Origin of the sequence: Rhizobium sp. BK399 (assembly GCF_014194695.1) — a bacterium.
Lineage (GTDB): Bacteria > Pseudomonadota > Alphaproteobacteria > Rhizobiales > Rhizobiaceae > Rhizobium.
This window is the reverse complement of the sequence record NZ_JACIAH010000014.1, coordinates 55,841-113,511: the sequence shown is the minus strand read 5'-3', so window position 1 is coordinate 113,511 and position 57,671 is coordinate 55,841. Positions and strand designations below refer to the sequence as shown.

Below are 57,671 nucleotides of genomic sequence, written 5' to 3'. Positions count from 1 at the left end.
GGCGCGCCAGTGAGCTGGGTTTTGACCTGCAGGCCGGGGCAGCCGACATCGAGCCGATTTCGACCGCGGACTATCCGCTGCCGGCAGCCCGCCCCTCCAATTCAGAGCTCGACAGCGATGGCCTGGCCAACTGCCTGGGACTGGAGCTTCCGGACTGGACGATCCACGTGGACAGGATGCTTCATCAACTGAAAAGACGGGAGCTTGAGTCGTGAACCGAAAGGGCATCATCCTCGCCGGCGGCTCCGGCACGAGACTTCATCCGGCGACGCTCGCCATCAGCAAGCAGCTGCTGCAGGTGTTCGACAAACCAATGATCTACTACCCTTTGAGCACGCTGATGCTCGCCGGCATTCGCGATATCCTGGTGATCTCGACACCTCAGGACATTCCCCGCTTCGAGCAGCTGCTCGGAAGTGGCAGCCAATGGGGTGTGAACTTCTCCTATGCCGTCCAGCCGTCCCCTGACGGTCTTGCCCAGGCCTTCATCATCGGGGAGGAATTCCTCGCTGGCTCGCCATCGGCACTGGTGCTTGGCGACAACATCTTTTACGGGCATGACCTGCCCCTGCTGCTGCGAAGCGGTATGTCGCGCGAAACCGGATCGACCGTCTTCGCCTACCATGTTCTCGATCCGGAACGCTATGGCGTCGTCGAATTCGACGGCACGAACAGGGCGCTCTCGATCGAGGAAAAGCCGGCGCAGCCGAAATCGAACTATGCCGTGACCGGCCTTTATTTCTATGATGCCCGGGCGGTCGAGTTCGCCAAGGCACTCAAGCCTTCGCCGCGCGGCGAACTTGAGATCACCGACCTCAATCTCCGCTATCTCGAGGACAGCAATCTGACCGTCGAGATCATGGGCCGCGGCTATGCATGGCTCGACACCGGAACACACGACTCGCTGCTTGACGCCAGCCAGTTCATTTCCACGCTCGAGCATCGGCAGGGCCTGAAGGTGTCCTGTCCGGAGGAGATCGCCTTTCGAAACGGCTGGATCGATGTCGCAGCGCTCGAGCACCTGGCGACACCTCTCGCAAAGAGCGGATACGGGAAATATCTCCTCAGGCTCGTTTCGGAGGCTGCGACGCGATGAAGGCGACACGACTTGCAATCCCCGAGGTGCTGCTGATCGAACCGACGGTCTTCGGTGACGACCGCGGCTTCTTCTTCGAGAGCTTCAACCAGGCGAAATTCAATGCGCTTGTGGGCTCCGATGTCAGCTTCGTGCAGGACAATCATTCGAAATCCGCAAAGGGCGTCCTCAGGGGACTGCACTACCAGGTCAGGCAGCCGCAGGGAAAGCTGGTGCGGGTCGTCGAAGGCGAGGTGTTCGATGTCGCCGTCGACCTGCGCAGGACCTCGCCAACCTTCGGCAGGTGGGTAGGGGAAATTCTCTCTGCCGGGAACAAGCGCCAGGTCTTTATCCCGACCGGCTTTGCCCATGGCTTTCTGGTTCTCTCCGAGACGGCCCAATTCCTCTACAAGACCACGGATTTCTACGCGCCGGAAAGCGAGCGGGCCATTGTCTGGAACGACCCCTCGCTCGCCATCCGCTGGCCGATCGATACGGCGCCGCTCCTGTCGGGCAAGGATGCGGCCGCGGCCGCCTTCAAGGACGCCGAGGTGTTCGACGACGCCCTGGTCGGCTGATCTCTGATGAGCTCTTCCCCGGACCGCCGGATCGGCGTTGCTGTGGACCCCAGGAACCTGATGGCAAAGGACGAAAAGCGCGTTGAGTGAACTTGGCGGCGGATCCGACCTGACATTTTACGCCCGGGTGATCGCCTGGGCGCTGTTTGCCTTCATCCTGTTCGTGACGGTCTCCCCGATCAGGATGCGGCCGCGGACGATCACCCGCGTCAACCTCGACAGGGCGCTTGCCTTTGCCTCCATGGCATTTTTCTTCGTGCTCGGCTATCCACGCTCCACGGCATGCGTGGTCCTTGCCTGCGTGGTCGGTTCCGCCCTTTCGGAACTGCTGCAGCTGTTGTCGCCGTCGCGCCATGCGCGATTTGGCGATGCGATGGCAAAATCGATCGGAGCGGCAGCCGGTGCCGGCGTTGCCATCGCCGCGCTCGCCACATCAAGCCTCGTCGCAAGCTGAGCGGCGGACCATGCATTCGTCGATGCCGGCTTTTCGGAAACGTTTTAGTGTGGCAGATAGGAACGGGTTGATCGGGGAGAGAGATTGCCGCAGATGAAGGGAATTCGCCAGCTCGCTAAGCATCTCGATATTTCGATCGGAACAGTTTCGCGTGCGCTGAATGGTCGGCCTGACGTCAACGAGGAGACGCGCAAGCGCGTGCTGGCGGCCGCCGAGGAAATCGGCTATGTCGCCAACCAGTCCGGCAGAAGCCTTCGCCAGGGGACGACCAATGTCATTGGCCTGATGATCGAATCCAGCAAGGAGACGGTCGAAAACAGCGACAACTTCTTCCTCGGCGTTACCGGCGGGCTGCAAAGCGTGCTCTCCCGCCACAAGCTCGACCTGCTGATGCTGCCTTGCCCGAATGACGAGGACCCGCACGAATATCTGAAACGGATGGTTGCGCGGCGGATCGTCGATGCGATGATCATCTCCGCCACCCAGCGCGTCGACAAACGCATCGATCTCCTGATCAAGACGAAGATCCCCTTCGTGGCGCTCGGACGCAGCGCGTCCGGCGGCAACCACACATGGATCGACCTCGATTTTGAAGGCGTTGCTGCCTGCGCCGTCGACCGGCTGGTGTCCAAGGGTCATCGCCGCATCGCCATAGCCGCGCCGTCGAACGACATCAATCTCGGTTATATTTTTGTCGATGCCTATCGCAAGTCGCTTGAACGACACGGCATTGCCTTTGATCCCTCGCTGGTCATCCGGGTCAAATCGAGCGAGCAGGGGGGCTATCAGGCGGGCCACGAAATTCTGCGGCTCGACAGCAAGCCGACCGCCATCATCCTGATCTATGAGCTCATGGCGATCGGTCTCTATCGCCGCCTCAACGAGGCAGGCATCGTACCCGGACGCGATCTTGCCGTGATCGGCTTTCGCGAGGAACCGCGCGGAAAATTCCTGCAGCCGTCGCTCACCTGCTTTCGCATGTCGCTGCGTGACCTCGGCGTCGAACTCGCCGAAACCCTGCTTGCCACCATGCCTGCCTATGCCGAACATTATCCGAAGGGTGCCCGCAACACGATCTGGCCGCTCGAGCTCGCGCCAGGCGAGAGCGATGCTTTTTCGCTGAAGGCTTAAGTCGCGCCGCGTGCGGGGACGCTTCGCTGGCGACGGATTCGTCGGATGACGCGAGGCAGAAAGGCTCGTCATCAGGCCGAACTTTTTTCCTGCTGCCTGCGGCGCAGACTGCCTAAAGCCCCGCCATTCCACACGTTTTCGGCCGCATTTGCGAGGGCATGACCCGGTATTGACACCAGGAAACGTTTCCGCTTAGTATCGTAAACGTTTACGGGATGCGTTTCGGGAGGAAAGCCGGAAACCACCCATCGGAGGAAATCGTGATTTTGAAAGCCGTTCTATGCGGGTGCGGAGCCATGTCCAAAGGCTGGCTGCGCGCCATCAAGGAAACGCCGACGCTGGCGGCCGCCATCGAGGTCAGCGGCCTCGTCGACGTCAACCCGGCAGCAGCCGAAGCGCTGGCATCCGAATTCGGTCTTGAGGGCGCCGTCATCGGCACGGACTTGTCCGAAGTCATTGCACAGTCGAGCGCAGACATCGTGTTCGATGTCGTCGTGCCTGCGGCTCGCTTCACCGTTGTCTCGACCGCGCTGAAGGCCGGATGCCACGTGCTAAGCGAGAAGCCCATGGCGACCTCGCTTGCAGAAGGGGCGGCACTGATCGATCTTGCCGCCGAAACCGGCAGGATCCACGCCATCATCCAGAACCGCCGCTTCATATCGGGCGTGCGCCGCATGCACCGCTTCGTCAAGAGCGGAGCGATCGGCGACCTGACCGCCATTCATTGCGACTTCTTTCTCGGCCCGCATTTCGGGGGGTTCCGCGAGGAGATGGACAACGTCCTTCTGCTCGACATGGCGATCCATACCTTCGACGCGGCCCGCTTTGTCGCCGACAAGAAGCCGCTCGCTGTCTATTGCGTCGAGAAGAATCCGAAGGGGTCATGGTACAGGCATGGTGCAAGCGCCAATGCGACCTTCGAATTTTCCGATGATGTCATCTTTACCTATCGCGGCTCTTGGTGCGCCGAAGGCGAGCGCACGAGCTGGGAAAGCGAATGGCGCCTCGTTGGCTCGCGCGGCATGCTCACCTGGGATGGCGCCGATAAGTTCCGCGCCACCGTCGCCGGCACGGAGCCCGGCCTGCTACACGGGTCTGCGCCCGTAAACGTTCCCGACCCCGAGCACGAGGAAGAGACGCACGGTCATGCCAGCGTCATCTGCGACTTCGTCGAGGCGATCAGATCAGGCAAGCGGCCGGAAACCGCGAGCTCCGACAACATCAGGAGCCTGGCCATGGTCTTTGCCGCAATCGAGAGCGCCAGAACCGGCAAGCGCATCGAAATTTCAGCATAAGGAAAGATATTGTGAGCAACCCCGCCAAGTCCATTCGTATCGGCACCATGGTCAGCGCCTCCAACGGCGGCGCCGACAAGCGCATCGGCCAGATCGCCAATTTGGGCTTCGAAAGCTTCGAGCCCTTCTTCTGGCAGACGACGAACCGGCAGGACCTTGCCGAGCTCGGAAAGCGCTGCGTCGACGCCATCGGCGACCGCGACATCACCATCTCGACGCTCGGCATGTTCGGCAATCCGCTTGAAACCACCGAGATCGATCTCGAGACGCTGCAGGGATGGAAAGACTGCATCGACAATGCCCACCATTTCGGGGCGACCTGCGTTGCCGGCTTTACCGGCCGTGTCCGCAACAAGCCGCTGACCGACAGCCTGCCGCGCTACAAGGAAATCTGGAGCGATCTTGCCAAGCGGGCCGCCGACAAGGGCATCAAGATCGCCTTCGAAAACTGCGCCATGGACGGCAACTGGGCGACCGGCGACTGGAACATCGCGCACAATCCCGACGCCTGGGAACTGATCTTCAACGAAACCCCGGACGACCATATCGGCATCGAATGGGAACCCTGCCACCAGATGGTCTACCTGATCGAGCCGCTGCCGCAGATCCGCAAATGGGCCAAGAAGATCTTCCACGTGCATGGCAAGGATGCCACGATCCGCTGGGACGTCATCAAGGAGCATGGCATCTTCGGCAAGGAGAAGTTCGTCTTCATGCGCACGCCGGGCTTTGGCGACAGCAACTGGACGGACATCATTTCCGAACTGCGCCTTGCAGGCTGGTCCGGTTCGATCGATATCGAAGGCTGGCATGACCCGGTCTATCGCGATCAACTCGAAATGACCGGCCAGGTTCACGCGCTCAACCACCTCAAGCATGCCCGGGGCGGCGCTTTCGTCGTCGATCCGGTTTGATCAAGTCGTGGCCGGCGAGGAGGATTCGCCGGCTTTTCAAGGGATAACCACAAAGGAGGAGAACTATGGGTATCCACAAGTTTGCAATGATTGGCGCCGTGGCGCTGGCAGGCGTCTCTCTCTTCGGCCTCTCCGCGAAGGCCGAAGACGTCACGCTGACGCTGTGGTCGCTGGACAAGGACATCCAGCCCGCTCCCAATCTCGTCAAGGAATTCAACGCCCAGAACAACGGCATCAAGATCGAGTATCGCCTCATCCAGTTCGATGACGTCGTCACCGAAGCGATGCGCGCCTATGCCACGGGCCAGGCTCCCGACATCATTGCCGTCGACAATCCGGAACATGCGATGTTTGCCTCGCGTGGCGCCTTCCTCGACATCACCGACATGGTCAAGTCGTCCTCGGTCATCAAGCCGGACAATTATTTTCCGGGTCCGCTGAAGTCCGTTGAATGGGACGGCAAGTATTTTGGCGTGCCGAAGGCAACGAACACGATCGCGCTCTACTACAACAAGGACATGTTCAAGGCGAAGGGCCTCGACCCCAACAAGCCGCCGCAGACCTGGGACGAGCTTGTCGAGGATGCGCGCAAGCTCACCGATCCCGCCAAGAACGTCTATGGTCTCGCCTTCTCCGCCAAGGCGAACGAGGAGGGCACCTTCCAGTTCCTTCCCTGGGCGCAGATGGGCGGCGGCAGCTACGAGAACATCAATGCCGAGGGCGCGGTCAAGGCGCTGGAGACCTGGAAAACGATCATGGACGAGAAGCTCGCCTCTCCTGACACGTTGACGCGCGGCCAGTGGGACTCGACCGGCACCTTCAATTCGGGAAATGCCGCCATGGCGATCTCCGGCCCCTGGGAGCTTGATCGCATGACGAAGGAAGCAAAGTTCGACTGGGGCGTTGCCCTGCTTCCGGTTCCGAAGGAGGGCGCGGAGCGCTCCTCGGCGATGGGCGACTTCAACTGGGCGATCTTTGCCAGCACGAAGCATCCAGCCGAGGCCTTCAAGGCACTCGAGTTCTTCGCCTCCCAGGATGACAAGATGTTCAAGAACTACGGCCAGCTCCCGGCCCGTTCCGACATCACCATCCCCGAGACCGGCGAAAAGCTCAAGGATCACGCGCTGAAGGTCTTCATCGAACAGCTGAAATACGCCAAGCCGCGCGGTCCGCACCCGCAATGGCCGAAGATCTCCAAGGCAATTCAGGACGCCATCCAGGCTGCCCTGACCGGTCAGATGTCGCCGAAGGACGCACTCGACCAGGCCGCCGACAAGATCAAGGCTGTGCTCGGCTAACCCTTTCCGGACAACCGGATGGCCTTCGGGCCATCCCACCATTTCCTCCCGGCAGGGGCTGTCTTAAAGCGAAAGCGCAAGGCAGCCCCGTTCGGAGTATTGGAGGATCGATGAAACGGATTCTTTCAAGCGTCAGGGACGGCCGTGGCTTCGACATCATGCTCGTCGCCTTTCCGCTGGCGTTCCTGTTCCTGATGGCGGGACTGCCACTCATCTACAACGTGGTGATGAGCTTCCAGGAGGTCGACATGTTCAGCCTCGGAACCTTCTCGCGCCCATTCGTCGGCTTCAAGAACTACACGGACCTCTTTGCCCAGCCGGAAACCTGGCCGATCCTCGGCAACACGGTGATATTCGTGGTCGGCTCGATCGCCGGGCAGTTCCTCATCGGCTTTGGCCTTGCCCTGTTCTTCTGGGTCAGGTTCCCCGGCGCCTCCTGGCTCAGAGGCCTGTTTCTTGTCTCCTGGGTCATGCCTGGCCTCGTTGTCGGCGCGATCTGGAACTGGATCCTCTCGGGCGACTTCGGTGTCCTCAACTTCATCCTGAAGGAGAGCGGCATCATCGGCAGCAACATCTTCTGGCGCTCCGATCCGCACTTCTCGCTCTATGCCGTCATCATCGCCAATGTCTGGCTCGGAACTGCCTTCAACATGATCCTGCTGTCGGTCGGCCTTTCGGGTATTCCCGGCGATCTCTACGAGGCAGCCGAGCTCGATGGCGCCAATGCCTGGCAGCGCTTCTGGACGATCACGCTGCCGATGATGCGCTCGACGATCGGCGCCATCATCGCGCTTGGCCTGATCTTCACATTGCAGCAGTTCGACCTCTTTGCCGCGATTACCTCGGGTGGCCCGAACAACTCCTCCAACGTCACGCAGTACTGGGCCTGGGATTTGTCCTTCCGCCAGTATGATTTCGCCAAGGGTGCGACCATTTCCGTCATCATGATTGTCTTCGTCATGTTCGCTTCGGTCGTCTACGTCCGCTCGACACGTCATGAGGTGCGCGGATGAGCGAGACGACACGCAACCGCCTGATGCTCGTGATCGCCATCGTCATGGCCGCGATCTATCTGTTCCCGCTCTACTGGATGTACATCACCGCACTCAAGGGCGGGTCCGAGATGTTCGCCACGCCGCCGAGCTTCTGGCCAGGCGATCCGCAATGGGGCACCTTCGGCTATGTCTGGGAAAGCCGGGGCATGGGCCGCTACCTCTGGAACTCGCTGGTCATCGCCGTCGGCGCTGTCACGCTGATCACCGTGCTCGGCGTCGGCTGCGCCTACGTGCTGGCACGCTACCGCAATGTCTGGGTCGACATCGGGCTCTTCCTGATCCTGATGCTGCAGGTTCTGCCCGCGTCGCTGATGGTAACGCCGATCTTCGTCGGCTTCTCGCAGCTCGGCATGCTGAATTATCCACGCCTTGCCGTTATCATCGCGATTGCCGCAAAGAGCATGCCCTTCTTCGTCGTCCTGGTCAGGGCCACGTTCATGGCCGTGCCGATGGAGCTCGAGGAGGCCGCCCTTGTCGATGGAAACAGCCGCATCGGCGCTTTCTTCAGCATCGTGCTGCCGCTCGCCCGCAATGGCATCCTGGTCAGCGCCATCCTGATCTTCATGCAGGCCTTCGGCGAGTTCGTCTATTCGAAGTCGATGATCCAGGCAGCCGAGCTTCAGCCGGCAAGCGTTGGCCTCAACTCCTTCATGGGACCGAACACCAACGAGTGGAACAACATCATGGCCTACGCCACGATGTATGTGACACCGATCCTCGCCATTTTCGTCCTCTTGCAGCGCCGCATCGTATCCGGCCTCACCTCTGGAGCCCTCAAATGACCAATCAGATCGAGCTCAGCGGCGTCAACAAGCATTATGGCGCATTCCATGCCCTGAAGAACATCAACCTGTCGATTGCCAAGGGCACCTTCGTCGCGCTTGTCGGTCCGTCGGGCTGTGGAAAGTCAACACTTCTGCGGTCTCTCGCAGGACTGGAAAGCATCTCGGAAGGCGAGCTCAAAATCGCCGGCGAACGCATGAACAACGTGCCGCCACGCAAGCGTGACGTCGCCATGGTGTTCCAGTCCTACGCGCTCTACCCGCACATGACCGTGGAAGAGAACCTCACCTACAGCCTGCGCATCCGCGGCGTCGCCAAGGCTGAAGCCAGGAAGGCGGCAGCCGAGGTTGCTGCGACCACCGGCCTGTCGCATCTCCTGAAGCGCTATCCGCGCGAATTGTCAGGCGGCCAGCGCCAGCGTGTCGCGATGAGCCGCGCGATCATCCGCCACCCGAAGGCCTTCCTGTTCGACGAGCCGCTGTCAAACCTCGATGCCGCCCTTCGCGTCCACATGCGCAAGGAAATCCGCGCGCTGCATGACCGGCTGCACGCGACCTCGGTCTACGTGACCCATGACCAGATCGAAGCCATGACCATGGCCGACCACGTCGTCGTGATGCGCGAAGGCGTGATCGAGCAGCAGGGCAAGCCACTCGATCTCTACGACAAGCCCGCCAACAAGTTCGTCGCAGGCTTCATCGGATCGCCCGCCATGAACTTCATTCCGGCCGTGGCCAGCGACGATGGCAACAGCCTGACGATCGATCTCGGCAACGTCAAGCACCGGATCGCGATCGATCACCAGGTGCAGCCTGGGCGCAAGGTCACGGCCGGCATCCGCCCTGAGCATATCGGCGTTACCGCCCCAGGGCAGGGGACCTTTGACGTCCCGGTGGCGGTGGTCGAGTCGACAGGTTCTTCCACCTTTATCACGGCATCGACGACCCCTGAACTGACGATCGTGGAGACGGGACGTGGCACCGCCCGGGCGGGAGAGGCGATCGGCGCGACCGTCGATCCCGCGAACCTGCATCTCTTCGACGAGACGAGCGGGGCACGCCTCTGATTTGTCAAGCGGCCGGACGATGATCCGGCCGCTCATCAATCCTAGCGGCCGCCTTCGATCTTGCGATGCCGTTGGTTCGTGCCGCCGGCTCCGTACGGGTAATCGGCGACCAGAGGCTGGCTGATTTCGTTCAGCCTTGCCATCTCGCCCTCCGACAGGACGAGCTTTGCCGCGGCAAGGTTGTCCGCGAGCTGTTCGTTTGTTCGCGCTCCCAGAATGACCGAGGTCACCGCGGGTCGCGCAGCCGTCCAGGACAATGCGACCTGCGCCATGCTGACGCCACGGGTCTTTGCAATGTCAGCTACGGTATCGATGATGGCCCAGGTCCGCTCCTGCGCATTCCGCTTCGTGTAGGATTCCATCCCCCTTGCGGGGTTTTCGCCAAGGCGGGTGGCGCCGGTCGGCGTCTCGTCGCGGCGATACTTGCCCGTCAGCCAGCCGCCCCCAAGCGGTGACCAGGGCAACAGGCCCATGCCTGCGTCCTGGCAGGCCGCGACGATCTCGAGCTCGATGTCGCGCACCAGCAGATTGTACTGGGGTTGCAGCGTCACCGGCAGGCTGTAGCTGCGCGCCTTGGCAATCTCCGCCGCCTTGGCGATCTGCCAGCCGACATAATTGGAAAATCCGTAATAGCCGATCTTGCCTGCTGAAACGGCATCGTCGAGGAAGCGCAATGTCTCCTCGATCGGCGTCAGCGCATCCCATGCATGCATCTGGTAGAGGTCGATATGCTCAAGGCCAAGGCGCGCGAGCGAGGCATCGAGAGCCTGGTTGAGGTGGCGGCGAGACAGCCCGATGTCATTCGGGCCCGGTCCCATCGGAAACCGACCCTTTGTAGCGATGACAGCCTGCCTGGCTTCCGTCGGTCGCTGCTTCAGCCAGCGGCCGATGATTTCCTCCGACGCGCCGGCGCTGTAGACGTCGGCCGTGTCGACGAAGTTACCGCCCCAGGCGAAGTAATCGTCGAGCAGCCTGTGCGATGCCGCTTCGTCCGCCTCCGCACCGAACGTCATGGTGCCGAGGCAATAGGCGGTCACGACCGCACCGCTGTTGCCAAGCCTGCGATAGTCCATGGAGATCTCCTCTTCTTCAAATGGAACGTTTTGCCTGAGCGGCTGAAATCATCCGTACGACGCCATCGGGTTTGACGTCGGCCTTGCCGGAGAAAGTGTGTCTACGACGTCTCACGTCAACCGAGACGATACAAGCGACAACTTCGTGACATCGAAGGCCGGCCGCAGGTTGCAATGGGAATAGACCGCTCATGAGCAATGATGGGCGGATCTGTCGCGGGCTCATTGATAGGTGTCTGGGAAACAGGGGACATGTCGCAGCGCTGCCCCGTCCGGTGGCCTCGTGCGTCGACCTCGGACGGGGTGCTGCGATCGTCATGAGCGGTGGGATGATTCGACTAAGCCGGCGTCGCGACACTCGGATCGTCCGCAAGAACGCGCGCCTCGAGGATCGAAACGCCATAGGCTGCCATCAGCCACAGGCACAAGGCGACGCAACGTGGCACGGGTTGCTCGCCGGCGGCCAACCGCCGGCGGGTTTGTTCGTCGACCCCGAGCAGTTCGTGAATGTCGCTTGCCGACAGTCTTGCGACCTCCACGGCCGCTCTAAATTCAGACGGTGTCATGTTACCCCCTGGCGCGATTTTCTCGCGTATAAGTCTCCTCCAATCAGGGGCAAGCCTTTATCGGGCATCCGCTTCCAAGATCGGAGCATTGTTCCAATTCCAAGCGGGCGGCAGCGCCTGGCTCAAGAACATCCGCTCGACCTGACGGCCGAACATCGGGGCTAGAAGCCCATGCTCGGCCGGTGTCGGAAGCCTGTGTTCAGAGCCTCGTGACGATGACCTCCAGATAATCGCTTGGCACGACCACGGTGCCGTCATCGGCGCGATTGAACCGCTCCATGAGCGCCAGCAGGTCGTTGGTCAGCATATCCCGCGCAACCGGATCAAGGGCGGCGAATGTTTTCAGCACGGGACCATAATAGGTCCGGAAGACCTCAAGCCAGTGGTCCGGTGACTTGTAGCGGAACACGAACTGCCGCGGCGTCGCCGCGATAGACGCGACCGCACCCGGGAACAGTTCCTCAAGCCGCGCCCGTGAACCCCAAAGCGCCGGTGAGCGGGAACCTGCCGGAGGCGGCACATGCTTACCGATCGTCTTGAACATCTGCCCGATGAAACCGTCAGGGGTCCAGTTCGCAAGACCGACCGAACCACCGCGCTTGCAGACCCGAAGAAGCTCGGACGCGGCGCGCTCCTGGTCGGGCGTGAACATCACGCCGAAAATCGAAAGCACGTTGTCGAAAGACTGGTCGGCAAACGGCAGATGTTCCGCATCCGCCACCTGGAAGGCGATCGGCAGCCGGTCGGCCTTGGCGCGCTCCTGGCCGCGTTCGAGCAGAGCTGGAACGTAATCGGTCGCGGTGACCTCGCACCAGCGTCGGGCGGCGGCAAGCGCGCCGTTGCCGTTTCCGGCCGCAACATCGAGCACCGTTGCACCCGCGCGCAGATCGAGCGCTTCACAGAGGCTTTCGCCGACGATTTGCAAGGTTGTCCCAACGATTGCGTAGTCGCCCGAAGACCAGGCGCTTTGCTGCCGGGCTTTGAGCGCGCCGAAATCAACGGCTGGCTGAGTATCACGCGCGACGGCCGCAGATGTGGACATTGTTTTCTCCTTCGGTCAGATTGGTCGGCCTCATGGTGCGTCTATAGCAACCGTGGTTGGGCACGTGTCGTGCCGCAGTCTCTGGTTTAGACGGGGATAGTGGGGGTCGGCGTGGCAGCTGGCGTGGGAACGAGCGTGGAATCGGGTGGCGCAGAGGCCAAACAGCACGGGCGCTCGCTTGAGATCCGACTGCTTGGTCCGATGGCGATCCGGCGCGACGGCGTCGACCTGAAACTCCCCGGATCCCGCAAGGTGCGATCGCTTCTTGCCTATCTTGCGCTCTCGCCCCGACCCCGCGGCAGGTCACAGCTTTGCGATCTGCTGTGGGACATTCCTGACGATCCGCGTGGCGAGTTGCGATGGTGCCTGAGCAAGATCCGGTCGCTCATCGGGGAACAACGCGTTATCACCGACGGCGGCGCTGTTGGCCTGGACCTGTCGGACTGCTCTGTCGATGCTATCGAGGTGGAAACGGCCTATCAGCACGGCTTCAAGACGCATTCTGAAGACCAGTTGCGATCCCTGGCGGCGCTGTTTGCCGGCGACTTTCACGATGGGTCGAGCCTCGAACGGAGCCCGGCGTTCGAAACATGGCTGGTGTCGCAGCGCCGTCGACTGCGCGACATTCATGCCGCCCTTCTTGAGCATATGGTGCAGCGTTTGCCGTCGGAGGAGGCCCAGGCCTACCTCGATCGCTGGATCCAGCTTTCGCCCTTCGATATTCGCCCGCACGAACTGCTCTTGATGTCCCTCGCCAGGGCGGGCCGTTTTCGAGAGGGCGAGGAGCATCTTGACGCGACCACGAAACTTTTTCGTGCCGAAGGTATCAACGAGCGACCCCTGCATGACGCCTGGCTGACGGTGAGAACACAGACCGACGACAGCTTCCGGCCGCGACAGGCCAGTGCTAATGCCGTGCCCTCATCGTCTCCCCGCGACACAGAAACCTTGCCCAAAGAGCCGCGGCGGCCGTCGATTGCGATCATGCCGTTCAATGAGATCTCGGCCGTGGCCGCCCCTGGCGGTCCTTGCGATGCTTTGGCATACGACATCATCACCCGGCTTGCGAAGCTTCGCTCCTTTCACGTCATCGCCCAAGGCACGATGTTCGCACTGAGGGAGCGCCACCACACAGTCGGCGAGACGGCGCAGCTGCTGGGCGTCGACTATGTCGTCGACGGATCGTTCCAGCGCATCGCTGACCGTATCATCGTTCGCGTCGAGTTGACCGAAGCAAGGTCGTCTCGCATCGCCTGGACTGATGTCTTCGAGCGCCGGGTTGCCGATACCTTCCTCCTCCTTGACGAAATCGGCAGCAGAATCGTCGTCTCGATCGAGCGCGAAGTCGAGGCGATCGAGAGCAATCGTGCCCTCCTGAAGGCGCCGAACTCTCTTGATGCGTGGGAGGCTCACCACCTGGGGCTCTGGCACATGTATCGCTTCACCAAAAGCGACAACGAGCAAGCGCAGCTTTTTTTCGAAAGAGCAATAGGACTGGACCCGACATTTGCCCGCGCCCATGCCGGGCTGTCCTTTACCCATTTCCAGAGTGCCTTTCAGCATTGGGCAGATCGCGACGCCGAGGCCGAGCTTGCCTATCGGGCGGCGAGCCAGAGCATGATGGCAGACGAGCGGGACCCGACGGCCCACCTTGCCATGGGTCGAGCGCTGTGGTTACGGGCGCTGCACGATCAGTCGGTCGGTGAGCTGCAACAGGCAGTCGAACTGAGCCCAAGCTTCGCCATCGCCCACTACTCTCTCGCCTTCGTTCAATCCCAGTCCGGTGATCCGCGTGCAGCGGTTGTTGCAGCCGATCACTCCCGCGCGCTCAGTCCTTTCGACCCGCTGCTTTTCGGAATGCTCGCGAGCCGAGCCCTGGCCCTCGTGCGTCTCGGCAACATCGAGGACGCCGCAGATTGGGGTGTCAAGGCCGCAGCCCGTCCGAACGCCCATGCCCATATTCTGGCGATCGCGACGCTTTGCCTTTCCATTGCCGGACGCCTGGTTGAAGCAAAAGCGTATCTGGCAATGCTTCACGATCGATATCCGGCCTACCGCCTTGGTGACTTCATGTCGGCCTTCCATTTTCCTCGCGACGACCAGGTCTTGTTTCGGCAGGGTGCAAAGCGGGTCGGCCTGGATTGAAAGGCCGGGGCGCGCGAATGCATCGACCGCCTGGGCGATCCCCTGTGGGGCCAAAGGCGCCGGGACCGTAGCGAAGCGCCCTGTTCAGCACTCAAGAAAGGGTGAAGCTGCGGTTGGCGAGCGCGCCGCGTCAGAGGCTTGCGATCTTTCGCAGTTCCTCGGCTGTCGTTGTCGGGAAGCCGAAGAATTCGAGATACGCCGGGATCTGTTCGAAGAGCATATCGGTGCCGACCTGAAAGGCGCATCCCCTGGCGCGAGCTGCGGCGAGAAACGGGGTGATCTCCGTTTTCATGACAACTTCGCCGACGAAGGTGTCAGGGGAGAGACGTGATACGTCGACGGGCAGCGGATCATCCTGGCGCATGCCGAGCGGCGTTGCGTTGACGACGATGTCAAAACCGCTTGGGTCCGCAGAGCCGGCCGTGACCTGGGTGTCCGGATAATAGGTGTTCAGTCGTTCATGCAGCCCGCTCAGAGCGATCATGTTACCGTCATGAAGAGCGATGCGTCGAACACCCGCCGCAGCCAGCGAAGCGGCGATCGCAGAACCAACGCCGCCAGCCCCGGCGATCAGCACATCGGTTCCTGCTACTTTTCGCCCCTTGCGCAGCAGCCCCCGGACAAAGCCGTCGCCGTCAAACATGTCGCCGATCAGTTCGCCACTAGAGCCGAGGCGGATCGCATTGCATGAGCCCGCTACCTTGGCGTTCGTGGATATTGTGTCGAGGAGGCTCATCGTCGTGACCTTGTGCGGCATGGTCACGAGCGCCCCGTGGATGTTGGAGAGCCGGAACAGGACCTTGAGGAAGGACGGGTAGTCCTCGGGTTTGCAGCCCATTGGGACAACGATGGCATCGATCCCACTGGTTTCAAAGTAGGGATTGTAGATCAGCGGCGCCTTAAAGGACTCCGTCGGGTAGCCGAGATGTGCGATGAGCCGTGTGGTGCCGCTGATCATGATAGCGTCCCCTTGGTCACGGCGTTGTTGAGCAGGACAGTCTGACCCGAACGCGCAGACGATTTGATAGCCTCAATTACCCGAAGGGTCGCAAGCCCCTCCCGCGCACTGACAAGCGGGCTTTGCTTGCCTGATATGACATCGCAGAAATGGTTGAGCTGGACGGCGAGCGGATCGGCGGCATCAAATGCGACGTGCTCCTGGACCAGCTGTTCCAGCCAGTTCGGCGCTCCGACACTCGTCCAAAGCGTGAGCTGGGGGATGGAAAGCGACCCGGTGGTGCCACCAATCTGGTAGCAGGACTGATCCTGCCGGGGATAGGCGGGGTTTTCGCCGGCTGTCAGTTCCCAACTCCATGGCGAGGCGATGGCATCGGACGCATTAAACGTCGCAAGAACACCGCTCTCGAACCGGACCAGGATGACAGCGGTATCCTCGACAGCCAGTTGTCTCGTGGAATTCGACTGCATCGCATGGACGCTGTCGACCCCCCCAAAGAAGTAACGGAAGAGGTCAACATCGTGGACCAGGTTGATGAGGATTGGACCGCCGCCCGCCTCGCGCCGCCAATCTACATCAAAATAGTCGTCCGGCTTGGCAACCCAGAAGCTCCCGTGTGCCGTCAGGACCGTCCCCAACCGGCCGCTGTCAAGGATCTGTTTGACCGCCTTGATCATCGGATTGTGCCGACGGTGATGACCGATCAGGATTGGTACACCTGCAGCTTCGGCCGCTGCCGCGATGGTCTCCGCCGCAGCGGCATCGTGCGCGATCGGCTTTTCGACGAGCGTCGGCAGCCCCGCGTGAATGGCTTCAAGCGCATTCTCTGTATGGAGCTCGTTGGGCGTTGCAATGATGATGCCGTCAAGTGGCACATTCGCTTTGGCTTCCGCGAGGGTCGAAAACCAGGTAGCGCCCTTGCGAGAAGCGAAATCTCTTGCCGAGGTGGACGGATCAATGATCGCGCCAAGCATCGCCCGCGGCTCAGCCGATATCCTTTCGATATGGCGCTTGCCTATCAGGCCCGCGCCCATGACCGCGATCTTCAACGGGGTAGTTTGGCTAGTCATTCAACGTCCCCAGATTCAGTTTCGAAGGATTTCGCCGAGGAACTTGCGCGTGCGGTCGTGGCGCGGATTGGTGAAGAAGTCCGCGGGTTGGGCTTCCTCAACGATCGCGCCGCTCGCCATGAAGATCACCCGGTCGGCGACTTGGCGGGCAAAGCCCATCTCGTGCGTCACGCAGATCATCGTCATGCCTTCGTCGGCGAGGCTGATCATGGTGTCGAGGACCTCCTTGACCATCTCGGGATCGAGAGCCGACGTCGGCTCGTCGAAGAGCATCACCTTCGGTCGCATGCATAGCGCTCGAGCGATGGCCACGCGCTGCTGCTGGCCACCGGAAAGCTGGATGGGGTATTTGCTGGCCTGTTCCAGAATCTTGACCCTGTTCAGAAGTGCGCGGGCACGCTCTTCGGCCTCCGGCTTTCGCAGCCCGAGTGACCGCATCGGCGCCAGCATGCAGTTCTCGAGGACCGTCAGGTGCGGAAAGAGATTGAACTGCTGGAAAACCATGCCGACTTCACGGCGGATGGCGTCGATCGCCTTGGCCTGGTTTCCCATCAGGATGCCGCCGACGCGGATCTCGCCCTTCTCGTAGCTCTCCAGGTGATTGATGCAGCGGATGAGCGTCGACTTACCGCTGCCGGAAGGTCCGCAGAGAACGATCTTCTCGCCTTTTTGCACGGACATGTTGATGTCGTGCAGCGCTTGAAACGCGCCATACCATTTCTCCACGTGGGTCATGGTGATCATGGTCTCGGCGGCAGATGTCGACATGTTGCTCATGGTCTCGTTCTCATCAACGGCGTTCAGCGGGCACCAGAGGCGGCGAAGCGGCGTTCGAGCCGTGCGCCGAGGATCGTCAGCGGGCAGCACATCAGGAAGTAGAGCGCACCAACGATCCCAAAGACCGTCAGCGGCTGGAAGATCTGGTTGGAGATGATGTTGCCGGCCCGGGTCAGTTCGGTGAAGCCGACAATGGAAGCCAATGACGTTCCCTTGATCAACTGCACGAGGAAGCCAACCGTCGCGGGCAGGGAGATGCGGATTGCCTGCGGCAGGATCACATCCTTCATGCGCGAGATGTATTTGAGGCTGAGCGCTTTTGCCGCCTCCGTCTGGCCGCGAGGCACGGCATCGATCGAGCCACGCCAGATCTCGCCAAGATAGGCGCTGGCATGCAGCGTCAAACCGATCGCGACCGCGAGCCAGGCGTCGAGCTTCAGGCCGATCAGGGCAAGCCCGTAATAGACGACGAAGAGCTGCATGAGCAGCGGCGTGCCCTGAAAAATGCCAATATAGCCCGCCGTCACGCGCTCCAACAGCGGCCATTGCGAGGTGCGCGCCAATGCTACGCCAAGCCCTGCAATGCCGCCGCACACGAAGCCCACTGCTGACAGAAGAACGGTCCACTTGAGGCCGATCAGGAGAAAGACGAATTCGTCCGTGCCCATCGTTCGTCTCCTATTTGACCGGATAGCTGAAGTAGCGGGCCGACAGGAGCGAGAACAAACGCATCATCAGCCAGGAAATGACGAGGTAGAAGATCGTCACGGTGAAATAGACTTCGAAGCTCCGGAAACTTTCGGATTCGATGCGCTGGGACACCGAGGTCAACTCGTAAGCAGAAATTGCCGAAGCAATGCTGGTAGACAGCGTCAGCAGCACAAACTGGCTGGTCAACGACGGGTAGACCGCCCGCAACGCAGGCTTCAGGATGACCAGCCGAAACACCTGCAGCTTATGCAGGCCAAGCGCCAACCCGGCTTCCATCTGGCCCTTGGGGATGGATTGGACGCCGCCACGGATGATTTCGATCGCATAAGCGCCCCCGTTGATGCCGAGGGCGATGATCGCCGTCGGCGTCGGGTCGAGCCGGATGCCGGCAAGCGGCAGGGCGAAATAGAGAAAGAAAATCTGCACCAGGAACGGCGTATTGCGGATCAGTTCGACGAAACCGATCACCAGCCAGCGGACGGGCTTCAGAGGCGAGTCGCGCAGGGCTACGCCGCCAACGCCGATGATGATCGCAAGCAGCATGCCGCAGATCGCCAGCAGGAAGGTGCCGAGACAGCCAAGTAGCAGGCTCGCAAGCCCATCGATGACTGGCGTGAAATCAAGTTGGTAGTTCATGCCGCGCTCAGCTCCGCCCTGCCATTTCGGCCATCGCCTCGATCGCCAGTTCGTAACCACGGGCGCCGAAACCAATCATGATTGCGGTCGCGACGCGCGAGATCAGTGAATTGTGGTAGATGCTCTCGCGGGCATGCACATTCGATATATGCAGTTCGATCTTCGGCGCATCGAAGGTCTTCAGCGCGTCAAGCAGGGCGATCGATGTGAAGGTATAGGCAGCCGGATTGATGATGATGCCGCACGCCTCGTTCCGCGCCTGATGCACGCTTTCGACCAGTTCCCCCTCGAAATTGGTCTGCCGGAAGTCGACCATAAAGCCTAGGCCCCGTGCCCGGACAATGCATCTTTCCTTGATGTCGGCGAGCGTCGTGGTGCCGTAAATGGTCGGCTCGCGCTGGCCAAGGAGATTAAGGTTCGGCCCGTTGAGCACAAAGATGGTCTTGGTCATGGTCGCGCTCCTCGAAACGCACGGCTTCTCAGGTATAGCGGCAACGTCGACGGGCATCGTGATGCCCGTCGCTCCTACCCGCTGGAACAGGTCGGCCGGTCAGTTGGCGGCGAAGGGGATGCCCTCGAGCTTCTCCGGAAATTCCGGTACGGGAACTTTCATCCACTTGTCGTAGATGGTCTTCAGTTCGCCGTTGGCCTTGATCTTGTCGATGAAGGCGTTGATCGAAGCGTTGATTTCCTTTTCCCCCAGCCGCGTGCAGGCACCATTGTAGAGCTTCTGGAATTCGAGCTTGTTTTCGAATTCGCCCGGGCGGGCCTTCTCGACGCGGTCCATGTAGAAGATGTTGCCGCCGAGAGCCTGGACCTGGCCGGAGACAAGAGCCTGGACGCTCGGAGCGTCGCCATCGAAGCGGCGGATTGTTGCCGTTTGCGGCGCATTCTTGGTCACCTGGGTATCCTGTGCCGCACCTTTCGCGACGCCGATCGTCAGGTTCGCCATGTCGTTATTGGTCTTGATCGGCATGGATTTCGGAGCAATCAGCACGATCGCATTGGCGACGTACGGCTTGGAGAACTGAACGGCCTTGGCGCGGTCCGGCAGCATCGCCATGGTTGCAAACAGCACGTCGACGCGACCCGTCGTCAGCGCCGGTATGCGGTTATTGACCTCCAGCGGCACGAACTCGACCTCGACGCCGAGCTCCTTGGCATAAAGAGTTGCGATATCCGCGTCGAGGCCATCCTGCTTGCCGCCGCTCGTGACGAAGCCCCACGGCGGGTTGTCGCCCTGGATGCCGACGATGATTTTTCCTCGGGCCTTGATTTCGTCCGGGGTAATGGCGGCGGCCGGCCTTGCCAGCCCGGCTGCGGCTATCAGAGCGGCAGCGCAAAGCATCGCGTTTCGCCGCGTTAGCATTGATTTCAGCATGGATTCCTCCTCCGTTGGGCGGCCATTTGCGACCGCGACAGTCCACTCTCCCTGACCGTATGTCCTAATCCTTGTCAGACAGCTTGTCCTAAATCAACATATTTTTCTGAAAATCTATGATGATTCGTTTTTTGCCACTTGAATTGAAATCGTCACGACATTCGGCATAATGCCTTGCGGTCAATTTGGGAGGATGGCGGCATCGATCGATGTTGCCCCTGTCAGCTGAGTACGAAAGGGTTCTGATCATGAAGACCTCGATTGCCACGGTGAGCATCAGTGGCGAATTGCCGGAAAAGCTGGAAGCAATTGCGAAAGCAGGTTTCGACGGTGTGGAGATATTCGAGAACGACTTTCTGGCCTTCGACGGCAGGCCCGCCGAAGTCGGGAGGATGGCAAGGGATCTCGGTCTGGAGGTAACGCTCTTCCAGCCGTTCCGTGACTTCGAAGGCATGCCGGAACCCCTGCGCAGCCGTACCTTCGACCGGGCCGAGCGCAAATTCGATGTCATGCAGGAGCTCGGAACCGACCTTGTGCTTGTGTGCTCCAACGTTTCATCCGCGGCGCTTGGCGGCATCGACCGCGCAGCCGCCGATTTTCATGAGCTCGGCGAGCGCGCTGCGAAAAGGGGCTTGAGGGTCGGATACGAGGCGCTCGCCTGGGGACGCTTTATCAACGACCACCGGGATGCCTGGGAGATCGTGCGGCGGGCAAACCACCCGAACGTCGGGCTCATCCTCGACAGCTTCCACTCGCTGTCACGAAAAATCGATGTCAATTCAATCCGTTCCATTCCGCCGGAGAGGATCTTCATCGTCCAGCTCGCCGATGCTCCGCTGATCGATATGGATCTCCTCTACTGGAGCCGCCACTTCCGCAACATGCCGGGCGAGGGTGATCTTCCAGTCGCCGCGTTTACCGAGGCTGTCGCCTCGACAGGCTACGATGGCTATTTCTCGCTTGAGATCTTCAACGACCAGTTCCGCGGCGGTTCCACCCGCGAGATTGCCGCAGACGGCCACCGGTCGCTGATCTATCTCGGTGACCAGGTCAGCCGCAGCACAAGTGCCAGGATCGGCATCGACATGCCCCCGAGAGCGTCCGCACAGGGCGTCGGCTTCGTCGAATTTGCCACCGATGAGGAGGAGGCCGTCGAGCTCGATGGTCTGATCAGGGCACTCGGCTTTCGCAAGGCGGCGGTTCACCGCTCCAAGAAGGTCAGTCTGTATCAGCAGGGCGACATCCGCATTCTGGTCAACGTCGAGCCGGTTGGTTTTGCCAATGCTGCTTACGCTGTTCACGGAACCTTTGCCTACGCGATGGCACTCGTCGTCGATGATGCCGCCGCGGCCTACCGGCGCGCGATTGCCCTTGATGCCGAACCGTTCCGTCAGGCCGTTGCCGACGGCGAGCTCGAAATTCCAGCCATTCGCGGCGTCGGCGGCGCGTTGATCTACCTGATCGACGACAAGAGTCCGCTCGGGCAATTTTCCAGGATCGACTTCGAAGCGGTCGATGGTAAGGACGCCGGCGATGCGGGTCTGCGGCGGGTTGATCATATTGCGCAGACCGTGGCCTATGACGAGATGCTGACGTGGCTGTTGTTCTACACTGCGATCTTCGAAACAAAAAAGACGCCGATGGTCGACATCATCGACCCTGGCGGGGTGGTGCGCAGTCAGGTCGTCGAGAACGACACGGGCTCGCTCCGCATCACCATGAACGGCGCGGAAAATCGTCGCACGCTTGCCGGCCACTTCATCGCAGAGAAATTCGGATCCGGCATCCAGCATCTGGCATTTTCGACAGACGACATCTTCGCGACAGCGAAATCGCTGCGCGAAAGAGGCTTCAAGGCGCTTCACATCTCGCCAAACTACTATGATGACGTCGAGGCGCGCTTCGGCCTTGATCCACAGCTCAGCGAGCGGTTGAAAGTGGAGAACATTCTCTATGATCGCGACGAGCACGGCGAGTATTTCCAGCTCTACAGCGGGACCTACGGCGAAGGCTTCTTTTTCGAAATCGTCGAACGCCGCGGCTATCGCGGCTATGGTGCGCCCAACGCCATCTTCCGCATTGCTGCTTTGAAGAAGCAGATGCGGCCCGAGGGCGTGCCGAGGGATGCGATCTGACCTTGCGGCGGCCTAAGGAAGCCGACCGCTTTTCAGCACGTGGTCAACACCACTCTGGATATGCTGCCGGACCACGGCTTGCGCGCCCTCGACATCACGCTTCAATGCGAGCTTGAAAAGAAGCTTGTGATCATCGACGACCGGCTGCCCGCGAAAACTGCGGGCCAGCATGTGATAACGCAGAAAACGGTCGAAGACGGAAGAAAGAATAGTCATCAGCGTGGTCGAATTGCAGGCCGAGACAATCGCCTGATGGAACTCCCAGTCGTAACGAACCCAATCGATCGTGCGTGAGACATCCCCGCAGAGCAGCGTCTTCTCGGCCGCCGCGAGTTTATGGTGCGCGGCAACGATCCTTCCCTCCCATTCGAGGTTTCCGGCAGCGAAGGAGAGAGCGATCGCATGCGTCTCGAGGACAATGCGAAGGTCCGCAAGTTCCTCCAGCTCCTTGCGGGAGGCGGGGCTGACCTCAAAGCCGCGCTGTCCTTCTGCAAGCACCAGGTTTTCGGTCGTTAGACGGCTCAGGATTTCGCGCAAGGAAGAGACGCTGATCGAATAGCGCTCCTTTGCCTGTTCGAGCTTGATCTTTGCACCCGGCACGAGCCTGCCGGAAATGATGTCCTCGCGGATCTGGCGCAGGACGACATCGCTGACCGTCTCAGAGGGTTCGGTTACAGGCTTGAGCATGGTGTTTCCTGATATGCCTAGATGTCACGCGTCATAGTCGCTGCTGGGCAAGGGCGTGCTCGACCCCGCCGAGGATGTGGCGCTCAAGGATTTTCTTCGCGGTCGCGCTGTCGCGGGCCAGTGCCGCTTCCAGAAGTTGCCGATGCTCAGCTTCTGCGACGTTTCCGCGGTATGACAAGGCCACCATCTGATAGCGCAGGTATTTGTCGAAGACGGCGGAATGCGTTTCCATGAGGAGACGCGATCCGCAGGCCGAGATCAAAGCCTGGTGGAATTCCCAATCGTAGCGCTTCCAGTCTTCAGTCTTGCTGGTGTCGCCGGAGGCCATCACTCCTTCCATGCGGGCGAGCTTGTAGTGAGCCGCCATCAATGCGGCCTCCCATTCGACACCGCCCTGTGCGAAGGATTGATCGAGCGCATGTTCTTCCAGCAGCAGCCGCAGCGCAGCGATTTCCCGCAGATCTGCCTCCGAAACAGGCGCGACTTCGAATCCGCGCTGACCCTCGGCGATGACAAGCCCTTCCGATGTCAGACGGTTCAGAATCTCCCGGAGCGTGCTGACGCTCGTATCATAGGCTGCTTTCAGATTTTCGAGCTTCAGCTTTTGCCCAGGTGACAGTCTCCCAAAGATGATATCGGCCTTGATCTGCCGATAGCTGCTCTCCGCGACGGTTTCGCCCAAAACTTTCTGCAGCAAAATGATCTCCGATATTTTGCATTTTGTCATACGTATAACGAGGATGCTGCACGCGTTCAATCGGTGATTACGAGCGATTTCCGACACCTACGCCGCGCCAACGTCGATCAGTGTGAGGCGGTTCTGAGGAAGGCGGCAGCGATAGCCGGAACCGGCGCACGAACCGAAACTGTGGAATACATCAATGCCTATGAAGGCATTCTTGAGACTGCGTAGGCGATTGACGCAGATCTTATCGTCATGGGCTCGCACAGCCGCGGTTTCGTCAACAGATTGATTATCGGAAGCCAGGCCTCAAAGGTGGTCAACCTGTCTGAGGTCCCGGTCCTCATCATCAAGCAGCGCCCGGCCACATAGAAGCCACCTCGGGCATTCCCGACAGTCTGGGCGTAGCCCTTTCCATTCAGCAACCTTCGACCGGGATCAGGCGCGCATTGTCCCGCTGCCTTGCCGCCCCAGGCGCTTACACCTCCATTTAAATCTGATATTTCGATATAAAACAAATATCTTGAAATAAAAAATCATACAGATTAGCGTGCCAAAAAATCGAATTCAATAAACGAGGAACACCGATGCGCGCAAAGGCAACCCTGAACAGGGAATTCACGATCTCGACCGTAGACAAGAGGGTCTACGGTTCATTTCTCGAACATATGGGACGGGCCGTTTACACCGGAATTTACGAGCCGGGCCACGAAAAAGCGGATTCGAATGGCTTCCGTACCGACGTTCTTGATATGGTCCGCGATCTGGATATGCCGATCGTACGCTATCCCGGCGGCAATTTCGTTTCGGCTTATCACTGGGAAGACGGTATCGGTCCGCGCGACCAGCGCCCGACGCGTCTTGATCTTGCCTGGCGGACCCGCGAGACGAACCAGATGGGCGTCAACGAGTTTGCCGACTGGTCGAAGCTGGCAAACACCGAAATGATGCTGGCGATGAACCTCGGCTCCCGCGGCCTGAACGACGCCCGCAACTTCCTCGAATATTGCAACCATCCCAGCGGCACCTACTGGAGCGACCTGCGCGTCAAGCACGGCTACAAGGACCCGCACAATGTGCGCATCTGGTGCCTCGGCAACGAGATCGACGGCCCCTGGCAGGTCGGCCACAAGACCGCGGCCGAATACGGACATCTTGCCAACGAAGTCAGCAAGGCTTTCAAATATTTTGACAAGACCCTCGAAACAGTGGTCTGCGGCTCGTCCAACGACAAGATGAAGACCTATCCCGAATGGGAAGCAACCGTCCTCGATGCGAGCTATGACAGTGTCGACTACATCTCGCTGCACAAGTATTTCGGCAATGAGGAAAATGATACGCTGAACTACTACGCCAAGGCGATCGATCTCGATCGCTACATCGTCACCATCGGCGGCGTCATCGACTATATCAAGACGAAGAAGCGCTCGAAGCGTGACGTAAAGATCTGCTTCGACGAGTGGAATGTCTGGTACCATGACCGTAAGGAAGACGATCAGCGCTACAAGAATTGGGATTGGCCGGAAGCTCCGCCGCTTCTCGAAGAGCTCTACAATCTGGAAGACGCAATCTTCGTCGCTTCCTTGATCAACGTCTTCATCCGTCGCTCCGATCGCGTCAAGATCGCTTGCATGGCACAGCTCGTCAACGTGATCGCACCGATCCTTACCAAGGCTGGCGGCCCGGCTTGGCGGCAGTCGATCTACTATCCGCTGCAGTACGCATCGAAATACGGGCGCGGCACGGCGCTGACGGTTTCCGCTTCTGGTCCGACCTATGACTGCGACGTGGCCCAGGACGTACCCTATCTCGACCTGTCGGCCGTCCTGCAGGACGACGGCAAGACGATTGCGCTCTTTGCGATCAATCGCAGCCTCGACGAAGTCATGGACCTCAGTGTCGACCTGCAAGGCTTCAAGGGTGCCACGATCCTCCAGCATCGCACGATGGTTGGCGATGATCTGAAAGCGCGCAATTCGGTTGAAGATCAGACACGCATCGTGCCGAAGGCGGGTTCAAGCCTTTCCGTCACCGATACGGGCACGCTCTCGGGCTCACTGCCGCCGAAGTCGTACCACTTCGTGCTGCTGTCCGTCGCCTCGGCCTAGAAGGGCCGGTTCGGGGCGGCTCGGATAGGCCGTCCCGATCATGACGAGGATCGGGAGGATCAATGTCTGGTATCCGGTTGACGAATGTCAGCAAATCTTTCGGCGCGCTTAAGGTCATTCATGGCGTCGACATCGAGATAGAGCAGGGGGAATTCGCCGTCTTCGTCGGTCCCTCGGGCTGTGGCAAGTCGACCCTGCTCAGGATGATTGCCGGGCTGGAAGAGACGAGCGGCGGCAAGATCGCCATCGAGGGCGAGGACGTGACCCATCGAGAGGCCTCCAAGCGCGGAGTGGCGATGGTCTTTCAGTCTTACGCGCTCTATCCGCACCTCTCCGTTTACGAAAACATGGCCTTCAGCCTGACGATCGGTCGGCGCCCGAAGGCAGAGATCGAGCGCAAGGTTAAGGCGGCTGCCGAAATCCTGCGGCTCGGCGAATATCTCAACCACAAGCCTAGTCAACTGTCAGGCGGCCAGCGCCAGCGCGTCGCGATTGGTCGGGCAATCGTACGCGAACCGCGCGTCTTCCTGTTCGACGAACCGCTATCCAACCTCGATGCCGAGCTGCGCGTCAGGATGCGTATGGAGATCGCCCGTCTGCACCGGCAGATCGGCGCCACGATGGTCTATGTCACCCACGATCAGGTGGAGGCAATGACACTTGCCGACAAGATCATCGTGCTGAAAGCCGGCCTCGTGCAGCAGATCGGTGCGCCGCTGGAGCTTTACCGGAACCCGGCCAACATGTTCGTCGCCGGCTTCATCGGCTCGCCCGGCATGAATTTCCTGAAGGGCAGGGCCCTCGCGGCAAACGGCAACGCCCTGCGGGTCGCACTCGAGGATGCACCGGGTCAGGCTTTCGATCTGCCGGCCCGCACGGCGGTCGCCGTCGGTACACAGGTCTATGTCGGCGTGCGGCCGGAGCATATCGAACTCGGCGCCAGACAAGGCGCTGTGACAGTGCCGGTCACCGCTGAATTCATCGAGGAACTCGGCGGCACCGGATATCTGCATGTTCTGACGGGAAACGGTACGGAAATGACCGTCGAATGTCGTGATGGCCGTCCACAGCCGAAGGAGAAGATCAGTCTCTCTCTGAGAGTGCCCGAAATGTTGGCCTTCGACACCGAGGGCGGACGGCTCAGCTGACGGCCGCAGCCCAGCCGGGCGGGACACGTCGGACCTGACTGAAGAAGAACATTGCCGACCTTGGAGGAGGCCGGCGGTGAGGGGTACCCCGATGCCTTGGGGTGATGAGTAAACCACACTTTTATCGAGGAGGAACCGATGAAGAAGCTACTGAAACTCGCCGTTTCCGCGGCGATCGCCTTGCTGCCCTCAGCAGCCGCATTCGCGCAAACCGACATTACCTGGTGGGACTTCCTGAGCGGCGGCGACGGCGTTCGTATGAAGGCGCTCATCAAGGAGTTCAACGATACCCATCCGGATATCAGGATCAACGCGACCACGCTCGAATGGGGCGTGCCCTTCTACACCAAGGTCCAGACTTCGGCCGCCGTCGGCCAACAGCCCGACATCATGACCTATCACATGTCGCGCTACCCGCTGGCCGTGCCGACCGGCATCCTGCGTCCGATCTCGCAAGAAGAGCTCGCTGGTGCAGGTATCAAGAAGGAAAACTATGTCGATGCTGCTTGGAAACAGGCGACATTCGACAATAAGGTCTACGGAATTCCCTTCGACGTTCATTCCATTGTTCTCTACTACAACAAGACGATCCTGAAGGAAGCGGGCCTGCTCGGCGATGATGGCCTGCCGAAGGGTCTCGATGGCCTTGAGAATTTCAATGCGGCCCTGGAAAAGATTAAGGCAACCGGCAAGGTCGAGTATCCGCTGTCCTTGCACACGGATGAAGGCGGCTCCATGTGGCGCGTCTTTTACACGCTGCTCTCCCAACAGGGCGCCAAGTTCATCGACGGCGATGAAATCCTGCCAGGCGACGCAGGCGTGAAAGCGCTGCAAACCATGGCGAACTGGGTATCCACCGGTTACGCGCCGAAGCTGATCTCCTATGAAGCGTCGATCGCGCTGTTCACCTCGGGCAAAGCTGCGATGCACATCAACGGCGTCTGGGAAGTGCCGACGATGACTGACCTTGCCAAGAACGGCAATCTTGGCTTCGAGTGGGGTGCCATCGAAATCCCGAACCTGATGGGCACGCAGGCGACCTGGGCGGACTCGCACTCTTTCGCGATCCCGAACAGTGACTCCAAGCCGATCTCTCCGGAGAAGGTGAAGATCGTGCTCGAGATTATCAACTGGATGAACGAGCACAGCATCTCCTGGGCTTCCGCCGGTCATATCCCGGCCTACAAGCCGGTGACCGACACCAAGGAATTCAAGGAAATGCAGCCGAATGCGACCTATGCAAAGCTTGCAAACACGGCCACGTTTGATCCGGTTTCCAAGCTCGCCGGGGTCGCCGGCCCGATCTACGAGGCAACCCAGAACTTCGTGGTTCCTGCGCTCAACGGCCAGCTCGACCCGGCAGACGCGATCGAGCAGATGCGCGACGAGCTGAAGAGCCAGATGTAAGACGAGCCTGGCCGGAGCGAAACCTCCGGCCAGCACCGCTCTGAGGGAGATGTTCGTGGTTACCAGTGAAAAACGGCGCAAGACGCTGACCGCCATCGTAATGATCGCGCCGTTCCTGATCGCCTATATGGTCGTATTTGCCTACCCCGTCTTCAAGATGTTTGCCTTGAGCTTCACCGACGCGCCTCTTATCGGCGACGGCAAATGGGTGGGTTTCGACAACTACGTGAAGCTCTTCCATCAGAAGCTCTTCTTCACGTCGTTCTGGAATACCGGCTATTTCGTCGTGCTGACTGTGGTTCCGAATACGCTAATCGGCCTCGGTCTGGCATTGATGGTCGTGCGTCTGAAGGGCTGGCTGCAGAGCCTGATCCTGGTTCTGTTTTTCATACCTTACATCCTGCCCGTTTCGGTCGTGACCCAGATCTGGAAATGGGTGCTGGATCAGCAGTTCGGCGTTGCGCAGTTCGTCATCGAATTCGTCACCGGCAAACGCATCAGCGTGTTTCGCGATCCGCTTTGGGCGATGCCCATGGTGGCGCTGGTGACCGTCTGGTGGACCAACGGCTTCAACCTGCTGCTCTTCATTGCCGGGTTGCGGAACATTCCCCATGACTACTATGAGGCTGCGATGCTCGACGGCGCGACGCGCTGGCAATGTTTCCGGCGCATCACCTGGCCTCTTATCTGGCCGGTCACCGCGCTCGTCCTGACGCTGCAACTGATCCTTCAGCTGAAGATTTTCGATCAGGTCTACCTGCTCACCGAAGGCGGCCCGTTCAATTCGACCTACGTCCTGTTGCAACTCGTCTATCGCGAGGCGTTTCGCACGAACCATGGCGGCGTCGGCTCCGCCGTTGCGGTTCTGCTCTTCATGATCATCGTCATCGTCTCGGTGCTACAATATCAGCTGTTGCGGGTAAGGGAGCGCTAAAATGCCCGGCAAGAACATCGGCAACCTGCTGCTGCTCGTCCTCACCTTCTGCATCGCCTGCATGTGGGCATTCCCCATCTACTGGGCAATTGTGACCTCGATGAAACCCGAACAGGAGGTCGTGTCGAAAACGACGTTCATTCCCGACGTCTTCAATTTTTCGGCCTACTACTATGCGCTGTTCGAAACGAAGCTTTCGACCTGGTACCTGAATTCCATCGTCACCTCGATCACTGTCACCGTCGTGGTGATCGTGATCAGCGTCATGTGCGCCTACGCGCTGTCGCAGATCGTCTTCCCCGGACGAAAGCTGCTCTACGGCATCATCCTCGCGAGCTTCATGGTGCCTTCGCAGGCGCTCGTTATCTCGCAGTTCGTACTGATGCATAAGCTGAACCTCATCAATACCTGGGGCGGGATCATCCTGCCACAGCTCATCGTTCCGGTCGTCGTCATCGTCTACAAACAATTCTTTGATTCCGTTCCGAAGGAGTTGCGGGAGGCTGCCAAGCTTGATGGTTGTGGTGAGTTCCAGATCCTCTTCAAGCTCTATCTGCCCTTGAACTGGGGTATCACCACAGCGCTTGCGATCATCACCTACATCATGGCCTGGAACGCGTTTCTCTGGCCATTCCTGGTCACCAACTCCGATGAGATGATGACAATCACCGTCGGCATTACCCAGACGAGAGATGCTTTCGGCGTCAAATATGCGCGTGACATGGCAGTGGCAATCCTCGCCGCAATGCCGGTTGCTGTCGCCTATCTGCTCTTCCAGAAGCGGGTGACGCAGGCGCTGATGCTGTCTTCCGGAATCAAGGGATGACGAGGATAAACCTTCGCCATCCGTTCCCGGGCGTCGTTGCCCGCCGGCCTTTCAGGGCCTGGGCAGCGGCGGAAACGTCCAGAAAAAGCCGCGACACCAGACAGGCTGCCGTGATATCAGCAACGATCTAACAAGAAAGAACCAGTAGCTGCGCATGGAGACGAAACTTCTCACCGTCGATCCCATCAAGGACGTCGAAGTCGTCCAGGCCCTCGGTTCCGCGACGCGCATAGAAATACTCAATCTGCTCCGCCAGTTGGGGCCCTTGAACGTGAATGACATTGCCGGCCGCATGGGGCTGCCGCAATCGACGGCAGCAACCAACCTCAAGGCGCTGGAACTTGCCGGTCTCATCCAGACCCACACGATGAAGGCGACGAAGGGTAACCAGAAGATCTGTTCCAGCATCTATGACGAGATCCTCATCCGCTTCGACAGCGGTGGCACAAAGGCGTCCGAAGATGTCGTGACCGTCAGCATGCCGATCGGTCTCTTCACCGAGTTCGAGGTGGGAGCGCCCTGCGGCCTCTGCTCTGTCAACAATGTCATCGGCATGCTTGACGTGCAGGAGGTCTTTCTCGATCCGCAGCGCATGCAGGCTGCCCTGTTGTGGTTTACCCGCGGCTATGTGGAGTACAAGTTTCCCAACAATGCCAAGGTCTCCGGCAGGAGAATCCGCAAGGTCGAGTTCTCCGCGGAACTCAGCTCGGAGACGCCGGCCACCAACGCCAACTGGCCCTCCGACATCTCGATCTGGATCAACGGCATCAAGGCTGGTCACTGGACGTCTCCAGGCGATTATGGCGACCGGCGCGGCCTCTATTCTCCAGCCTGGTGGAAGCTCAGCGGCTCGCAATACGGCAAGCTGAAGACCTGGACGATCGACGACACCGGCACCTGGATCGACGGCGCCATGGTCTCGACGCAGACGATCTCTTCGCTTGGCATCGCCGATCATCACTCCATCCGTTTCCGCATCGGCATCGACGACAAGGCCGACAATCCTGGCGGAATGAACCTGTTTGGCAAGGGATTCGGCGATTTCGATCAGGATCTGGTTATGAGCCTGTTTTTCTAGGCCGCGGCGAGGGGCCTGAAGAAGTCGCAATGCTGGCGACTGCCGGATGCCGCCTCGGTCGCAAGCCTGAAGGGCCTGAAGCCTGTGGTCATCGACGGTGCATCAGAAACCGATAGTATCCTCGGTCGTTAGAGTGGTTGTCATGAAGGCATCTCCCTCCGTGCCAAGGTCGGGTCGTCCAGGGCGCGCGTGCATGCTGCAGATGTTTCACCGCCCTGGAAGCATCGTTTCCAGGCGCAGGAACGCGATGCGCTCGACTTGAGCGGTGGCCGTTTCAAACTCCTCGTCGCTCGTATTGCCGATGCGCTTTTCGAACGCCGCCAGAATATCGTCCTTGTTCAAACCCTTCACCGCAATGATGAACGGAAAGCCGAACTTCTCGACATACGCCGTATTCAGCTCGGTGAAACGGTCGTGCTCCTGGGCATTAAGTCGGTCGAGCCCGGCGCCCGCCTGCTCCTTCTTGCTGTCCTCGGTCAATTCACCTGCGATCGCGAGGCGTCCTGCAAGATCGGGATGGGCACGCAGCACTCCCAGCCGCTCCTCTGGGCTGGCCGCCCGGAAGACGGCAACGAGCGCCGTGTGGACACGATCAACCGTCAATTCGTCACCGACGAAGCCATCATCATAGGCACGCTCGGCAATGAATGGCGAATGTTCAAAAACACCGCCGTAACGCGATACGAACTCGTCACGCGAAAGCATCAGATCGTCTCCGGCTTGTGGTGGGCATGCCAATGTTGCGCGATCTCGAGACGCCGGGGGATCCACACCTTATCGTGCTTCAGCACATACTCCATGAAGCGCTTCAGCGCCGCAGCGCGGCCAGGACGACCAACGAGGCGGCAATGCAGGCCGACGGACATCATCTTCGGGCTGCCGGCCTTGCCTTCTTCATAGAGCGTATCGAAGGCATCCTTGAGGTAGGTGAAGAACTGATCGCCAGAGTTGAAGCCCTGGGGCGTGGCGAAACGCATGTCATTGGTCTCGAGCGTATAGGGGATGATCAGGAACGGCTTGTCATCGACACCCTTCACCCAGAACGGCAGGTCGTCGGCATAAGAGTCCGAGGAATAAAGGAAACCACCCTCCTCCATGACGAGGCGCAGCGTGTTGTCGGAGGGCTTGCCTTGATACATGCCGTAGGGCCGCTCGCCGGTCAGCTCGGTGTGCAGGCGCACGGCTTCCTGGATATGCTTGCGCTCGACGTCCTCCTGGAAATCCTTGTATTCCAGCCAGCGGTACCCGTGGCTGGCGATCTCCCAGCCAGCCTCCTTCATGGCCGCGACCGCCTCCGGGTTGCGGGCCATGGCAAGTGTTACGCCATAGACGGTCGCCTGAACCTTGAGTTCCGTGAACGTCCGCCACAGCCGCCAAAAACCGGCGCGCGAGCCATACTCATAGATCGATTCCATGTTCAAGTTGCGCTGGCTCGGCCAAGCGGCGGCGCCGACGATTTCCGACAACAAATTTTCAGAGGCCGGGTCGCCATCGAGAATGCAGCTTTCGCCGCCCTCTTCGTAGTTGATGACAAACTGGACTGCCACACGCGCATCGCCCGGCCACTTCGGATCGGGCGTATTGCGTCCATAGCCGACGAGATTGCGCGGATAAGTCTCGGATACCATGAAATCACCTTCCTGAACGTCGGCGAAACGATAGTATTCCGAGACGGAATGACTAGATGGAAATTGCGCAACAGAGTTTTGCGGTGAAGCCACTGATCGCGCTCGGACCGGGGCTTATTTTGAAAAAGAGCCCACCGATCCATGCCACAGTGAGCAGTGCCGCGAGGATCAGTCAACCCGAAACGAGTGCCGATTCCTAGGGACAGGCGAGGGGGCCATTTTGGTCGTCAATCAAGGAGACGGTAGCATTCAACGGATCGATGCAAGAACCAATGAGCTGTTGGCAACGATAGAGGCGGATACAGCCGGCGGCGTTGGCGATGTCGCGGTTGGCGGCGGTTTCGGGCGCATCGCTCGCTCCCATCAACCCAGTATAAATAGTAAACCATGCCTCGCGTCGGTTGTCGGGCCGCGAGGGCAGCCAAGTCCCCGAACGGGCCGTCGAGCCCCTTGATTGACTCGGTTCATGGTTTTGGGCGAGTTGCAACATTGCAGAATAGCGACAATCCCGGAGGTGGGGTGTAGCATAGCCCTCACTGGTTGCGGTTGTCCTCGCAGTGTCTGCAGGATCGGAGGGTCTTATGAGCGGCCTCGAAGCAGTCGATAGTGTTGAGGTTCTGATCCTTGTCGATAACGCGACGGATAACCTCTCCACAGTCCCGTCATTTGTCGAGACCGAGTTTGCCGCACTGGAACGCCGACGCCGCGGAACGTGGGTTATGGGCGGGAAATGCATATGCTGCGCGGCCCATGGCCTTGCATGTCTCATTTCCGTTCGTCAGGGGAGCAACACGAGAACGATCCTGTTCGATACAGGCCCTGAAGACGGCACCTTCGAACAAAATGTCTCCCGCCTGGGAGTGGATTTCGGGCCGGTCGGTCGATGACTCGATCCTCGGGGATGGGGATTTGTCTGCGGCCCGACCCCGACCGCATGCCCGGACTTTGGCCATATGGCATCAGTCCGAGAAGGGCCTAAGATTTTAGACATCCGCTCCCGAGGATGGACGGAAGCCTGGCGGCTGGGGATCAGACATCACGCTGATGCCAGGGTTCGCTCCTGTCGCCGCGAACAGGGCGGCTCGGAAAACTGGCCGACATGGACCAGAGCCCATCCGGACGATAGCGTTCCCGGAAGGCAGGCGAATATTGAGGCTCCTGCCTGCAATGAATTCACGGAAAGCCACCAAGTGCCTGCGTCGTTCTATAATAAACCTTGGTACGTAATGAGATTTGGATGCTGAATTCTTCAATATATAGCGTTTTCAATCCGTCTAACTTATAGTTTTAAATAATCTACTTCAAGTATACATTGAGTAACTCGAAAATCTTGCTATGGTTATGCCTTCGAGCCAAAGGTAAGACTGGCCCGATGAGGGGAATATCAGGTCAATCAGCAGAACTTTCGAATGGATGTGTCTACATCCATTTTCGAGATTGGTGCGACGATGGCGATCCCCGCCGACAACTGAGCGCATCCCGGCCTGCAAAGCTGCGTCGAGCAGTTGCGGACGATGCTTCAGCGCTATGCGGACGATTGTGAAAGGGCAAGGGCCTCCTTGGGGAAGCCCGTGGCAGCCCCCGCCAATCCGATCACCGAGGAAACTGCACGCAAGATAGCGAGTACCTTGAGAAAACTGAACGGATCGCCGGTCGCGCGGTCACCATGAACAGGCCACGGTGACGCGGGATACCCGCCTCGAAGGCAGAGAGCTGTTGTAAAACAACGTTCATTCCTCCTCGGACACCGGTCGAAGAGCCTTGAGTTGGCGGTTGGGGACTGGCGATATGCCCCGATGGAACGTCGCCTTGGCAATTCTTTGGAGAAGCGTGACGTCCGCCAAGGAGAAACAGACATGAAATGTCGAGCGTTCATGTGCATGGCTGCCGCAGGTGTGGTTACCACGTTCGCAGAGCCTTCGTATGCATCAGAAGTCAGGATGGACATCTACAAGGACCCGAGTTGCGGCCACTGCGGAGCCTGGGCCGCCGCAATGGTGGATGCCGATTTCAATGTCGTCGTCCATTCCGAGGAATTCATCGTGATAAAAACCAGGCTCGGCATCCCCGAGAATATGCATGGATGCCATACAGCTGTGGTTGGCGACTACTTCTTCGAAGGCCACGTCCCATTGGAGGCTGTCGAGAGGGTCTTGAAAGAGAAGCCCCAGATTGCGGGACTTGCCGTTCCGGGCACGGCAGAGTGCTCGCTTGCAGCAGAGGACGATTCACCGGTCTACGAGGTTTTCAGCCTGAGCAAGCCTGACATGAGGCCGTCTTTGTACATGCGAATTGATGGCCGGTGATGTCGATCACACTCGAACATGGACTGCAGCGAAATTCAAAATCACGACAAAGGCTGATGTTTGCTAGCTGACCTCCGGTTTCCAAGGTCGTGCACGCGAGGCCCTGGAACAAGCGGCAGCCAGGGCCGGTTCAATCAAAGCCCTTCCGGTGACAAGAACGACATGACTACCGGGGTCTGCTCCTCCCCGGACGATGCAGCACGGGCGAGACTACCCCCGCCCGCCCTCGCGCCAAATTGGAGATCAGATCGGGGTGAGGTGTGAACTGCACGGCGATCCTCCTTTCCCAAACGAAGCGTCTTCCGCGGTAAAGGTGACAACCCCTACGTGGTTGATGCGCTCGTCTTTTCTTCCAGCAGGGCGTCGGGAATGTCGTCGAACGACGCGTAATTCAGATTGTAGAGCTTAGAATAGAGCTTGCGGTTCTTCATGAGCTGCTGGTGGTTGCCGCTCTCGATCAGTTCCCCGTTCTGCAGGACAATGATGCGATCCGCCTCGCGGATCGTCGCAAGACGGTGGGCAATGACAAGCCCCGTGCGATTTTCGAGGAGCTTGACCAGCGCCTTCTGGATCAGCATCTCGGTATAGCTGTCGATGTTGGCCGTGGCTTCGTCGAGCACCAGGATCTTAGCGTCGGCAACCAGGGCGCGGGCGAAGCTCAGGAGCTGGCGCTGGCCGAGCGAGAGATTGCCGCCGCGCTCGCCAAGCATGCTGTCGTAACCCTCAGGCAGGCGCATGACAAAATCATGCGCGCCCACCGCCTTGGCGGCCTCGATCACCTGTTCGCACGTTGCCTCCGGCTTGTGGTAGCGGATGTTTTCGAACACCGTGCCGGTAAACAGGAAGGGCTCCTGCAGAACCATGGCGATCTGGTTGCCGAGCGAATCCTGCGTCAGGTCACGCACATCATGTCCACCGACCAGCACCTGGCCCTGCTGGACATCATAGAAGCGGTGGATCAGCGACATGCAGCTCGACTTGCCGGATCCCGTTGGTCCGACAAGCGCAACCGTTTCGCCGGGGTTCACCTTGAAGCTGACGTGCTTCAGGACAGGATGTGCGGGATTGTAGCCGAAGACCACATCGCGAAACTCGACCGAACCATCCATGTCGGCGGAAAGTTCCTTCGCGTTGGGCGCATCCCTGATGTCGACCGGAACATCAAGAACCTCGGTCAGGCGCTGACCCGACGCCATGGCACGCTGCATCACCGAATACTGCAGGGTCAGAGAGCGGATCGGATCGAAGAACCGCTGAATGTAGAACAGGAAGGCGACAAGGACACCGACGTCGAGCGCCTGGTTGAGAACGCGTGCACCACCGACGACGATGACGAGCGCCATGGCGACACCGGTCAGGGTATCCACAATCGGCACCATGACCTGCGCGTAGCGGGCAGCCGTCAGGTGGGTCTTCAGGTTCGCCTTCGCCTTGTCGTCGTAGAGCATGAAGTTGACGCCCTGGCGATCCATGCTCTGGACGGCGCGAACACCGTGGATCGCTTCGGCGAGCGCCCCGTTGGCAACCGAATTAGTCTCGTGTGCCGCCATGAAGGACTTGCGCGCCAGCGGCAACCAGAAGAGGCGGACCACAAACAGGATCGGCAGCACGGACAGGGTGAGAAGGCCAAGCTTGAAGTCGAGATAGAGCATGACGAAGACGATGCCGAACAGCAGCACGATATCGCCAACCGACAGGACCGACGTTTCAAGAAACTCCTGCATCGAATTGACGTCGCCCTGCAGGCGAGACATCAGGCGTCCGACCTCGGTCTTGTCCATGAAGGACAGCGAAACCCGCTGAAGATGCTGGAACATCGCCTTTCTGATGTCGAACAGGACCTCCTCGGCGACATTGCCGACCAGCGTTTCCTGGGCGTAGCTGGCGCAGTAGTTGACCAGGATCGCGGCGAGAAAGGCAATCATCGACCATCTCAGTGCCGAATGGTCCCCCTCCGCCCGCATCCCGTGGTCGATCGCATAACGGATGATCAGGGGAATCAGGAGCTGCATCGACGTAAACGTCAGCACCGCCGCCACCGAAAGCCACACCTGTCTTCGGTAGGGATGCACGAAGAACCAGATGCGCCTGATGATGTTGCCGTCGAAGGCCTTGCCGAACATCTCCTCCTCGATGCGGTGCGAGCCGACAACCGCACGCGGCGGCCGGCGTCCATCCTCGCGAACGTCGGAGCGCTCGGTTTCCAGTTCCTCGGCCATGTCATATTCCTCCCTAGGCGCTGAGGGCGTCGTCGCCCGGTCGCACCTGCAGATCATAGAGCGCCTTGTAGCGCCCGCCGGCAGCCAGCAGCGCCTGATGGGTTCCACGCTCGACAATCTCTCCGTTCTCGACAAACAGGATCTGGTCGGCATGCATGAGCGAGCTCAGCCTGTGGGCAACGATGATGGTGACGCGATCTGCCGCGTATTTGCGCATCGCCGTGCGGATGCGCTGCTCGGTCGCGGCATCGATCGCAGCGGTCGAATCGTCGAAGACCATGACGGCCGGCTTCAGCATCAGCGCCCGCGCGATCGTCAGGCGCTGGCGCTGCCCGCCGGAGAGCGAAACACCGCGCTCGCCGACGACCGTGGTATAGCCCGTCGGTAGGCCGAGAACGTAGTTGTGGAGCTGGGCGCTTTCGCTGGCGCGCTCGATGCGGCTCTCCTTGGCCCAGGGATCGCCATAGGCGATGTTGTTTTCGATCGAGGTAGTGAACAGGAAGGAATCCTGCTGCACGACGGCGACCGACCGGCGAAGCGACTGCAGGGTCGCCTTCCTGATGTCCTGGCCGTCGATTGTGATCCTGCCTTCCGTGACGTCGTAAAAGCGCGGGATGAGATGGGCGAGCGTCGACTTGCCGCTGCCGGGCGGGCCAACGATGCCGATGGTTTCGCCGCGCCTTGCCTCGAAGGAGACGTTGGTGAGGACGCCGTGCATCGGCGAGCTGGGGTAGGCAAAGCTTACCTTCTCGAAGCGAAGCGTTCCCTCCGATATCAACAGATCCTTCGCGTCGGGCGCATCGCGCACCGCAACCTCGAGATCGAGCAGGTTGAAGAGCCTAGTCCCGCAGGTCGACGCGCGGGCAAAGGCGTTCACCATCAGGCCAAGCTGGCGGACAGGCATCTGCAGGATCGTCATGAAGGTCAGGAAGGATGCAAGTGTACCGACGGTGATCTCGCCCGACACGACCTTGCCGCCACCGATCCACAGGACGAGGCCCATCGCCGCAAAGAAGGAGAAGGTCATCGCACTGGTGTTGATGACGCGGATGCCGACACGCTGGTGGGCGAGCGCCAGGGCATTCTTCGAGGCCGTCTCGAACTTCATCATTTCGTGCGCCTGGGCGGCGAAGGCCCGAACCACCCTGATACCGCCGAGATTTTCCTCCATGATCCGTGTCAAGACGGAAAGCCGCTCCTGCAGATCGAGCCAGGTCGCGCGCAGCCGCAACTGCGTGACCGAAGAGCGCCAGGCGACAAAAGGCACGAAGCTCAGCGCCAGCAGGCCGAGCAAGAGGTCTGTGGTCAGAAGCATGTAGGCGCCGATGCCGATCAGCATGGTCAGAAGCACCATGCGAACCAGGGCGGTCGAGAAATACATGCGCACGCCTTCAAGGTCGAGCAGGCCGACCGTGATCAGGTCGCCCGAGTGGACGCTGTCATGGAAGCTGAAGGAAAGCCGCTGGATCTTCTCGTAGCAGGCAAGCCTGAGCTCGTAGCCCATATGATGGCCGACACTCTCGCTGTAGTAGTTCTGGACCATCGTGAAGAGGCCGCGAAGGACGCTGGCGCCCAGGAGCAGAAGCGCCGTCGTCAAAAGCGCATCCTGTGCCACCTGTCCCGCCTGGCCGCCAGCCATTGCAACCTGGGTGTGATCGACCGCCTGGCCAAGCAGGCGCGGGATCATCAGCTGGAATGTCGAGGCAACAAGGGTGGCACTGATCGCAAGGCCAGATTGCCAGGGATGGCGAAACGCCATGACGGTAATGCGGACCAGCGTGAAGAGGCCCTTGCCCCAGCCCGCCGCGGTCGCCTTCGCCATCGAGGCGGATGGCTTCGTCGTGCGTGTTAAAGCATCGCTGCTCACGGTGATGTTCCAATACAGAGGTGTGGTCGGACGCCTGTCCGAACGAGCGGAATCCATGAAGGGATTGATTAGCACCCTTACTTTTGCCGATTCCTTTGGGCCCTTCAAGTCAAGAATTCACCAGTTGGTTATTTTATCGTGAGTAGCAGGCTGGCTTCGCACGGCTCCGATCAGAGCAACCGTAAACGACAAATTGCCATGACATCTCAGTCACTTGGCGTTTCCATTGCGCAGGCGGGGGAACAAAGGGCTTGCCAAAATGCTCTTTTGAAGCTCTCCTACACGACCAGTTTGATAGACTATGGGCGGCTTAGAACCGCGGGAACAAAACCGGCGCGGATTGTCCGCGTTGCAACCAATCGAGACACGATGCGCAAAATCGCAGGGGAGTTGAGATGACGGTTCATGGCCTGTTTTCCTCGAAATCATCGGCGGCAGCACGAGCGTCCGCCATCCCGCGCATCGCCGTTGTCGGGCGCGGTTTTTCCGGAATGATGACGGCGATCGCGCTGATGAAGAGGGTGCGCACGCCCTTTCACCTGCAACTCTTCGACCCCAACTCCTCCGTGAGCGGCGGACAGGCGCTCTCCTCGTCGCGTGCCTCGACGATCCTCAATACGCGCGTTCGCGATCTCTCGGTCTCGACAGGCGACGCGGATGACTTCAACGACTGGCTCTGTAGCAACGCGGAATTCCGTGCCGCGGTACCCGCGGCCATCCCGGGGTTCCGCCAGATCTTCGTGCCGAAGACCATTTTCAGCGATTATGTCTATCAGCGCTTTTCGGAAGCACTCTCCGCCCGCAAGGATATCACCGTCCAGGTCTGCCCGGAACCGGTCGTGGCCATCAGGCGCACGCACGGCGCCCGCTATCTGCTCGAGAGCGCCAACCCCTCCAATCCGCTCTTCGATGTGGTCATTCTCGCGACCGGCTACGGATTGCCGGAGGCCGATTATGTCCAGGAAGAGCCTTCGCCGGTGAGGGCCCGGCGCCTGGTGGGGCGTCCCCACACGGTCCTGCTTGGAAGCGGCATCAGGGTCGTCGATCAGCTTCTGCAATTGCGCGATGCCGGCTATGACGGTCAGGTGACCATCCTCTCCCGGCACGGATTCCTGCCGCAGAGCCACACACCGAATTCCGCCGATCCGGTTTTTCCGGCCGACGCAATGCCGTCGAATCTGGCCGACATCCTGCGCTTCATCCGCAAGGCCTGCCGCGAGGCGGAGGCCGATGGCCGCAGCTGGCAATCGGTCATGAACGGCTTGCGCAAGCATGCCCGCTCGCTGTGGCGCGCCCTGCCAGCCCGCGAGAAGCAGCAGTTCAACCGGCATTTGCGGGCGATCTATGACAGCCATCGCAACCGGCTGCCGGAGGCAATTCACGCCCGCCTGCAGGGGGAACTCGCCAGTGGCAACACGGTTCTGCGTCGCGGCACCGTCGGTCGCCGGGGCCTGGGGGGCGTGTTTTTCCGGCCCGCCGGTTCAGGCATGGATGAGACCGTGCATGCCGAGCGTATCCTCGATTGCCGCTGCCGGGGGCCGCAGTTGGCTTCACCCCTGATTGCAAGCCTGCTTAACGAGGGATTGGCGCTGCCTGACGAGTTGTCGCTCGGTCTTGCCGTCGACCAGCGCGGGAGCCCCTGGCTCGACGACGGGTCTGTGGTCGAGGATCTGTTTGCCGTCGGCCCCCTTGGTCTCGGCAGTCTGCCCGACATCGATCTGGTTCCGGAGATCGTCACCCAGGCCTACGCGGTCGCTGAACACGTCGCCGAGCGTGTCTATCCCTGCAGCCGGGCAATCTGATCAGGCCTTTTGCGCCCTGCGCTCGCCTCTGAGCACGAAGACAAGCAGTCCCGCAGACATGAGGGCCAGGGCAAACCAGGTGATCGCATAGACAAGGTGATTGTTCGGGAAGGCGACCTGTGTCAGCCCGCCGACAGGCAATCCGCCTGGATTGGGCGTCGCGTCCGCGTCTATGAAATAGGGCGCAACACCATCGACGCCGCGCCAATCAGCAATCGCGGCCACGTCGCGCGAATACCAGCGGTCGTTCGCCGGATCGTTGGACCTCAGCCACGTGCCTTTCGGCTCTGCTATCCTGAGCAGTCCGGTGACGACAACCGGCGTCGACACCTGGCCATCGATGCGTGTCGAGGGATCGCGTCGGTCCGTCGGGACGAAGCCACGGTTGACCAGGACGACGGTGTCGTCGGTCCGCCTGAGCGGTGTCAGGACCCAGTAGCCAGGGCCGAGTGTCGTCGACGCATAGACCAGTGTCTCCCTGTCATTGTCGAGCATTCCTTTAACCGTCACGCGCCGATATTCGTCATTGGCGCGGTTGACCTTGCCCCACTCGGCCTGCGCCGGGGCGCCAACCGGTTCTGCGTGGACGCGGGCATCGACGCGCGCAATCAGATCCCGCTTCCAGGCCAGCCGCTCGACCTGCCAGATTCCGAGCGCGATCAGCGCGCCGGTCAGCGTCACCAGCAGGCCGCAGAAGATCGCGATGCCTGCGGCGCTGTGCCGTTTTTGTGTCCTGTCTGGGAAGGTGTCGGCCATGCCAGAAACAAACCTGGCGGGCGGCTGAGCACCGCCCGCTCCTGCCATTACGGCATGTTCTTCATCATTTCGGGGGTCATCGGCATCATGTTCGTGTTCAGATGATGCATGACCCAGAGGGAGCCCGCGAGCGCGATCGCCACGATCAGCAGGGTGAAGATCAGCGCCATCATCGTCCAGCCGCCTTCCGACTGCGGATTCATGTGGAGGAAGAAGATCATGTGAACGACGATCTGGACAGCCGCCAGGCCCATGACCCAGGCGGCGGTGACGGTCGAGCTCTCGAAGACGTCGGCCATGACGAGCCAGAACGGAATTGCAGTCAGGATGATCGAGAGCACGAAGCCGATCATGTAGCTCCTGAAGGTCCCGTGGGCGGCCTCATGCCCGTGGCTGTGGCCGTGATGGGCCTCGTGAGCGTCCTCGGTTGCGGGTGCGTGAGTGGTCATCCGAGAACTCCCATAAGGTAGACGAAGGAGAAGACGCCGATCCAGACGACGTCGAGGAAGTGCCAGAACATCGACAGGCACATCAGGCGGCGACGATTTTCCGGGATCAGACCGTGCATCGACACCTGCACCATCAGCGTGACAAGCCAGACGATGCCGAAGGTGACGTGCAGGCCGTGCGTACCGACCAGCGTGAAGAAGCACGACAGGAACGCGCTGCGGGTCGGGCCGGCACCCTCGTGGATCAGGTGCGCGAACTCGTAGAGTTCAAGCCCGAGGAAGGCCAGGCCGAACGCGCCGGTGACACCGAGCCAGAACAGTGTCTCGGTCTTGGCTTTGCGCTCCATCTGCAGCATTGCGAAGCCGTAGGTGATGGACGACAGCAGCAGCATCGAGGTGTTGATCGCCACCAGCGGCAGATCGAAGAGATCGGCCGGCGAGGGACCGGCCGCATAATTGCGGCCGAGAACGCCATACGTCGCAAAAAGCACCGCGAAAATGAGGCAGTCGCTCATCAGATACAGCCAGAAGCCCAGCATCGTGCTGCCTTCCGGATGATGATCCTCGGTCAGATAGAATTCAGGCTTGTTGGCCTTGTCGATGGCAGTATCGCTCATGGTCTTACACCTGCTCGGCAAGCAGCGCCGTCCGCTTGCCCTCTGTTTCGGTGACTTCCGCCGCTGGGATGTAGAAGTCGCGCCTGTAGTTGAAGGTATGGCCGATCGATACGGCGATCATGGCGACAAAGGACAGGACGGCAAGCCACCACATGTACCAGATGAGGCCAAAGGCCAGCCCGATGCTGAGAACGCCCAGAATGACGCCGGTGCCGGTGTTCTTCGGCATGTGGATCGGCTTGAAGCCTTCCAGCGGACGGGCATAGCCGCGCGCCTTCATGTCGTACCAGGAATCATGGTCGTGCACGACCGGCGTGAACGCGAAGTTGTAATCTGGAGGCGGAGACGAGGTCGACCATTCGAGCGTACGGCCGTCCCATGGATCACCCGTCGTATCGCGCAGTTCCTCGCGCTTGAAGAAGCTGACGACGAGCTGGATGATGAAGCTTGCAATGCCGATGGCGATCAGCACGGCACCAAAGGCAGCAATGATGAACCAGATCTGCAAGGACGGATCCTCGAACTGCGAGACACGGCGCGTCACGCCCATCAGGCCGAGCACGTAGAGCGGCATGAAGGCGAAATAGAAGCCGATCAGCCAGAACCAGAAGGACATCTTGCCCCAGAACGGGTCGAGCTTGTAGCCGAATGCCTTCGGGAACCAGTAGGTGACGCCCGCCATCAGGCCGAACACCACGCCGCCGATGATGACGTTGTGGAAATGGGCAATCAGGAAGAGAGAGTTGTGCAGCACGAAGTCGGCTGGCGGTACCGCCAGAAGAACGCCGGTCATGCCGCCGATGACGAAGGTGACCATGAAGCCGATTGTCCACAGCATCGGCACTTCATAGCGAATCCGACCGCGGTACATCGTGAACAGCCAGTTGAACATCTTCGCTCCTGTCGGGATCGAGATGATCATCGTGGTGATCCCGAAGAACGAGTTCACGCTCGCACCCGACCCCATCGTGAAGAAGTGGTGCAGCCAGACGAGGTAGGACAGGATCATGATGACGCAGGTGGCGTAGACCATCGACGCGTAACCGAAGAGACGCTTGCCGCAGAAGGTAGCCACGACCTCCGAGAAGATGCCGAACGCCGGCAGCACCAGGATGTAGACCTCCGGATGGCCCCAGATCCAGATGAGATTGATGTACATCATCGGATTGCCGCCGAGGTCATTCGTGAAGAAGTTCGTGCCGGCATAGCGGTCGAGGGACAACAGTGCCAGCGTCGCCGTCAGTATCGGGAAGGTGGCGACGATCAGGATGTTGGTGCAGAGCGAGGTCCAGGTGAAGACGGGCATCTTCATGAAGCTCATCCCGGGTGCGCGCATCTTGACGATGGTCGCAATCAGGTTGATGCCCGACAACGTCGTGCCGACACCGGCAACCTGCAGTCCCCAGATATAATAGTCGACACCGACACCCGGGCTGTAGTCGGCTCCCGACAGGGGCGGATAGGCGAGCCAGCCGGTCTGGGCGAATTCGCCGACGAAGAGCGAGATCATGATGATGATCGCGCCGGCCGTCGTCATCCAGAACGAGAAATTGTTGAGGAACGGGAAGGATACGTCGCGGGCACCGATCTGCAGCGGCACGACGAGGTTCATCAGCCCGGTGACGAACGGCATTGCCATGAAGAAGATCATGATGACGCCGTGGGCGGTAAAGACCTGGTCGTAGTGATGGGGAGGCAGGTAGCCGGCCGAGCCGTTGAAGGCAAGCGCCTGCTGCAGGCGCATCATGATGGCGTCGGAGAAACCGCGCAGCAGCATGATGAGGGCGAGGATGACGTACATGATGCCGATCTTCTTATGATCGACGCTTGTCAGCCACTCGCGCCAGAGGTAGCCCCAGAGCTTGAAGTACGTGACAACACCCAGAAGCGCGATGCCGCCAAGCGCGACGACCGCAAAGGTCACGACCAGGATCGGCTCGTGGTAGGGGATCGATTCTAGGGTCAACCGACCGAAGATGAACTTCAGGAGGTCAGGATTCGAAAACATGGATTAACCCGTTCATTGATGTCGTATCGACGCAAAGCGCCAGGTCTTAGTTGTTGTCTGGTTGCGCGGGCGCCGCAGCACCGCCGGTCCCGTGATCCATGCCGGGCATCGCGTGCCCGTCATGCTGCATGTCCTGCGCACCCGGCGCGCCTTGCGTCGCCGGCGCTCCTTGCGTGCCGCTTCCGCCTTCAGCGCCGGCCGGCGTAGCTTCCTCGGGCTTTACCTCTTCAGCGCCGGAACCTTCGCCCGCCACCGGATGCATGCCGCCGAGATGACGGTCGTCGTAGCGCAGCTTTTCGCGATTTTCGGCGCTTTCCTTGCCGCCGCCGCCCATCCTGTCGATGTGCATCATCTCGTTCATGCACATCTTGCCGGGGGCCGCGCACATGTTGAGGATGGCGTCAAAGAGATCCTTGTCGACCGACGAGAAGTAGCGAACCGGCTCCCTCTCGCTCGGCCGCTCGAGCTTCAGATAGGTATCACGGTTCAGCGCCGTGCCCTTTTCCTTGATCTGCGCGACCCATTGGTCGAAGCCCTGCTGGTTCACACCATGGAACTTGAAGCGCATATGGGAAAAACCTGCGCCACTGTAGTTGGCCGAAAAGCCGTCGAAGACGCCTTCCTCGTTGATGACCGCGTGCAGCCTGGTCTCCATGCCGGGCATGGCGTAGATCTGGCCGGCGAGCGCGGGAACGTAGAAGGAGTTCATCACCGACGAGGAAGTGATCCTGAAGCTGATCGGGACGTCGACAGGGGCGGCCATTTCATTGACGGTCGCAATACCGAGCTCGGGATAGAAGAACAGCCATTTCCAGTCGAGTGCCACGACCTCGACGGTCAGCGGCTTGGCATCGGCAGGAACGGCGCGCTCGGCGTCGATCCGGTCCAGCGGACGGAAGGGATCGAGCTTGTGCGTGCTGATCCAGGTGATCGCGCCGAGAGCAATGATGATGGCCAGCGGCGCCGACCAGATGATGACTTCAAGACGTGTGGAGTGGTGCCATTCGGGATCGTAGGTGGCGGTCGTGTTGGACCGGCGGTAACGCCAGGCAAAAAAGAAGATCAGGAAGATGACCGGGACGATGATGAGCAGCATCAGGACCGTCGATACGATGATCAGGTCACGCTGCTGGATTGCGATATCGCCCGATGGCGACATGACCACCAAATTGCACCCTGCCAGCGTCAAAAGCAGGGGCAGAATAAGGAGATGGCGGGAAAACCTTGGCAGTTTTTGCACGTCTCTATGCTCTTGTTGTTTCATCCAAACCGCGACTAAAGCACTGTACCTGATAGCAACATGAGGTGTTTGGTCGCAGTGCAGCACAAATTGCCGCACTGCGGGATAAGCAACGTGGCGCAGGATGTCAAAACCCGATCTGGGCTCGAAAGCGTTTTGCGCGAGATCATTTTGAGGGGCTAATATAACCGGGAACCCCGATCATGCCAGCTTTCCCGCGCCGATTTCTCCGCAGCGGGCGCCATTTTTCGCGGGCTTTCGATTTTCAGCCCACGGGATGAACTATTTAGCGCCTCCGGACTTGATTAGCGCGGTCGTTTGATCAAGATCGCTAGTGAGGCGCTTTGCCACAGGAGTGCCTCAACGAGGGAGGCATAGCATGGCAGGTACCACGACCCAGTACGGCCCATCGTCGACATCGATGGAGCAGGATGCGCGCCGCATCCACGCCGACAAGCCGGTTTCACCCGGCAGTATCGCAATCGGCGTCGTCATCGGGCGCATGTCCGAATTCTTCGACTTTTTCGTCTACGGCCTGGCATCCGTGCTGGTCTTTCCACAGCTTGTGTTTCCCTTCGCGCCCGACAGACTGACGGCGACACTCTATTCTTTTGCGCTGTTTTCACTTGCATTCCTGGCACGACCGGTCGGATCGGTCGTGTTCATGACGATCGATCGCATCTACGGGCGCGGTGTCAAGCTGACGATCGCGCTCTTCCTGCTGGGGGGCTCGACGGCCTCAATAGCCTTCCTGCCCGGCTATGCCGAGATCGGCGCATGGTCGATCGCGCTGCTCGCGCTCTTCCGGCTCGGCCAGGGCTTTGCCCTTGGCGGTGCATGGGACGGCCTTGCCTCGCTGCTTGCACTCAACGCGCCCCCGAACCATCGCGGCTGGTATGCGATGATCCCGCAGCTCGGCGCCCCGATCGGCTTTGCGCTCGCAAGCGCGCTCTTCGGATACTTCATCGCGAACCTCTCCAGCGAGGATTTCCTGAGCTGGGGCTGGCGCTTTCCGTTCTTCGTCGCCTTCGCCATCAACGTCGTCGCACTGTTTGCGCGGCTCCGCCTTGTCATGACGCCCGAGTTCGGCACTGCCCTGGAGCAGCATGAACTCGAGGCCGCACCGATCCACTCCGTGCTGCGCGTTCATGGTCGCGACATCCTGCTTGGCGCTTTCGTGCCGCTCGCAAGCTTCGCCATGTTCCACCTCGTCACCATCTTCCCGCTTGGCTGGACGTCGCTCTATGGCACCCAGCCGGTCGGAGCCTTCATGGTGGTCCAGATCGTCGGCGCCGTCGTTGGCCTGATCGCCATCATCGTCTCCGGCATGATCGCCGATCGGATCGGCAGGCGCGCCCAGCTTGCCATCTGTGCCGTCTTGATCGCGGTCTTCAGCTTCGTGGGTCCATACCTTATCGCAGCCGGCCCGAAGGGGCTGGATGCCTTCGTGATCATCGGTTTCGGAGTTCTTGGCTTGTCATTCGGCCAGGCAACGGGTTCGATTTCATCGCGGTTCGGCAGGGGCTACCGTTATACCGGTGCAGCCTTTACCTCCGACCTCGCCTGGCTTGTTGGCGCGGGCTTCGCGCCACTCGTTGCCCTGACGCTCTCGAGCCGCTTCGGCTTGCCCTTCGTCGGCTATTACCTACTTTCAGGCGCCATCTGCACGCTCGCTGCCCTCGCATTCAGCAGGGCACTGGAACAGCGCGACTGAGCACTCGCCGCGCAGGCACCAGAAAGACCCGCTTCGCAGTCGCGAGGCGGGTCTTTTCAATTGACCAGTGCTGTTGAGCGGATCGGCCGGAGGCGACTACATCGCCGCAGCTTGCGTCTGCTTGGCTGAGCGCGCAGCCGTCAGTTCCGCTGTCGTGTGATTGAGGCGGTCGGCGAGCACGCGCATGATCTCGACTGCCATCTCGGGGAAATCGCTGAGCAGCTTCAGAAAGTGTTCCTTGCTGATGCGCAGGACCTCCAGCGACGAGGTGGCGCGCACCGTCGCGGTACGGGAAACGTCGCACAGGATCGCAATTTCGCCGACGATGGAGTTCAGTTCCACATCGGCGACCTTGATATCGCCGGCCGGCGAGTGAACGAGGATGTCGGCGGTACCTGACAAGATGACGTAGGCTGCATCACCCGGATCACCCTGATGGAAAAGATCCTGCCCGGCCTTGTATGACATTCGATCGGATGTGAAAGCCAACAACTTGAGTTTTGCCGGCGCAATCCGTGAAAAGATTGGCACGCGCCGCAGCATTTCGACTTCATCTCTCAAGAGCATATACGTACTACCCCTGCCGCACTTCTCCGGTGCGCGGCGCTAGACCGTGGCGCCTCTCAGGGGGCGCCATCTTTGTTGTCCCTCCTTAGAGTATTACGATAACAGTTCCTTGAACATACCGTTTTGCTCGGAAAGCTCCGGAAAGTTGCCCGCCTCGGCCAGCGTTCCCCTGTCGAAGAGCAGGATCCGGTCGAAGATCTCCGCCAGTTTCGCGTTCGACAGCACCCAGATGATGGCCGGTTTTTCGCCTTCCTTGTGCAGGCCCTCGACGATGTTCCTCGTGATCGCGTCCTGCACGCGCTGATCAAGCGCCGATAGCGGCCTGTTGAAGATCAGGTAATCAGAGCGTTTCAGGAGCGCGCGAGCAAGGTTCAGCTTCTGGCGCTGCACCATGGTGAGCCGCTTTCCGCCGGAGCCGACGTCGAATTCGAGGCCGATCGACATGACGTCGTTGGCAAGGCCGAGCGATTCAAAGAGGTCCCCCATCATCGACCGGATGCTGTCGGACGCATCCGCCTGCTGGTAGGCGATGCGTCCGAAAAGGACATTGTCCATCAGGCTCGCGGACGAGATGAAGTTCTCCGGATCGTAGCGTTCGATCACGGCTGCAAGATCATCCGGAATCTTCTCGTGGAACTGCTTGCGGGCGCTGACGATCTTGTCCATCAGCTCCTCGGTCAGAAGACCGAAACGATGCCGTGGCTCGATATAGGCGAAACTCAGCCGGATGATGGCCGAGCGTTCCTCGGGCGTTGCGTCGTCGAACTGCCGGCTCTGCAGCTTCTGCAGCAGCGCCTGGTAGGTCGGGATGTCATCTGCCGTCATGAAGGTCAGCTGCTGGAAGAACGGGTGGTCTGGCGGCAGGTCGTGGAAGAGCTCGACCGCGTTCTCCGCAATCTCCAGGCCCATTTCCCACAGATCGTTGCTCAGCCCGGTCTCCCGGAACAGCGTCTGGAAATAGGGATGCGCCGCTAGTCTGCGGTTGTTCATCAGCGGCCGCTTCATCGATCCGAACAGAAGGTTTTCGCCGACCGTCGCCTGGGGATTGTAGGCATCGAAATCAAAGGGCACGACGATGTTGCCATTCTCGGACTCCCGCATGCGCTGGCGCAGCGTCTCCCTGAGTTCAACGATGTGCTCGGCAAGCGCGACATGGACCGTGGTGTCGACGGTCGAGCGCAACGCAAGGTCGAGAATTTCCTGCGAAATCAGAACGGCGTCGAGCACCGGGCGGATTGCCGTCAGAATGTCGTTCGGACCCGTCGCACCGGCGGCGTGGTAATCTACCCAGTCGCTGTTGATGTCCATCGTCGGATTGCCGGCCTTGATTGCCTCCTCGGCATGCCACTTCGCCTCCTGGGCGGCCTTGCCATCGTAATCAGGCTGCTTGAGCGGCGCGTGCTTCAGGCCGTAGAGCAGGTTGTCGCGCAGTGTTCCGTGGAAAAAATAGGCATCGGCGGACGCGTAGGAAATCCGTCGGCCGGTTACGGCCTCCGGCAGGTCGAGGAGATCCTTGCCGTCGATCGTGACGCGGCCTGAATCGGGCCACACCAGTCGACCGAGCGCTTCTGCGAAGGCCTCCGCCCCGCTGGAGTTCGGGCCGACCACGGCAACCGTCTCGTTCGGCTTGATCTCGACCGAAACGTGGTCGACCAGTCGCGCGCCACTGTCGTCGCTGACGGTCAAATTGGTGACGACGAGTGGCGCCGTCAAAGCGCCAACCGCCTCCGGCGATAGGTCCTGGATCCTGCCCTCGATCAGAGGCTCGACATTGAACTGCTCGTAGACCTGCTGGTACTTGACCTGCACGTCCTGGCGCATCTGGTCCCAGTCGATCAGTTCCTTGAGCGGACCCGGCAGGTCCTTGTAGGCGCTGATGACGGCGACGAGCTGGCCGATATCGAGCCGGCCCTGCAAGGCAAGATAACCGCCGATGGCGTAAAACAGGAAGGGTGTTACCTGGGCAAGAAAGTTGTTCAGGAACTTGACCAGGAACTTCCACTGGTAGAGGTCGTAGCGGATCGAGAAGATCAGGCCTAGGCGGGCGGCGATATCGGCGCGCTCGTAGTTCGACGTGTCGTTGCCATGGATCGTTCCGATGCCATCTACGATCTCGCCGACACGACCCGACAGTTCACGCGCCGTCAGCTGACGCTGGCGACCAAGCTCGAGCAGCCGCTTTCTCATGCGCGGGATTACGACCGCCTGGACGCCGACAATGGCAGCCGCAATCATGCCCAGCCAGAAGTTCTGGACGATGATGAAGGCAAGCGCAGTCACAGCCTGACCGCCAAGCAGGGCCGGCGCGACGAAGGCGTCACCGGTGAAGCCGCCCATCGGTTCGACCTCGTCCTTGATCATCGTCGCGATCTCGGCCGACTTGACCCGCTTGAAATGCGATGGCGGGAATCGCAGGACCCGGTCGATCAGCTCAAAGCGAATACGCCGCAGCATGCGCTCGCCAAGCCTGCCCTTGTAGGTGTTGATGTAGAATTTGAAAAGCCCGTTCAGAACCACAAGCGCCAGAAAGACGAGGCTCAGCCCCATCAGCATCTGCAGACGGTCAAGTTGAACGCCCTTGAAGAATTCCACCTCGCCGAAGAAGGGCAAGGTATAGGCGATCCGCATGAAGGTCTGCGTCGCGCCCTCGCCCTCGAAGCCCGCCCCCTGAATAGGACCGTTGACGATCTGTTTCGGCAAGTCAAAAGACAGGAAGTACGGGATCATGGAAATCGCGACAACCGCCAGGATCCAGAGCTGCTGCAGCCGCGTGTTCGACCAGATGTAACGCGCGAGGCTTTTTTCCATTGCTAACCGTCAATTGCCTGGGAAATCTGGGGGGCAATGGACCTGCGGCAGAACGATGAGGAATGCCGAATAGGGACCATGCAACCGGACCGCCGGATTTCAATATGAAAACAAGGCGAATCGACGTGCCGTCGTCATGTCGATTCTCGCCGGGATGTTTTTTATATCACATGACTTTCGAAAAGTGCGAGGGTTTCAGCCAGCCAGTGAACGAATGATTGCCGCCGTCTTTTCTGCTCCGGCAAGGTCGAGAGCCATAGGACCGCTCCGGAGCGCCGACAACGCGGTCTCGACGGCCTCGGCAACGATCCCCGGCGTCAACCCGGCCTCCGGCAGGATATCGGCAAGTCCAAGCGCCCTCAGCCGCTCGGCGCGCACCGTCTGCTCTGTCTCGCCGCCGGCAACAAAGGGGACGAGGATTGCCCGGCAGTCCGCCTGCAGGAGATCGCCGACCGTGTTGTAGCCCGCCTGCGAGATCGAGACACGCGCGCCCCGCAGAAGTGACGGAAAGTCCTTGCGGAAGCGCTGGAGCGTGACATTCTGAGGCGCAGCAGAGGCAAGCTCTGCAAAATCACGCTCCGGAAGATTGGGACCGCTGATCAACAGCCAGCGCAACGTTTCCGGAAGCCTTTCCGCCGCCCCGCTTGCCGCCCGAAGCAGGTCGATGCCGACAGCACCACCACCGGCTGACGCGATCACATCGAAGACCTCGGCCGGTTCTGCGGCCCGGGGGGCTGTCACCATGCCGGTGTAGTGCACTTTCGCGGCAATGTCGGCAGCCAGCGGAAATGTCTCTTCCAGCCGCACGAAGCCGGGGTCGCCGTGCACCAGCACACCATCGAAATGATCCCGCACGAGGGCTGCAGTCTCCTCGTTGCGTCCTGGCTTGCGGTTTTCCTGCAGGATATCGCGAACCGAACTCAACAGCTTCGGCCTTGGATGCGACTGCTCGATCGCCCCGATGAGCGGCAGAAGCTCGAAGCGCATCTGGCGCCTGCCGAAGGGAAACGCCTCGACGATGACGATATCGGGCTTCGCGCGATCGTAGGCCGAGAGCAGCATATCCCGACGCCGGCCAAGAAACGCCTCGTCCGCTGCAACCCCGTTTTCATCCGCAAGTCCGGTAAAACCCGCATTGCTCGCCACGACTGGCGGCAGTTCCACCGTGGTGACGCCTTCACCCGGAAAGCCCGGGACCGGCAGGCCGCCGGTGACGACGGTGACGTCGAAGCCGTCGCGAACAAGGGCGGACGCAATGCGGCTTGCCCGGGCAATATGCCCGATGCCAAGCAGGTGCTGGACGTAGAAGAAGACGCTTTGTCTGGTCATGAGGCTTTTCGCCACTCCTCCTCGAAGAGCTGTCCAAGCTGGTCGATGCTTGCCTGGTGATCGAAATGCTCGCGCACGCGCCGCTCTGCGGCATCGCCAAGCTGCATGCGCCTTGTAGGATCGCCAATCAGCGCAGCAAGCGCCGCCGCAAATGCCGCCGGATCCTCCGGCGGCACGACCATGCCGTTGACGCCGTCAATCAGAAGCTCCGGAACTCCCGATACCGATGTCGACACGCAGGGCAGGCGCTGGCTCGACGCCTCCACCAGCACGTTCGGCAGGCCGTCGCGGTCGCCGTCTGAGGCAATGCGACAGGCAAGCGCGAAGACATCGGCCCTCCGGTAATGCTCGAGCACATCTTCCTGGGCAAGCGCCCCTTTCCAGGTGACCCGATCGGCTACACCGAGTTCTCTAGCAAGCGCCTGCAATCTTGAAAGCTTGTCTCCCCCGCCAATATGCTCGAAGCGCCAATTGAGATCAGGGGGCAGCAGGGCAAGCGCTCTCAGGAGCGTTTCGTAGCCCTTCTTCTCCACCGCGCGCCCGACGCTCAAGAGAAGCACGGGATCAGCCGGGTCGCAGCCGTCGCGCCTCGATCGCGCGCCAGCGAAATGGCCGAAGCGTGCGAGATCGAGGCCATGGTAGCTCAGATGCACCGCATCCTTGCGCGGCGTCAGGGTGCGCATGTGGTCATATCCGCTGCGCGTGCAGGTCACCGTCCAGCGGGCGCTGCCGAGTTTTTCGTGCAGGTCCCAGTCAGGCGAGGTCCAGATATCCTTGGCATGCGCCGAGCAGGTCCAGGGAACGCCGGTCAGGATGCTCGCATATTCGGTGACCGAGGCCGGCGTGTGGATGAAATGCGCATGCAGCCAGCCGCCGTTGTCAGGCCATTCACGGCCAAGGACGAAGGCCTGCCCAAGCCGGCGGAAGCGATTGCGCGACACATCGCGTCCGAGGTCCTTCAGGAACCGCTTCCAAAGCGCCTTTATCCCCGGCTTGCCAAAGCTCGCAATAAGGCCCTTCAGGACGCGCAACGGCTCCTCGTGGAGATACTCCGGCAGGTAGATGACTCGGGCCTTGATCTCGTCATGGACCGGATGACGCTTCTTGTCCGTGGGCCGACGCATCGAGATCAGCGTCAGGTCGAAGCCGGCCTTCTCCAGGCCGAGCAGTTCCTGCGCGATAAAGGTTTCCGAGAGGCGCGGATAGCCTTTCAGAACGACGAGAATCTTGCGGCGTTGCATCAGGATCCTGGACTTTACTCGGCCCCGACGACCGACAGGTGGCGGCCGCGGCCATCCAGCCAGCGACCGACGGTCTCAGAGATGTGATCAAGGCCCTGGAGCTGCAGGGTACAGCCGCTTTCTGAAGGCGGTGCGCGATTTGGAAGGCGCTTGAGCGCTTCGGACATCACGGCCGGATCCGCGGACTGGTCCGGCAGAAGCATGTCGATGAGACCAAGTTCGCTCGCCCGCTGGGCGCGCAGCAACTGCTCCTCGCGCGGCTTCACGCGGGGCACGATCAGAGCAGGCTTGTCGAAGGACAGGATCTCGCAATAGGTATTGTAGCCACCCATGGCGACGACACCGGTGGCACCGACGATCAGCTCTTCCATGTGATTGTCGAACTCGATGACCTCGATATAGGGAATGCGCGAACCCTTGGCGACGAGCTTGGAACGTTCGGCCGCCGGCATGTACGGCCCGAGGACAACGAGCGCCTTCAACTGTAGGCTGGCGTCCTGCTCGTAGGCGTTCATGACATCGTGAACCAGATCCGATCCGTCGCCGCCCCCGCCTGTCGTGACCAGGATGTAGTTGTCGGAGCGCGCATTGATCGACGTCTTGCTCGACGAGACGCTGCGCTGGAGGAAGCCGACGAAATCCATTTTCCGGCGCACACTCGCGGGCACGTCGAGCCCAATCAGCGGATCGTAGAAATCCGGCGGGCCGTAGACCCAGACGGAATCATAGTACTGGTCGATCTTCTGCATGATGCCGTTGCGCTTCCACTCGGCATCGAGCAGGTGCGAGGCATCCATGATCTCGCGCAGGCCAAGCACCAGTACTGTGCCGCGGGCCTTGAGATAGGCAAGCGTTTCCTCGACTTCACCCTTCAGTCCCATCGGCTCCTTGTCGACGATGAAGATGTCGGGCTGGAAGGTTTCCGCAGTATGGCGAATGCTCGATTCGCGCATCTTGAGCGTTTCGTGCAGGTCAATATGGCTCGCCATCGACGTATATTCGCCGTTGCGAAGCTTGATGACGCTCGGAATTTTCACGAAGTCAACGCGTGCACGGTAATCGAACGCACCCGCAATCGTCGCCCCTGAAATGATAAGAATGTTGAGACCGCGATAATCCTCGACCAGGGCATGCGCGATGGCCCGGCACCGACGCAGGTGACCGAGCCCGAACGTGTCGTGGCTGTACATGAGGATACGGGCATCTTCCAGGCGCCGGGCCATGGGCGCTCCTTCTGCGCTTGATGTCATACTAGCACCGCCGGTTTCCGCTCGCAGTCAGCAGACAGAGCGGTGCTCCGCCGGGCTGGCCGCTATTTGTAGGGATCTGCCGCATCACGCAAGCCGTCTCCCAGAAAGTTGAACGCCAAAATTACCAGAACGACCGGTATAATCGGAAATAACAACCATGGATAGAACGCGATGACACTTACGCTCTTCGCCTCGGTCAGGAGAATACCCCAGCTGGTGATCGGCGGGCGCAGACCCAGTCCAAGGAAACTCAGTGCCGTCTCGCCGAGAATCATGCCCGGGATCGAAATCGTCGCCGAGGCGATCAGATGGGACATGAAGCCGGGAACCAGGTGCCTGCCGATGATACGGGGCGTGCTCGCTCCCATCAGCTGGGCAGCCTGGACATAGTCTTCCTCGCGCAGCGCCAGAAGTTTCGAGCGCACGGCACGCGCCAGTCCCGTCCAGTCGATGATCCCGAGAATCACGGTGATCCCGAAATAGATGACGATCGGGCTCCAGGTCACCGGCATGATTGCCGCAAGCGCCATCCAGAGCGGCAGGCTCGGCAGCGACTGCAGCACCTCGATCAGGCGCTGGACGATCAGGTCGAAGATGCCGCCCCAGTAGCCGGCAAGTCCGCCGATGATGATCCCGAGGCAGAAACTGATGGCAATGCCGATCAGGCCGATCGTCAGCGAAATCCGAGCCCCGTACAAAATGCGTGAGAGCACGTCGCGACCGAGGCGATCGGTGCCAAGCAGAAACATCTGCCCGCCGACCGCCGGGCAGACCAGATGCCGGTCCATGCTCACCAGTCCCCAGAACTTGTAGCCGTCACCGCGGCAGAAGAAACGGATCGGCTGCACATCGTCAGGCTTGTCGGTGTAGATCCGATGGAGCGTGTCGAGGTCGAGCGACATGCTGCGGCCATAGACGAACGGGCCGACGAAATTCCCGTTGTGGAAGAAATGCACGCGCTGTGGCGGCGCATGGATGAAGTCGACATTCTTGGTGTGCAGCCCGTAGGGCGCAATGAATTCGACGATGATGATCATCAGATAGGTGCAAAGCAGGAAGACGCCCGAGGCGAGCGCCAGCCGGTGCTGCTTGAACTTCCACCACATCAGATGCTTTTGCGAGGCGAGATGGATGCGCGACTGCGCAGCCCCCATTCCCTCCGTCGCGGTGGGATCGAAGGGCGCCGTGGAGACGTAGTGTGGCATGGGTGCGCCGGGCGGTGGCAAGGGCGACATCTATTTGGTGCTCCTGCCTTGCAGGCGAATACGCGGATCGAGGAAGCCGAGTGCGATGTCGGAGACGAGAACCCCGATCACGTTGAGGAAGGCGAGGAACATCAGGAACGAGCCTGCAAGATACATGTCCTGGCTCTGCAATGCCTTGATGAGCATCGGGCCTGTCGTTTCGAGAGACAGGACGATCGCGACGATTTCCGCGCCGGAAATAATCGATGGCAAAATCGACCCGATGTCGGCAACGAAGAAGTTGAGCGCCATGCGAAGCGGATATTTCACCAGCGCCCGCAACGGGTGGAGACCCTTGGCACGGGCGGTGACGACATACTGTTTCTGCATCTCGTCGAGCAGGTTGGCCCTGAGGCGCCGGATCATGCCGGCTGTCCCTGCCGTGCCGACGATGATCACGGGTATCCACAGATGCGACAGGATCGATCGCGCCTTTTCCCAGCTCATCGGCTCGTTCAGGAACTTCTGGTCCATCAGGTGCCCGATCGAGACGCCGAACCAGATGTTGGCGAAGTACATCAGGATCAGCGCCAGCATGAAGTTCGGGATGGCGATGCCGAGAAGGCCGAGGAATGTCAGGCCGTAATCACCCCAGCTATACTGGTGGGTTGCCGAATAGATGCCGATCGGGAAGGCGATCAGCCAGGTAAGCAGGATCGTCGAAAAGGACACCAGCATCGTCAGCCATAGGCGATCGCCGACCACCTCCGAGACGGGCAGCTGGTATTCGAAGGAGTAGCCAAAGTCGCCGTGCAGCATGCCGCCGACCCAGTAGAAGTAGCGCAGGATCTCGGGCTTGTCGAAACCGTACTGCTTGCGGAGCTCCTCGATTTCCTGAAGGTTTGCGCTTTCCCCCTGCGCCCGCAGTTCGGCGATCTGGCTTTCGAAGAAGTCGCCTGGCGGCAGCTCGATGATGGTAAAGACGAGTGCCGAGATGATGAACAGCGTCGGCACCATCGCGGCAATGCGCCAGAGGATATATTTCAGCATTCCTCAGGCCTCCTTGAACCAGAAGGAATCCGGCATGTAGAGGCCGAGATAGGAGGTCGGATCGAAGCCATAGAGCGCCTCCGTCGGCACGTTCTGGAGCTTTGCCGAGCTCAGGATCGGCTGCAGGGTGCTATTGATCAGGCCGATCGAGAAGACCTGCTGGGTATAGAGCGACAGCATCTGGTGCCAGATCACCTCGCGCTCCTCGAACCGCATGGTATCGCCCCAATGCTTCAGGAGATCGACGAGCTGCTGGACCTCGGGCAGGTCCGGCGGACTGCCTTCCTGTCCGGCCGAGAGGTAATGCATTCCCCAGAGTGGCCATTGCAGCTGGTCGTCCATGGTCGGCGCGAGCTGGCCCGGGGACATGTCGGCGGTTGCGACACCGTTTTCGATGCCGTACCAGATCGACATCATGATCGTGCCGCTCATGGCGCGGCTGCGGAACACATCGCGCTGCGAAGTGCGGGTGTAAAGCGCGATGCCCACCTCGCGCCAATGATCGCGCACCAGCTCCAGGACATCGGTATCGAGGTTGCTCTCGCCAGCCGTCTCGACGGTGATCTCGGCGCGGCGGCCATCCGGCAGGAGACGGATCCCCTCGTCGTCCCGGTCCTTCAGCC

At 60.3% G+C, this 57,671-nt stretch carries 52 protein-coding genes (2 of these 52 running past the window's edge); 23 read left to right on the top strand and 29 right to left on the bottom strand.

Going from position 1 to position 57,671, the window contains the following annotated elements:
- From rfbD to FHT97_RS23835, 11 genes are all read left to right on the top strand, one after another.
- Positions 1 to 215, top strand: partial view of a dTDP-4-dehydrorhamnose reductase gene (gene rfbD / locus FHT97_RS23885; protein ID WP_246712751.1) — the final stretch only. It extends 625 nt beyond the left edge of the window; the window shows 215 of its 840 coding nt (coding positions 626-840); its start codon lies beyond the left edge, outside the window; it ends in the stop codon at positions 213 to 215.
- Positions 212 to 1,096 (top strand): glucose-1-phosphate thymidylyltransferase RfbA, encoded by an 885-nt coding sequence (gene rfbA, locus FHT97_RS23880; protein WP_183864466.1) that lies wholly within the window; start codon positions 212 to 214, stop codon positions 1,094 to 1,096. Before rfbD ends, rfbA begins: the two co-directional genes overlap by 4 nt.
- Positions 1,093 to 1,653, top strand: coding sequence for a dTDP-4-dehydrorhamnose 3,5-epimerase (rfbC, locus tag FHT97_RS23875; protein WP_183757377.1), 561 nt, complete (start codon positions 1,093 to 1,095; stop codon positions 1,651 to 1,653). Before rfbA ends, rfbC begins: the two co-directional genes overlap by 4 nt.
- Positions 1,654 to 1,735: 82 nt before the next feature.
- The gene (locus FHT97_RS23870; protein WP_183757376.1) at positions 1,736 to 2,107 is read left to right on the top strand and encodes a VanZ family protein; all 372 of its coding nucleotides are present in this window, start codon (positions 1,736 to 1,738) and stop codon (positions 2,105 to 2,107) included.
- A gap of 93 nt (positions 2,108 to 2,200) precedes the next feature.
- Positions 2,201 to 3,238, top strand: coding sequence for a LacI family DNA-binding transcriptional regulator (locus FHT97_RS23865; RefSeq protein WP_183757405.1), 1,038 nt, complete (start codon positions 2,201 to 2,203; stop codon positions 3,236 to 3,238).
- 260 nt (positions 3,239 to 3,498) lie between these two features.
- A complete protein-coding gene (locus FHT97_RS23860) occupies positions 3,499 to 4,533 on the top strand; it encodes a Gfo/Idh/MocA family oxidoreductase (protein ID WP_183757375.1) in 1,035 nt (344 codons plus the stop codon).
- A gap of 11 nt (positions 4,534 to 4,544) precedes the next feature.
- Positions 4,545 to 5,447 carry a sugar phosphate isomerase/epimerase gene (locus FHT97_RS23855; protein ID WP_183757374.1) on the top strand — a complete coding sequence of 301 codons (903 nt, stop codon included), beginning with the start codon at positions 4,545 to 4,547 and terminating at the stop codon, positions 5,445 to 5,447.
- A gap of 65 nt (positions 5,448 to 5,512) precedes the next feature.
- Positions 5,513 to 6,745 (top strand): sugar ABC transporter substrate-binding protein, encoded by a 1,233-nt coding sequence (locus tag FHT97_RS23850; protein ID WP_183864465.1) that lies wholly within the window; start codon positions 5,513 to 5,515, stop codon positions 6,743 to 6,745.
- Positions 6,746 to 6,855: 110 nt separating this feature from the next.
- Positions 6,856 to 7,758 carry a sugar ABC transporter permease gene (locus FHT97_RS23845; RefSeq protein WP_183757372.1) on the top strand — a complete coding sequence of 301 codons (903 nt, stop codon included), beginning with the start codon at positions 6,856 to 6,858 and terminating at the stop codon, positions 7,756 to 7,758.
- Positions 7,755 to 8,582, top strand: a complete 828-nt coding sequence (locus FHT97_RS23840; protein ID WP_183864464.1) for a carbohydrate ABC transporter permease — start codon at positions 7,755 to 7,757, stop codon at positions 8,580 to 8,582. The genes FHT97_RS23845 and FHT97_RS23840 overlap by 4 nt, the downstream gene beginning before the upstream one ends.
- Complete coding sequence (locus FHT97_RS23835) at positions 8,579 to 9,649, top strand: ABC transporter ATP-binding protein (protein WP_183757370.1); 1,071 nt, start codon at positions 8,579 to 8,581, stop codon at positions 9,647 to 9,649. Before FHT97_RS23840 ends, FHT97_RS23835 begins: the two co-directional genes overlap by 4 nt.
- Before the next feature lie 41 nt (positions 9,650 to 9,690).
- On the opposite strand, the gene FHT97_RS23830 is transcribed toward FHT97_RS23835, so the two are convergent.
- From FHT97_RS23830 to FHT97_RS23820, 3 genes are all read right to left on the bottom strand, one after another.
- A complete protein-coding gene (locus tag FHT97_RS23830; protein WP_183864463.1) occupies positions 9,691 to 10,722 on the bottom strand; it encodes an aldo/keto reductase in 1,032 nt (343 codons plus the stop codon).
- A gap of 338 nt (positions 10,723 to 11,060) precedes the next feature.
- Positions 11,061 to 11,288, bottom strand: coding sequence for a hypothetical protein (locus FHT97_RS23825; protein WP_183757368.1), 228 nt, complete (start codon positions 11,286 to 11,288; stop codon positions 11,061 to 11,063).
- A 199-nt stretch (positions 11,289 to 11,487) separates the two neighbouring features.
- Complete coding sequence (locus tag FHT97_RS23820) at positions 11,488 to 12,330, bottom strand: class I SAM-dependent methyltransferase (protein ID WP_183864462.1); 843 nt, start codon at positions 12,328 to 12,330, stop codon at positions 11,488 to 11,490.
- Positions 12,331 to 12,441: 111 nt separating this feature from the next.
- Between FHT97_RS23820 and FHT97_RS23815 the strand changes: the two genes are divergently transcribed.
- Complete coding sequence (locus tag FHT97_RS23815; protein WP_183864461.1) at positions 12,442 to 14,475, top strand: BTAD domain-containing putative transcriptional regulator; 2,034 nt, start codon at positions 12,442 to 12,444, stop codon at positions 14,473 to 14,475.
- Between the two features lie 130 nt (positions 14,476 to 14,605).
- Here the strand turns inward: FHT97_RS23815 and FHT97_RS23810 are convergent, their stop codons facing one another.
- The 7 genes from FHT97_RS23810 to FHT97_RS23780 all read right to left on the bottom strand — a co-directional run bounded on the left by FHT97_RS23810 (position 14,606) and on the right by FHT97_RS23780 (position 20,008).
- Complete coding sequence (locus tag FHT97_RS23810; protein WP_183757365.1) at positions 14,606 to 15,433, bottom strand: ThiF family adenylyltransferase; 828 nt, start codon at positions 15,431 to 15,433, stop codon at positions 14,606 to 14,608.
- Entirely contained in the window at positions 15,430 to 16,503 is a 1,074-nt protein-coding gene (locus FHT97_RS23805) for a Gfo/Idh/MocA family oxidoreductase (protein WP_183757364.1), read from the bottom strand. Before FHT97_RS23805 ends, FHT97_RS23810 begins: the two co-directional genes overlap by 4 nt.
- 15 nt (positions 16,504 to 16,518) lie before the next feature.
- Positions 16,519 to 17,247, bottom strand: coding sequence for an amino acid ABC transporter ATP-binding protein (locus tag FHT97_RS23800; RefSeq protein WP_183757404.1), 729 nt, complete (start codon positions 17,245 to 17,247; stop codon positions 16,519 to 16,521).
- Positions 17,248 to 17,303: 56 nt separating this feature from the next.
- A complete protein-coding gene (locus tag FHT97_RS23795) occupies positions 17,304 to 17,948 on the bottom strand; it encodes an amino acid ABC transporter permease (protein ID WP_183757363.1) in 645 nt (214 codons plus the stop codon).
- Between the two features lie 10 nt (positions 17,949 to 17,958).
- Complete coding sequence (locus FHT97_RS23790) at positions 17,959 to 18,627, bottom strand: amino acid ABC transporter permease (RefSeq protein WP_183864460.1); 669 nt, start codon at positions 18,625 to 18,627, stop codon at positions 17,959 to 17,961.
- Between the two features lie 7 nt (positions 18,628 to 18,634).
- The gene (gene aroQ / locus FHT97_RS23785; RefSeq protein WP_183864459.1) at positions 18,635 to 19,078 is read right to left on the bottom strand and encodes a type II 3-dehydroquinate dehydratase; all 444 of its coding nucleotides are present in this window, start codon (positions 19,076 to 19,078) and stop codon (positions 18,635 to 18,637) included.
- A gap of 99 nt (positions 19,079 to 19,177) precedes the next feature.
- On the bottom strand, positions 19,178 to 20,008 hold the full coding sequence (locus tag FHT97_RS23780) for a transporter substrate-binding domain-containing protein (protein WP_183864458.1): 831 nt from the start codon (positions 20,006 to 20,008) through the stop codon (positions 19,178 to 19,180).
- A 248-nt stretch (positions 20,009 to 20,256) separates the two neighbouring features.
- On the opposite strand from FHT97_RS23780, the gene FHT97_RS23775 reads away from it, so the two are divergent.
- Complete coding sequence (locus tag FHT97_RS23775) at positions 20,257 to 22,143, top strand: sugar phosphate isomerase/epimerase and 4-hydroxyphenylpyruvate domain-containing protein (RefSeq protein WP_183864457.1); 1,887 nt, start codon at positions 20,257 to 20,259, stop codon at positions 22,141 to 22,143.
- A 12-nt stretch (positions 22,144 to 22,155) separates the two neighbouring features.
- On the opposite strand, the gene FHT97_RS23770 is transcribed toward FHT97_RS23775, so the two are convergent.
- Positions 22,156 to 22,830, bottom strand: coding sequence for a GntR family transcriptional regulator (locus tag FHT97_RS23770; protein WP_183757358.1), 675 nt, complete (start codon positions 22,828 to 22,830; stop codon positions 22,156 to 22,158).
- Positions 22,831 to 22,861: 31 nt separating this feature from the next.
- On the bottom strand, positions 22,862 to 23,527 hold the full coding sequence (locus FHT97_RS23765) for a GntR family transcriptional regulator (RefSeq protein ID WP_183757357.1): 666 nt from the start codon (positions 23,525 to 23,527) through the stop codon (positions 22,862 to 22,864).
- A 572-nt stretch (positions 23,528 to 24,099) separates the two neighbouring features.
- Here FHT97_RS23765 and FHT97_RS23755 point away from each other — a divergent pair.
- The 6 genes from FHT97_RS23755 (at position 24,100) to FHT97_RS23730 (ending at position 31,013) form a co-directional block, all read left to right on the top strand.
- The gene (locus FHT97_RS23755) at positions 24,100 to 25,620 is read left to right on the top strand and encodes an alpha-N-arabinofuranosidase (RefSeq protein ID WP_183864455.1); all 1,521 of its coding nucleotides are present in this window, start codon (positions 24,100 to 24,102) and stop codon (positions 25,618 to 25,620) included.
- A gap of 62 nt (positions 25,621 to 25,682) precedes the next feature.
- Positions 25,683 to 26,768, top strand: a complete 1,086-nt coding sequence (gene ugpC, locus FHT97_RS23750; protein ID WP_183757354.1) for a sn-glycerol-3-phosphate ABC transporter ATP-binding protein UgpC — start codon at positions 25,683 to 25,685, stop codon at positions 26,766 to 26,768.
- Positions 26,769 to 26,906: 138 nt separating this feature from the next.
- On the top strand, positions 26,907 to 28,175 hold the full coding sequence (locus FHT97_RS23745; RefSeq protein WP_183864454.1) for an ABC transporter substrate-binding protein: 1,269 nt from the start codon (positions 26,907 to 26,909) through the stop codon (positions 28,173 to 28,175).
- A 100-nt stretch (positions 28,176 to 28,275) separates the two neighbouring features.
- Positions 28,276 to 29,109, top strand: a complete 834-nt coding sequence (locus FHT97_RS23740) for a sugar ABC transporter permease (RefSeq protein ID WP_246712756.1) — start codon at positions 28,276 to 28,278, stop codon at positions 29,107 to 29,109.
- Position 29,110: 1 nt separating this feature from the next.
- Complete coding sequence (locus tag FHT97_RS23735; protein WP_183757351.1) at positions 29,111 to 29,935, top strand: carbohydrate ABC transporter permease; 825 nt, start codon at positions 29,111 to 29,113, stop codon at positions 29,933 to 29,935.
- A 154-nt stretch (positions 29,936 to 30,089) separates the two neighbouring features.
- Positions 30,090 to 31,013, top strand: a complete 924-nt coding sequence (locus tag FHT97_RS23730) for an ArsR family transcriptional regulator (RefSeq protein WP_183757350.1) — start codon at positions 30,090 to 30,092, stop codon at positions 31,011 to 31,013.
- A 207-nt stretch (positions 31,014 to 31,220) separates the two neighbouring features.
- Here FHT97_RS23730 and uraD read toward each other — a convergent pair whose 3' ends face one another.
- Positions 31,221 to 31,718, bottom strand: a complete 498-nt coding sequence (uraD, locus tag FHT97_RS23725; RefSeq protein WP_183757349.1) for a 2-oxo-4-hydroxy-4-carboxy-5-ureidoimidazoline decarboxylase — start codon at positions 31,716 to 31,718, stop codon at positions 31,221 to 31,223.
- Entirely contained in the window at positions 31,718 to 32,641 is a 924-nt protein-coding gene (gene puuE, locus FHT97_RS23720) for an allantoinase PuuE (RefSeq protein WP_183757348.1), read from the bottom strand. Before puuE ends, uraD begins: the two co-directional genes overlap by 1 nt.
- A gap of 581 nt (positions 32,642 to 33,222) precedes the next feature.
- Here puuE and FHT97_RS23715 point away from each other — a divergent pair.
- Together FHT97_RS23715 and FHT97_RS23710 are read left to right on the top strand one after the other, a co-directional pair.
- Positions 33,223 to 33,528, top strand: a complete 306-nt coding sequence (locus FHT97_RS23715; protein WP_183757347.1) for a hypothetical protein — start codon at positions 33,223 to 33,225, stop codon at positions 33,526 to 33,528.
- 993 nt (positions 33,529 to 34,521) lie between these two features.
- The gene (locus tag FHT97_RS23710; protein ID WP_246712749.1) at positions 34,522 to 34,947 is read left to right on the top strand and encodes a DUF411 domain-containing protein; all 426 of its coding nucleotides are present in this window, start codon (positions 34,522 to 34,524) and stop codon (positions 34,945 to 34,947) included.
- Between the two features lie 323 nt (positions 34,948 to 35,270).
- Here FHT97_RS23710 and FHT97_RS23705 read toward each other — a convergent pair whose 3' ends face one another.
- Positions 35,271 to 37,166, bottom strand: coding sequence for an ABC transporter ATP-binding protein (locus FHT97_RS23705; protein ID WP_183757346.1), 1,896 nt, complete (start codon positions 37,164 to 37,166; stop codon positions 35,271 to 35,273).
- 13 nt (positions 37,167 to 37,179) lie between these two features.
- The gene (locus tag FHT97_RS23700; RefSeq protein ID WP_183757402.1) at positions 37,180 to 38,988 is read right to left on the bottom strand and encodes an ABC transporter ATP-binding protein; all 1,809 of its coding nucleotides are present in this window, start codon (positions 38,986 to 38,988) and stop codon (positions 37,180 to 37,182) included.
- A gap of 440 nt (positions 38,989 to 39,428) precedes the next feature.
- Between FHT97_RS23700 and FHT97_RS23695 the strand changes: the two genes are divergently transcribed.
- Positions 39,429 to 40,835: an FAD/NAD(P)-binding protein gene (locus tag FHT97_RS23695; protein WP_183757345.1), complete on the top strand. Its 1,407-nt coding sequence runs from the start codon at positions 39,429 to 39,431 to the stop codon at positions 40,833 to 40,835.
- Here the strand turns inward: FHT97_RS23695 and FHT97_RS23690 are convergent, their stop codons facing one another.
- Genes FHT97_RS23690 through cyoA form a run of 5 tightly spaced genes read right to left on the bottom strand, consistent with a single transcriptional unit; the run spans position 40,836 to position 45,905 of the window.
- Positions 40,836 to 41,591: an SURF1 family protein gene (locus tag FHT97_RS23690; protein WP_183757344.1), complete on the bottom strand. Its 756-nt coding sequence runs from the start codon at positions 41,589 to 41,591 to the stop codon at positions 40,836 to 40,838. It abuts the gene before it with no gap.
- Between the two features lie 47 nt (positions 41,592 to 41,638).
- Positions 41,639 to 42,040: a cytochrome o ubiquinol oxidase subunit IV gene (gene cyoD / locus FHT97_RS23685; protein WP_028827810.1), complete on the bottom strand. Its 402-nt coding sequence runs from the start codon at positions 42,038 to 42,040 to the stop codon at positions 41,639 to 41,641.
- Positions 42,037 to 42,657, bottom strand: a complete 621-nt coding sequence (cyoC, locus tag FHT97_RS23680) for a cytochrome o ubiquinol oxidase subunit III (protein ID WP_183757343.1) — start codon at positions 42,655 to 42,657, stop codon at positions 42,037 to 42,039. The genes cyoD and cyoC overlap by 4 nt, the downstream gene beginning before the upstream one ends.
- Positions 42,658 to 42,661: 4 nt before the next feature.
- Positions 42,662 to 44,665 carry a cytochrome o ubiquinol oxidase subunit I gene (cyoB, locus tag FHT97_RS23675; protein WP_028827812.1) on the bottom strand — a complete coding sequence of 668 codons (2,004 nt, stop codon included), beginning with the start codon at positions 44,663 to 44,665 and terminating at the stop codon, positions 42,662 to 42,664.
- Positions 44,666 to 44,711: 46 nt separating this feature from the next.
- Positions 44,712 to 45,905: a ubiquinol oxidase subunit II gene (gene cyoA, locus FHT97_RS23670; RefSeq protein ID WP_183864453.1), complete on the bottom strand. Its 1,194-nt coding sequence runs from the start codon at positions 45,903 to 45,905 to the stop codon at positions 44,712 to 44,714.
- A gap of 379 nt (positions 45,906 to 46,284) precedes the next feature.
- Between cyoA and FHT97_RS23665 the strand changes: the two genes are divergently transcribed.
- On the top strand, positions 46,285 to 47,619 hold the full coding sequence (locus tag FHT97_RS23665; protein WP_183757341.1) for an MFS transporter: 1,335 nt from the start codon (positions 46,285 to 46,287) through the stop codon (positions 47,617 to 47,619).
- Positions 47,620 to 47,715: 96 nt separating this feature from the next.
- Here FHT97_RS23665 and FHT97_RS23660 read toward each other — a convergent pair whose 3' ends face one another.
- The 8 genes from FHT97_RS23660 to FHT97_RS23625 form a co-directional block, all read right to left on the bottom strand.
- Entirely contained in the window at positions 47,716 to 48,186 is a 471-nt protein-coding gene (locus FHT97_RS23660; protein ID WP_028827815.1) for a Crp/Fnr family transcriptional regulator, read from the bottom strand.
- Between the two features lie 93 nt (positions 48,187 to 48,279).
- Positions 48,280 to 50,994, bottom strand: coding sequence for an ABC transporter ATP-binding protein (locus FHT97_RS23655; protein ID WP_183757340.1), 2,715 nt, complete (start codon positions 50,992 to 50,994; stop codon positions 48,280 to 48,282).
- A gap of 195 nt (positions 50,995 to 51,189) precedes the next feature.
- Positions 51,190 to 52,323, bottom strand: coding sequence for a glycosyltransferase (locus FHT97_RS23650; protein ID WP_183757339.1), 1,134 nt, complete (start codon positions 52,321 to 52,323; stop codon positions 51,190 to 51,192).
- Positions 52,320 to 53,567 (bottom strand): glycosyltransferase, encoded by a 1,248-nt coding sequence (locus FHT97_RS23645; protein WP_183864482.1) that lies wholly within the window; start codon positions 53,565 to 53,567, stop codon positions 52,320 to 52,322. The genes FHT97_RS23650 and FHT97_RS23645 overlap by 4 nt, the downstream gene beginning before the upstream one ends.
- Before the next feature lie 11 nt (positions 53,568 to 53,578).
- Complete coding sequence (locus tag FHT97_RS23640; protein ID WP_183757338.1) at positions 53,579 to 54,787, bottom strand: glycosyltransferase family protein; 1,209 nt, start codon at positions 54,785 to 54,787, stop codon at positions 53,579 to 53,581.
- Positions 54,788 to 54,876: 89 nt separating this feature from the next.
- Complete coding sequence (locus FHT97_RS23635; protein WP_183757337.1) at positions 54,877 to 56,049, bottom strand: ABC transporter permease; 1,173 nt, start codon at positions 56,047 to 56,049, stop codon at positions 54,877 to 54,879.
- Entirely contained in the window at positions 56,050 to 57,048 is a 999-nt protein-coding gene (locus tag FHT97_RS23630) for an ABC transporter permease (RefSeq protein WP_016557565.1), read from the bottom strand.
- 3 nt (positions 57,049 to 57,051) lie between these two features.
- On the bottom strand, positions 57,052 to 57,671 hold the 3' portion of the coding sequence (locus FHT97_RS23625) for an ABC transporter substrate-binding protein (protein ID WP_183757336.1). The gene runs 1,294 nt beyond the window's last position; only the last 620 of its 1,914 coding nucleotides appear in the window; its start codon lies beyond the right edge, outside the window; its stop codon occupies positions 57,052 to 57,054.

Bases quoted from the DNA above. Each gene is read 5' to 3' on its own strand.
- FHT97_RS23715 (WP_183757347.1), top strand. From the start codon at position 33,223: ATGAGCGGCCTCGAAGCAGTCGATAGTGTTGAGGTTCTGATCCTTGTC.
- puuE (WP_183757348.1), bottom strand. From the start codon at position 32,641: ATGGTATCCGAGACTTATCCGCGCAATCTCGTCGGCTATGGACGCAAT.
- FHT97_RS23835 (WP_183757370.1), top strand. From the start codon at position 8,579: ATGACCAATCAGATCGAGCTCAGCGGCGTCAACAAGCATTATGGCGCA.
- FHT97_RS23630 (WP_016557565.1), bottom strand. From the start codon at position 57,048: ATGCTGAAATATATCCTCTGGCGCATTGCCGCGATGGTGCCGACGCTG.
- FHT97_RS23745 (WP_183864454.1), top strand. From the start codon at position 26,907: ATGAAGAAGCTACTGAAACTCGCCGTTTCCGCGGCGATCGCCTTGCTG.
- FHT97_RS23695 (WP_183757345.1), top strand. From the start codon at position 39,429: ATGACGGTTCATGGCCTGTTTTCCTCGAAATCATCGGCGGCAGCACGA.
- FHT97_RS23705 (WP_183757346.1), bottom strand. From the start codon at position 37,166: ATGGCCGAGGAACTGGAAACCGAGCGCTCCGACGTTCGCGAGGATGGA.
- FHT97_RS23780 (WP_183864458.1), bottom strand. From the start codon at position 20,008: ATGCTGAAATCAATGCTAACGCGGCGAAACGCGATGCTTTGCGCTGCC.
- FHT97_RS23770 (WP_183757358.1), bottom strand. From the start codon at position 22,830: ATGCTCAAGCCTGTAACCGAACCCTCTGAGACGGTCAGCGATGTCGTC.
- FHT97_RS23795 (WP_183757363.1), bottom strand. From the start codon at position 17,948: ATGGGCACGGACGAATTCGTCTTTCTCCTGATCGGCCTCAAGTGGACC.
- FHT97_RS23660 (WP_028827815.1), bottom strand. From the start codon at position 48,186: ATGCTCTTGAGAGATGAAGTCGAAATGCTGCGGCGCGTGCCAATCTTT.
- FHT97_RS23830 (WP_183864463.1), bottom strand. From the start codon at position 10,722: ATGGACTATCGCAGGCTTGGCAACAGCGGTGCGGTCGTGACCGCCTAT.
- FHT97_RS23735 (WP_183757351.1), top strand. From the start codon at position 29,111: ATGCCCGGCAAGAACATCGGCAACCTGCTGCTGCTCGTCCTCACCTTC.
- FHT97_RS23850 (WP_183864465.1), top strand. From the start codon at position 5,513: ATGGGTATCCACAAGTTTGCAATGATTGGCGCCGTGGCGCTGGCAGGC.
- FHT97_RS23665 (WP_183757341.1), top strand. From the start codon at position 46,285: ATGGCAGGTACCACGACCCAGTACGGCCCATCGTCGACATCGATGGAG.
- cyoD (WP_028827810.1), bottom strand. From the start codon at position 42,040: ATGACCACTCACGCACCCGCAACCGAGGACGCTCACGAGGCCCATCAC.
- rfbC (WP_183757377.1), top strand. From the start codon at position 1,093: ATGAAGGCGACACGACTTGCAATCCCCGAGGTGCTGCTGATCGAACCG.
- FHT97_RS23690 (WP_183757344.1), bottom strand. From the start codon at position 41,591: ATGGCCGACACCTTCCCAGACAGGACACAAAAACGGCACAGCGCCGCA.
- ugpC (WP_183757354.1), top strand. From the start codon at position 25,683: ATGTCTGGTATCCGGTTGACGAATGTCAGCAAATCTTTCGGCGCGCTT.
- FHT97_RS23845 (WP_183757372.1), top strand. From the start codon at position 6,856: ATGAAACGGATTCTTTCAAGCGTCAGGGACGGCCGTGGCTTCGACATC.
- FHT97_RS23790 (WP_183864460.1), bottom strand. From the start codon at position 18,627: ATGAACTACCAACTTGATTTCACGCCAGTCATCGATGGGCTTGCGAGC.
- FHT97_RS23810 (WP_183757365.1), bottom strand. From the start codon at position 15,433: ATGATCAGCGGCACCACACGGCTCATCGCACATCTCGGCTACCCGACG.
- FHT97_RS23655 (WP_183757340.1), bottom strand. From the start codon at position 50,994: ATGGAAAAAAGCCTCGCGCGTTACATCTGGTCGAACACGCGGCTGCAG.
- FHT97_RS23640 (WP_183757338.1), bottom strand. From the start codon at position 54,787: ATGGCCCGGCGCCTGGAAGATGCCCGTATCCTCATGTACAGCCACGAC.
- aroQ (WP_183864459.1), bottom strand. From the start codon at position 19,078: ATGACCAAGACCATCTTTGTGCTCAACGGGCCGAACCTTAATCTCCTT.
- FHT97_RS23700 (WP_183757402.1), bottom strand. From the start codon at position 38,988: ATGGCGAAGGCGACCGCGGCGGGCTGGGGCAAGGGCCTCTTCACGCTG.
- FHT97_RS23825 (WP_183757368.1), bottom strand. From the start codon at position 11,288: ATGACACCGTCTGAATTTAGAGCGGCCGTGGAGGTCGCAAGACTGTCG.
- FHT97_RS23865 (WP_183757405.1), top strand. From the start codon at position 2,201: ATGAAGGGAATTCGCCAGCTCGCTAAGCATCTCGATATTTCGATCGGA.
- FHT97_RS23775 (WP_183864457.1), top strand. From the start codon at position 20,257: ATGAAGACCTCGATTGCCACGGTGAGCATCAGTGGCGAATTGCCGGAA.
- FHT97_RS23820 (WP_183864462.1), bottom strand. From the start codon at position 12,330: ATGTCCACATCTGCGGCCGTCGCGCGTGATACTCAGCCAGCCGTTGAT.
- FHT97_RS23740 (WP_246712756.1), top strand. From the start codon at position 28,276: ATGATCGCGCCGTTCCTGATCGCCTATATGGTCGTATTTGCCTACCCC.
- FHT97_RS23730 (WP_183757350.1), top strand. From the start codon at position 30,090: ATGGAGACGAAACTTCTCACCGTCGATCCCATCAAGGACGTCGAAGTC.
- uraD (WP_183757349.1), bottom strand. From the start codon at position 31,718: ATGCTTTCGCGTGACGAGTTCGTATCGCGTTACGGCGGTGTTTTTGAA.
- FHT97_RS23840 (WP_183864464.1), top strand. From the start codon at position 7,755: ATGAGCGAGACGACACGCAACCGCCTGATGCTCGTGATCGCCATCGTC.
- FHT97_RS23805 (WP_183757364.1), bottom strand. From the start codon at position 16,503: ATGACTAGCCAAACTACCCCGTTGAAGATCGCGGTCATGGGCGCGGGC.
- FHT97_RS23755 (WP_183864455.1), top strand. From the start codon at position 24,100: ATGCGCGCAAAGGCAACCCTGAACAGGGAATTCACGATCTCGACCGTA.
- FHT97_RS23650 (WP_183757339.1), bottom strand. From the start codon at position 52,323: ATGACCAGACAAAGCGTCTTCTTCTACGTCCAGCACCTGCTTGGCATC.
- cyoB (WP_028827812.1), bottom strand. From the start codon at position 44,665: ATGTTTTCGAATCCTGACCTCCTGAAGTTCATCTTCGGTCGGTTGACC.
- FHT97_RS23710 (WP_246712749.1), top strand. From the start codon at position 34,522: ATGGCTGCCGCAGGTGTGGTTACCACGTTCGCAGAGCCTTCGTATGCA.
- FHT97_RS23800 (WP_183757404.1), bottom strand. From the start codon at position 17,247: ATGATCACCATGACCCACGTGGAGAAATGGTATGGCGCGTTTCAAGCG.
- FHT97_RS23635 (WP_183757337.1), bottom strand. From the start codon at position 56,049: ATGTCGCCCTTGCCACCGCCCGGCGCACCCATGCCACACTACGTCTCC.
- cyoC (WP_183757343.1), bottom strand. From the start codon at position 42,657: ATGAGCGATACTGCCATCGACAAGGCCAACAAGCCTGAATTCTATCTG.